Raw genomic sequence first — 56,092 nt, 5'->3', positions numbered from 1 at the left:
GATGTCGCGCGCCGCGCACAGGCGGGAGACGGCGCGGGCCTCGTCGGCCGCCTCGGACCTCAATCCGTGATCCACGGTGACGGCGCGCAGCGCGTCCGCGCCGAAGATGTCGGACAGAAGAAGAAGCAGCGCCGTGGAGTCACTGCCCCCCGAAACGGCGACGCCGAGCGGGCGACCAGCGGCCCGCTCGGCGTTGAGATGGTCGAGCGCCGGGGCGTCGAGCCGCGGCCGGCCGCTCACGAGCAGCCGAGGTCGGCCCGCGCGGTCTGCGCCTCGATCGAGGCTTCCGACTCGGGGAAGCGGCCCGTGACCTCGCCCAGCGTGGCGCAGGCATCCGCCGTCTGGCCCAGCTGGTCGAGCTTCAGACCCAGGTTCAGCAGCGCGCGCGGCGCCATCTCGCCCGTGGGCGAGCCCGAGAACGACTCAAGATAGGCGCGCGCCGCGTCCGAGGTGCGGCCCAGTTCAGACAGCGCCTCGCCCCGCCAGTAATGCGCCGCGCCGGTCAGCGGCCCGCCGGTATAGGTCTCGGCGAACGCCGCGAAGGCGTCGGCGGCCTGCTGGAAATTGCCGGCGTCAAACGCGGCCTTCGCCGCCTCGAAGTCCGCCCGCTCGCCCACGGCGAGCTGCGCGCCGCCCTCGTCAATCTGCGGCGCGGGCATGGCGGGCACATCGATTTCGACGCCGCCCAGCGACGGCGTGTCTCCCAGGCTGCCGATATCGCAGTCGGCCTCGAGCTCGCAGAGCCGGAACTCGAGGTCGCCGATGCGGTTGGTGCCGTCCTCGACCACGCGGTCGATCCGGAACTCCAGTTCCTCGCTCAGCGAGGTCAGGCGCTGAAGCTCGGACTCCATCGCGGCAATACGTTCGAGCGCCGACGTGCCGGTGATGTTCACGTCGGGCGTGCCGGTGGTCGAAAGCTCGCGCTTGAGGCGCTGCACCTCGACATAGAGGATCGACAGCTCCTGGCGGATGTCGGCAAGCGTGCTCTCGCGGTCCTGCGCCAGGACGGGCGCGGGAACGAGCGCGAGGGCGGCGATCAGGGCAAAGGTGCGCAACATGACCGGATCAGCTGGTCAGCCCGGAGGCCACGACCGTCACGGCGCGGCGGTTCTGGCGATAGCACGCCTCGTCCGAGCAGATCTCGATCGGGCGCTCCTTGCCGTAGCTTACCGTGCGCAGACGGCCCGCGGACACGCCCTGCGAGACGAGGTAATCGCGCGCGGCATTGGCCCGGCGCTCGCCGAGCGCGAGGTTGTATTCCCGGGTGCCCTGCTCGTCGGCGTGGCCCTCGATGATCGCGGTGTACTCGGGGTTGCGCTGGAGCCACTGCGCCTGCTGCGCCAGCGTCGCCTGCGCCTCGCCCGTCAGCGAGGACTGGTCGACCAAGAAGAGCACGCGGTCGCCGATCGTCTCCTGGAAGTACGCCGGGGAGGCCGGGTCGAGCGCCGATTGCGAAATGTCGCCGCCCGCGCCGGGACCATAGAGGCCGCCCGCGCCGGCGCCTGCACCGCCCGCGCCGGGACCGAACCGGTCGGCGCTGGTGCAGGCGCCTAGGCCCAGAGCGACGGTAAGCATCAGCGCCTTGCCGAGATGTGTCATCGAGATGTCCTGTTGCTGTTCTGGCTGCCCGTTTCGGGCGGAGCTTACCACTGCCTTAACGGCATGCAAACGGCACCTGTCAAGGCAGGAGGGGCGACCAGGCCGGGTCCGACGCCGCGCCGTCGGTCGGCACGCGGCGCAGGTTCCGCCCCGAGATGTCGACCGAATACAACGCCGGCTCACCCGCCGCCCCGGCGGTTTCGCGGGTGAACATCAGTACGCGGCCGTTGGGCGCCCAGGTCGGGCCCTCGTCCAGGAAGCTCGCGGTCAGCAGCCGTTCCTCCGAGCCGTCGGTGCGCATGACTCCGATGTGGAAACGGCCCGCGTTCTGCTTGGTGAACGCGATGAGATCGCCGCGCGGCGACCAGACCGGCGTGCCATAGCGGCCGGGGCCGAAGCTGATGCGCTGCGCCTCGCCGCCGCTGGCGGGCATGACGTAAAGCTGCGGCGTGCCCGAACGGTCGCTTTCGAACACGATCTGGCTGCCGTCGGGCGAGAAGCTGGGCGCCGTCTCGATCGAGGGCGCGGTGGTCAGCCGCTCGGGCTGCCCGGCGCCGGGACGCAGGCGGTAGATGTCGGTGTTGCCGCCCTGCGCGAGCGAGAAGATGATCGTGCGGCCGTCCGGCGCGTAGCGCGGCGCGAAGCTCATCGCCTCGGCCGGGACGGGCAGCGGCGTGCGGGTCACGGTGCCGACGTTGAGCTCGTAGATCTGCGGAAAGCCCGTCTCGTAGCTGGTATAAAGCACCCGCTCGCCGTCGGGCGAAAAGCGCGGGGCGAGCACGAGGTCTGCGCCGTCGGTGAGGTACTGCAGGTTCGCGCCGTCGTAATCCATCACCGCCAACCGCTTGAGGCGGTCGTTCTTCGGCCCCCGCTCGGAGACGAAGACCACGCGGCTGTCGAAATAGCCCGACTCGCCCGTGATGCGGGAATAGACGGCGTCGGCCACCTTGTGCGCGATGCGCCGCCAGCTGTTCGTGGTGCCCCCGAACTGGAGCCCGTCGCCCAGGGGACGCTCGGAGAACACGTCGAACAGGCGGAACTTGACGTTGAGCTGGCCGTCCGGCGTGACCGAGACCGCGCCGGTGATCAGCGCCTGCGCGTTGATGGCCTTCCAGTTGGCGTACTGCACGTTTGGCGAGAACTCGGTGACGTTCTCGATGAAGGCGTCGCGCGGGATCTGGCGGAACAGGCCGGTGCCGGTCAGGTCGTCGGCCACCACCTGCGTGATCCGCTGCGCCCACTCCTGCGCGGCTTCATTCTCGGCCTCGAAGGTCGGGATGGCGAAGGGCAGCGGCTCGATCACACCTTCCGTGATCTCGATCCGGAGCGGGCCGTCGCCTTGCTGCGCGGCGGCGGGAAGGGCGAGCGTCAGGGCGGCGAGCGCCAGGGTCAGCAGACGGATAAGTTTCATCTGTTCCTCGATTTGCTCCGGACAGGATGTCGATTTTCGGCGGCGCGGCCACCCCTTGCGGCACGGCCGGAGCTGAATTCGCCGTGACCTGCGCGCCAAGCCATCGTCACCGGACCCGCATCTGGTCGGGGTTGAAGGTGATCTCGACCTCGCGCCACTGGGCGTACTTTTCCTGCGGCAGATCATAGCCGTCGCTCTGGCAGCGCAGGATAGCGCGACGGCCGGCCTCGAAGGCGGTGCGAGTCGCCGAATCGGTGCCGCCCTCGGCCTCGACCATGCGCAGCGAATCCGACACGACGCGGCCCGTCGGTTCCAGCTCGAACCCGATGGTGACGGTCACGCCCGCCGACTCGGAGCCCACGTCGACGACCCAGCACTGCTGGACGGCGACGCGCAGCGAATCCTTCTCGCCCGAGGTCAGGGGCGGCCCGGCCGGCACTTCGCCTACCGCCGGGGCGGCGTCGGTGCGCGACGAGCCCAACGCCTCGGCCAGCGCGTCCGAGACGGCGGCGGTGTCCACGGTCTCGGGCTCTTCTGGCTGCGGCTCCGGCTCGGGCTCTTGTTCCGGCTCGGACTGCGCCACGTTCGTTTGCGCGGGGGTGCGCGGGGCCTCGGCCATCTGCGTCGGGCGCGACGGACGGTTGCGCGGGCGCGGCGAGGCCTCGGGCGCCGCGGGCGGTGCCTCGGCCTCGGTCACGATCTCGGTCGTCGCCTCCTCGGGGGCGGTCGGTGTCTCTTCCTCGACCACCTGCTCGGCGGGCTCCTGCGGATCAGGCGTCGTCGTCTCGACGACCTCGGGCGCGATTTCGGCCTCGGGCGGCGGGGGTGGTGCGGCCTGCGGGGCCACGCGCGGCGCGGCGCGCGGGGCCGGCTGAAGGTTCGTCGACGGCGCGTCCTCGACCGGCGGCGGCGCGGGGACGTCGGGCGGCGCGTCGGCCACCTCGGCCTGCGGGGCCAGCGGGGCCAGTGGCTCGGGCGCCGCGTCCGGCGTGTCGGGGGCCTGCGCCTCGGGCGCGTCGGGCGTCTGCGGCGCCTCGTCGGGTGCGGGCGCGGCAGGCGGCGCGTCGGTCTCGGCCGGGGCAAGCGCCTCGGGCGCGGCGGCGGTGACCTCGGGCGCCTGCTCGGGCCGGGTCAGCGCGGCGAACTCCTCTTCCGACAGGATCGAGACCTCGGTCGCCTGCGGCGGCGGCAGCGGCTCGCGCGTGAACCAGCCGCCGAAGAGGGCGAACAGGATGAGGGCCAGGTGACCCGCCCCCGATATGTACCAGCCCGTGCGCAAGGTGCGGCCTTACCCGTCCTGCCCGTCGAAACGCGGCCCGCCCGTGTCGGTGACGAGCCCGATATCGCTGAACCCGCCGTTGTTGAGCGCGCCCATCACCTGCACGACCCGCTCGTACGGGATCGTCCCGTCGGCGCGCAGGTAGACCTTGTTCGACGCACGCTCGGCCGCGATGGCGCGAAGCTGCCCGATCAGGTTCTCGGACTCCGTCTCGTTCGCCATCAGCAGGACGCGGCCGTCGGCGGTGAGCGTGACGGTCAGCGGCTCCTCCTGCTCGGTCGGCAGCGCCTGCGCCGAGGTCTGCGGCAGCTCCACCGGCACGCCCACGGTCAGAAGCGGCGCGGCGACCATGAAGATGATCAGCAGCACCAGCATCACGTCGACGAAGGGCGTGACGTTGATCTCGGCCATCGGCTGCGCCCGGCGGCGGCGCCGGCGGCGGCCTCCTCCTGCGCTGTCGCTCTTGATGACGCCTGCCCCCATGTCAGGCCGCCGTGTCGAGCTGACGGGACAGGATGGTCGAGAACTCGTCGGCGAAGGCCTCGTAGCCGCCCACGATGCGGGCCTGGTCGGCGCTGAGCTTGTTGTAGAAGATCACCGCCGGGATGGCCGCCAGAAGGCCCAGACCGGTGGCCAGCAGCGCCTCGGCGATGCCGGGGGCGACGACGGCGAGGTTGGTGTTCTGCGCCTCCGCGATCTCGATGAAGGCGTGCATGATACCCCAGACCGTGCCGAAAAGGCCGATGAACGGCGCCGTCGAGCCCACGGTGGCCAGAAGCGGCAGGCCGCGCTCCAGCTCTTCGGATTCCTTGGCGATGGCCACGTCCATCGACCGCTCGATGCGCGCCTGCGCGCCGGGGATCAGCGCGCCGTCCTGCCTGTGGCTGCGCTCCCACTCGACCATGCCCGAGGCGAACACCGCCTCGGCCCGGCCCGAGGGGTTGGGGCCGAGCTTCTGGTAAAGCTCGTCCAGCGGCTCGCCGGACCAGAAGGCGCGGTCGAAGCGCCGTGCCTCGCGCCGGGCGCGGGCGAAGGTCAGGTGCTTCTGGATGATGATCGCCCAGGACCACACCGAGGCCAGGATCAGGATCAGCATGACCAGTTTCACGGTCACGGTGGCGCGGGCGAACAGCGCCCACATGGAGAAATCCATCTCCTGCGCCAGCACGAGTGTTTCGGTTTCCATCGATTGCCTGCTCTTCTCAATCCGCGGCCGGATTCCGCCCGGCGTCATTACGCGGGAGTCTAGCCGGAAAGTAGGGGTCACGCCAACACAACAGCGTCAACGCGAACCGCCGCCCTGCCTCACCCCACCCGTCGGCGGAAATCGGCCGGCAGCCGCGCCGGCCGTCCCTCGGCCGTCAGCACCACCAGCGTGACCCGGGACGAGAACAGCGTCACGTCGGCGCGCCGCACCTCCTGCCGCAGCACCACGCGGGCCGGCCGCAGCTCTTCGAGCGTGGTGACGATGTCGAGCTTGTCGTCGAACTTCGCGGGCGACAGGTAATCCGCCTCGACCCGCCGGACGGCGAACACGATCCCCTCCTCCGCCTTCAGCCTTGCCTGGTCGACGCCCAGCTCGCGCACCCACTCGGTCCGCGCACGTTCGATGAATTTCAGGTAGTTGGCGTAGTAGACGATCCCGGCGAGGTCGGTATCCTCGTAGTAGACGCGGACGGAGAACGTGTGGCTCACCGCAACCGCTCCACTCGCGGCGCCAGCCGGAGCGCATGCGCCGGGTCATCCGCCGCGTCAGGCATCACCGGGTCGTAGGCCGCCTGCACCAGCGCCCCGATCTCGGGCCGCAGGATCGTCGCGCCCCCCGCCGTCACGGCAAGCGGCGAGCGGTCGCGGAAGGCGGTGTCGGACCACAGAAGCGCCGACTGCACCACTTGGCTCAGCGCCAGCGTCTCGGCCGGCATCTCGCTCAGGTGCGCGTCCATGCGCAGGAAGACGAAGCAGGCCCGGATCGCGCCACGCTCGTCGAAGCGGAAGACGCGGTACTGGTTGGCGTCGGCCTGTTCGAGCCGCGGCACCAGCGCGCCCAGGTCCGGGATCAGCCGGTCGAGGTTGGGCACCCCGGGCAGCTCGGCCCAGTCCCGGCAGAAGAAGACCATGAAGTTCGCGCCCAGCTCGGGGTCGGTCTCGGCCACGTCGCGGCCGGTCAGCCGCGCGACGGCCTCGATTGCACCCTTCACGGTGCGCAGCGTCTCGTCCTCGACGCCGAAAACCACCGGCGCCACGGGGCGACCCCAGCGGGCGAAGGCATAGCGCCCGTCCGAGCGGGTGAAGAGCTGTTCTATCTCGTCTGCCGTCATGGCCCCGGCCTAGCCACACTCGCCGCCGCGCGCAAGCCGTGGCGGCGGCGACACGAGCGGTCGCCGCGCGTCACTGAAAGGCGGGGAACAGTGGACGTTACGTGAGGGTTCGGGCAGCCCTTGCTCCGCTAAAAATTGGCTTATCTTCATCGAAACGAATGACTGAGCAGAAGCTTCACAACCAGGCGGGCCGCACGGTCGAGCACAGCGGCGACAACGCGGGGACCGCGTTTCCCGGCGCATCCGGCGTGCTGTTCGAACAAGCGATGGCGCAGACGCGCATGGCCGTCACGCTGTCGGACCCGCACGACCCGGATCACCCCCTCGTCTTCGTCAACCGCGCGTTCCTGGAACTCACTGGCTACGACGAGGACGAGATCCTGGGCCGCAACTGCCGCTTCCTGCAGGGCCCCGGCACCGATCCAGAGGCGGTTGCCCGGCTGGGCCGCGCCGTGCGCGACAACGACGTCGTCGTGGTCGAACTGCTGAACTATCGCAAGAACGGCGCTGCGTTCTGGAATGCCGTCCATATCGGGCCGATCTACCACGAGGACGGAACGCTGCGGTACATCTTCGGCTCGCAGTGGGACGTTACCGACGTGCATGCCGCGCGCAGCGAGGAACGTCACGCGCGGCTGATGGAGCGCGAGATCAGCCACCGCATGAAGAACATGTTCGCGGTCATCAGCTCGATCGTGAACATGCTGGGCAAGACGTCGACCGAGCCGGCCCTGGGCCGCGACATCAACGAGCGTATCCGGGCGCTCGGCCGGGCACACGAGGCTACGCTGCAGCTTTCCTTCCAGCAAGGCCGCGTCGATCCCACGCAGATGTTCCGTGAACTCGTCGGCCCCTACACGTCGGATCCCCGCGCGCTCGACCTCGACGGCGGGGCGGTGCAGCTCGATTCGAACAGCGTCTCGATCCTTGCGCTCACCCTGCACGAGCTGGCGACCAACGCCGTCAAGCACGGGGCGCTGTCGTCCAAACGGGGGCGCGTTGCGCTGTCGTGGCGCATGTGCCGCGCAGACGGGCAGGATCAACCCCTGCTCCGCCTGACCTGGACCGAGCGCGGAGGCCCGCCCCTGCACGGCGACCCCGAGCGCCTGGGCGCGGGATCCGAGATCACGACGAGAATGCTGCGCGCGGCAGGCGGCGTCATCCGGCGCCGCTGGGACACGGCGGGCCTGACCGCCGAGATCGAGCTGCCGCTGCAGTGCTGAAACACCACCACGAAAGCGAGACGATGGACGAACACGCGACCGCCCCCGGGGCATTGAAAGACACGCGCCTTCTCCTGGTCGAGGACGAGGTGCTGATCGCGATGGACGTCTCCGACTTCCTCGAAGACGCAGGCGCGCGCGTGGATCACGCGGTGAGCCTGGGCCGGGCGCTCGCACTGGCGCGCGCCAACCGCTACGACGGCGCAGTGCTCGACGTCACGCTGGGCCGGCACGACAACTGCGTGCCCGTGGCCGAGGTTCTGCACGCCGACGGCGTTCCGTTCATCCTGCATTCGGGCGACCCGGAACGGCAGGGCGAAGTGGTGGCGGCCTTCACGGCCCCGCTGGTCCGCAAGCCCAGCGCCCCGGAAGAGGTCATCGCGGCACTCTCGGCGGAGCTACGCAAGGCGCGCGCAACCGCCGAGGCCTGAGGAACCCGCACCCGCGGCCGCTCATCACATTTCCGCCGGGCCGGAACTGCGCCGCGTCCCGTGACGCTCTGTTTATCGAAGCCGCCGGGCTGGTCCGGCGGCCCGAAACACGGGAGACAGCCACATGGTCACGACCGTAGGACGCGAAAGCGACATCAGGGATCTGGTGACCAACCTGATCCTGCTCGAACGCGACGCCATCGCGGCGTACGACACCTGTATCGAGAAGCTCGACAACCCGACGCTGGCCGACACGATCCGCGACTTCCGCGGCGATCACCTCCAGCACCTCGACACGCTGCAGACCATGGCGCGCGAGGCCGGCGCCGAGGCCCCGGCCGACGGCGACGCCAAGCAGATGATGACCACCGGCAAGGTCACGCTGGCCGACATGATGGGCGACGGCGCCGTGCTCAAGGCGATGAAGACCAACGAGGACGACACCGTCACCGCCTATGAACGCGCCGCCAACCACCAGGACGCGGTGCCGGCCTCGAAGGCATTCTTCGAAAAGGCCCTGGCCGACGAACAGCGCCACCGCGCGTGGATGGAACGCACCGCGGAAAGCATGTGAGGCCCGGCGGCCCGGCCTTCTTCGCCGGGCCGCGCGCCATCATCTCCGGAAATTTTACACCATATTGCACTTCAGTGCACTCCGCAGCCTGCCGACCATCCCGCGATCACAGGCGCTGCGGAGCCCCTGCGCCTGCAAATACAGCGCTTGCGCCGCGCGACCGCTCCTCATAGCATGATTTCCGACACCAAAGGCTGGGGCGGAAATTTTGCAAGCCATCGGACAAGCTCTCGCGCTGGCGCTTTCACTCGTCCTGTCGGGCGACGGCGACCTGCTCGAGATCGTGGGCCTTTCGCTCCGCGTCAGCCTGTCCGCCACGCTCGTCGCCTGCGCCCTCGGCCTGCCGCTGGGCGCGTTGCTGGCCATCAGCCGCTTTCCCGGCCGCAACGCCGCGCTCATCGTGGTCAACGCGCTGATGGGCCTGCCGCCGGTCGTGGTCGGCCTGATCGTGTACCTCCACCTCTCGCGCGCGGGACCGCTGGGCTTTCTGGGCCTGCTCTACACGCCGACGGCGATGATCATCGCTCAGACGATCCTGATCACGCCAATCGTCGCCGCCCTGTCACGCCAGGTGCTCGAGGATCTGCACGGTGAATACGCCGAGCAGTTCCGCTCGCTCTGCCTGAGCCGGACCCAGACCGTGGGCGCGCTGGTGTGGGACGCGCGGTATTCGCTGCTGACCGTCGGGCTCGCCGGCTTCGGCCGCGCGGTGGCCGAGGTCGGGGCGGTCATCATCGTCGGCGGCAACATCGACCATCTGACGCGGGTGATGACCACCGCCATCGCGCTGGAGACGTCGAAGGGCGACCTGCCGCTGGCGCTGGCCCTGGGCATCGTGCTGATGGTGATCGCGCTGGGGGTGAACGCGCTGGTGCAGGGGCTGCGGATGACCGCGACGAGGCAGGCCTATGCCTGAGGCGATCCTTACCGGCGCCCCGGCCCGCACGGCCGAACGCGCGGGCCCCGCGCCGCTCATGCCGCTGGCCGCGCGCGGCCTGACGCTCGAGGTCGGCGGCCGGACGCTGATCGACGGCATCGACCTGACCCTCGCCGCCGGACGCACGACGATGATCATGGGGCCGAACGGCGCGGGCAAGAGCCTGCTTCTGAAGCTGCTCCACGGCCTGACCCCGCCCACGGCCGGGCGCATCGAGTGGGGCGGCCACCCGCTGTCCCCGGCGATCGTGCGGCGGCAGGCGATGGTCTTTCAGAAGCCGGTCCTGCTGCGCCGCTCGGTCGCCGCGAACATCGACTTCGTGCTGCGCGCCCGCAGTCGCCGCGACAGGGCGCGCCGCGACGCCCTGCTCGACCACGTGGGTCTTCTGGGCCACGCGGGCCAACCTGCGCGCCTGCTGTCGGGTGGCGAACAGCAGCGCCTCGCCCTCGCCCGGGCCTTGGCAACCGAGCCCGAGGTTCTGTTCCTCGACGAGCCGACCGCCAGCCTCGACCCCGCCTCGGTCCTCAAGATCGAAGAGATCGTGCGCACCGCCCGCGGCGGCGGCACGCGCATCGTCTTCGTCACACACGATGTGGGCCAGGCAAAGCGGCTCGCCGACGACGTGGTGTTCATCCACCGCGGCCGCGTGGCCGAGCATCGGCGGGCCGACGACTTCTTCGCGGACCCGGCCAGCGCCGCCGCCCGCGACTACCTCGCCGGACGCATCGTCGTCTGAGGCGCACCCATAACAAGTAAAAGGGAGATCCCGATGACAGTGAAGCTACTCGGCAGCGCGACCCTCGCCGCCCTCCTGGCCGCCGGAGCGGCCGTCGCGCAGGACGACGCGATCATCGTGCAGTCCACGACTTCGACGGCCAATTCGGGTCTCTACGACCACCTCCTCCCGATGTTCGAGGAAGAGACGGGCATCGACGTCAACGTCGTCGCCGTGGGTACCGGGCAGGCGATCCAGAATGCGCGCAACTGCGACGGCGACGTGCTGCTGGTCCACGCCAAGCCGTCCGAAGAGCAGTTCGTCGCAGACGGCATGGGCGTCGAGCGCTTCGACCTGATGTACAACGACTTCCTCCTCGTCGGGCCCGAAAGCGACCCCGCCGGCGTCGCGGGCATGGAGGACGCGCAGGCCGCGCTCGAGCAGATCGCCGGAAGCGGCGCGCCCTTCGCCTCGCGCGGGGACGACTCGGGCACGCACAAGAAAGAGATGTCGCTTTGGTCCGACACCGGCGTGGACCCCACCGCCGCTTCGGGCGAGTGGTACCGCGAAACCGGCTCGGGCATGGGCGCGACGCTCAATGCCGGCGTCGGCATGGGCGCCTATGTCATGACCGACCGCGCCACCTGGATCAGCTTCGAGAACAAGGGCGACTTCGACATTCTGGTCGAAGGCGACGAGGATCTGTTCAACCAGTACGGCGTGATCCTCGTAAACCCCGAGCAGTGCCCCAGCGTGAACGCCGCGGCCGGGCAGACCTTCATCGACTGGCTGCTGTCGGACGAAGGCCAGGAGGCCATCGGCGCCTACGAGGTCGACGGCCAGCAGCTCTTTTTCCCCAACGCCGGCGCCTGACGCGCCCGCTGGGCGGCCCTTGCCGCCCCGCCCTCAGTCGCAGATGATGCGCGGCGGAGGATGCATGACCGACACCCAGACACGCCCGCCCGAATACCTGACCGTCCGCGAACTGGCCGAGCTTCTGCGGATCAAGGAGCGCAAGGTCTACGACCTCGCCGCTTCGGGCGAGGTGCCCTGTTCGCGCGCAACCGGTAAGCTTCTGTTCCCAGAGCGCGAGATCCGCGCCTGGATCGCGCAAGCCAGCAGCGGCGGCCCGGTGGCCGAGCGCGCGGACCAGCCCGGCGTGTTCCTGGGCAGCCATGACCCCCTCCTCGAATGGGCCCTGCGCCAGTCGCGCTGCGGGCTCGCCACCTATTTCGACGGCAGCCTCGACGGCCTGACCCGCTTCCGCGCGGGCGAAGGCGTGGCCGCCGGCCTGCACATCCACGACGCCACCACGGGCGAGTGGAACACTCCCCGCGTCGCTGCCGACTGCGCAGGCGAGAACGCGGTGCTCGTGGGCTGGGCCACGCGCCGGCGGGGGCTGGTGATCCGGGCGGAAGAGGACACCATCGCCGGCATCTCCGACCTGCGCGGCCGCCGTGTCGTCCCGCGCCAACCCGAGTCGGGGACCGAAACGCTGTTCCGCGAGCGGCTGGCCGCGGCGGGCCTTTCGTCCGACGACATCACGCTGGCCGAAATCGCCCGCAGCGAACACGACGCCGTGCTGGCCGTGGCCCAGGGCGACGCCGACGCGGCCTTCGGACTCGAGGCGCTGGCGCGGCTTTTCGGCCTGGGATTCGCGCCGGTCGTCGAGGAACGCTTCGACCTCCTGATCGACCGCCGCGCGTGGTTCGAGCCGCCGGTGCAGGCCTTCCTCGCCTTCTGCCGCACCGACGAGTTCCGCGACCGCGCCGCCAATACGGCGGGCTACGACGTCTCGTCCCTGGGCGAGGTGCGCTGGAACGCCTAGCCCCGCGTCACCGTCACGCTGCTGCCCTCATCGTCCCCGGCCTCCGCGCGCCCGCGCCTGCTGGATCTTTCCCTCCCGCTGCGTCACAAGCCCCTGCGGGAATTGCAGAAAGGACAACAGGTGGCGCAAACGCAGGAGTCGGTACAGGCCTTCAAATCCTACGTCGCGGTCCGCGCGCGGCTGCCCGAGGCAGCGTTCGGTGCGACCTATGCCACCGCCGCCGACCTGGGCGAGGCGGCACGGGAGTTCGACGTGGTGATGCTGGACGCCTATGGCGTGCTCAACGTGGGCGAGACGCCGGTACCCGGCGCGCCCGAGCGCATCGCGGCCCTGCGTGCCGCCGGCAAGCGGGTGATGGTGGTGTCGAACTCCGCCGGGTACCCGAAGCGGCTGATGATGCAGCGGTATGCACGGCTTGGCTTCGACTTCGCGCCGGAAGAGGTCGTTACCAGCCGCGAGGCGCTGCTGCGCCGCCTGTCGCAGGAGGGTCCGCGCCGCTGGGGCCTGATGCTGAACCCGGCCAACGGGCTCGAGGAGTTCGAGACGCTCGACGCCCGCTTCCTCGCCGACGACCCGGCGGAGTACGAGGCGGCGGAGGGATTCCTGCTCATCGGCTCTGACGGCTGGAGCGACGCCCGGCAGGAGATGCTGGAGGCGACTCTCGCAGCCCGCCCGCGCCCGGTGCTCGTGGGCAATCCCGACATCGTCGCCCCGCGCGAGGACGGGCTGTCGCGTGAACCCGGCCACTTCGCCCATCGCCTCGCCGACCGCACGGGCGTGGTGCCCGACTTCTTCGGCAAGCCCTTTCGCGACGTGTTCAGGCTCGCCCTCGACCGCCTCTCCCCCCGCCCCGACCCGGCGCGCGTTCTGATGGTGGGTGACACGCTGCACACCGACATCCTCGGCGGCCGCGCCATGGGCTTCGCCACCGCGCTCGTCACCGACTTCGGCTCGCTCAAGGGGGCGGATATCGACGTCGCGGCGGAGCGGGCGGACATCATGCCGGACTTCGTGATCCCGCGAATCTGAGGCACGGGGCCAGACGAGCGCGCGTCCCGACAAAGGAAGAGCGCCAAAAGGTAACACTGTCCCCTCACGCGTGTTCACCACAACAGGACAACGCCCGCCCATGGCGGCGGTCGGGCCTGTCTGGCCGCTGGCCCGGATGTGTTGGCGGAAAGCGGGTGCGGAAACGGCTCCGGTTGCGCTGGCCGCGTGCTCCTGTCCGACGACGCCTCTTACAACACCACGCGCGGCTCCGGACGGCCGACGCCCACGCCGGTGACGGCGAAGGTCCGGCCGTGGGCGGGCTGTTCGGCCAACTCCTCGGGGGCGAGGCCGTCCGATGCGGAGGTACAGTAGAGCGTCCCGAGGTCCGGGCCGCCGAAGGCCGGGCAGGTGGTCTGGCTCGCCGGGAAGGCCACCTCCCGCAGAAATGCCCCGTCGGGCGCATAGCAGGCGACGCGGCCGCTGCCGTACTGCGCGTTCCAGAGGTTTCCATCGGCGTCCGTCACCGCCCCGTCCGGCGCGTGCGGCGTGTCCGACAGGTCGACCAGCACCGAGGGTTCCTCCTCCGGCCATCCGTCGCCGTCGAGCGCCACGCGCATGATGCGCTTGTCGTTCGTGTCGGTGAAATACCCCGTCCGCCCGTCAGGTGCGAAACAGATGGCGTTGGTGATGGTCAGCGGCGCGAAAAGCCGCCGCAGCTCGTCCCGGTAATAGCGATAGATCGCGCCCGCCCCGGGCTCGGCGTTCTTGCCCATCGTCCCGATCCAGAAGCCCCCGTGCGGATCCGCGCGCCCGTCGTTCGAGCGCGTCACCGGGTCCGCGGCCTCCAGGTCCACGACGTGCTCGTGCCCGCCGCTTTCGATGTCGAACCGGAACAGCGCCGTCTCGGAGGCGATCAGCAGCGAAGTCCGGTCGACCCAGCCCGCGGCCGAGACGTGTTCGTCGAACTGCCAGTGCCGCGTGCCCGCGCCCTCGCGCGTCAGCAGGCGGCGCGAAAGGATGTCGAACCAGAACAGCTGCTCGCGCTCGGGGTGCCACAGCGGCCCCTCGCCCAGCAGGCACTGCGTGTCGTCGAAGGTGATGCTCATCGTGCGACCTCGTCATAGGCGGCGACGGTGTCCCGGGCGCGGGCGCCCACATCCGCCGACACGTCCCCGGGGCGATAGAGAGAGGTGCCCAGCCCGAAGCCGCTGGCCCCGGCGGCAAGCCACGCGCCGAAGTCGCGCGGTCCGACGCCGCCGACCATGTAGACCTGCGTCTCGACCGGCAAGACCGCGCGCAGCGCCTTCAGGCCCTCGATTCCCATCTGGAACGCGGGGAATACCTTCAGACCGGTCGCCCCGGCCTTGAGCGCCGCGAAGCACTCCGACGGCGTCAGCACGCCCGGGAAGCTCTGAAGCCCGGCGGCGACCGTCGCGGCGATGACCCTAGGATCGCAGTTGGGCGACACCACGAGCTTGCCGCCCGCCGCCCGCACCTCGTACACCTGCGCCGTCGTCAGGACGGTGCCCGCGCCGATGAGCGCCGCGTCGCCGAAGGCGGCGGCCATCAGGCGCACGCTCTCGATCGGGTCGGGCGAGTTCAGCGGCACCTCGATCCGGTCGATGCCGGCGTCGATCAGCGCACCGGCGACCTCGACGGCCTCGGAAGGGTCGATGCCGCGCAGGATGGCGATCAGGGGGCGGCTCACTGGGCGGTCTCCTTCAGCTTCGCATGCGCGGCGATCAGGCCCGCGCGCGTCATCTCTCCGCCGTCGTGGCGCACGGCCGCCACGCCCTGCGCCGAGAGCGCGGCGCGGTAAAGCGCAGTGAGCGCGGGTGCCCCGATCAGCGCGACCTCGCGCCCCAGCCAATAGGGCCGCGCGGCGGCCAGTTCCGCCCCGATCAGCAGGCCCGACAGACGCGCACGCGCGGTCTGCGCGGCGAGGTCGTTGAGCAGCCCCTCGGCGCGCAGGCCGAACAGCCGCGCCGCCAGCGCCTCGGGGCGGGACATGGAGTCGGTGACGGCGTCGGCGAAGGCCGCGTCATCCCAGCCCTCGCCCGCCACGGAGTGGCGCAACACCGAGCGGTCCGTCAGCAGCCCGAAGATCTCGCCGGTCATCGCCGTCTGAAAACTCACGATCTCTTCGGCAGAGACATGCACCCACTTGGTGTGGGTGCCCGGCAAGCAGAGCACGCCGTCGAAATCCTTTCGCTGCGAAAGGAAGCCGGCGATCTGCGTCTCCTCCCCCCGCATCACGTCGGCCGGGCGGTCCTGCTTGACGCCGGGGACGATGTGCACCGACAGGCGCGGGTCGCGCACCGGCGCCTGCGTGAAGCCAGCGCCCAGCGGCGTGCAGGGCACGGCGGCATAGGGCGCCTCGGCCCAGCCCTGCCGCGCGCCGACCATGCCGCAGGCCACGACGTTGATGTGATCGCCCACGTCCCACGGCGCAAGAAGGTCCAGCAGCGCCGGCTCGAACCCGTCGCGGTCGAGCGCGGCCATGCCGCTCTCGGACGACGCCTTGGCCAGCACCTTCGCCCCGTCCATGGCCCAGGCGCGCAGGTGGGTGGTGCCCCAGTCGACGGCGATCCAGGTCGGGCGCACGCTCATCCCGTCACCACCACGCCGCCGTCCACGACCAGCGCCTGCCCCGTCATCATGCGCGACGCGTCGGAGGCCAGGAACAGGACCGGTCCGGCCATGTCCTCGGGCGACAGGTGCTCTTTCAGGCACTGCCGGTCGAGATGCGCGGCCAGCCCCTCGGGCGTGGCCCACATCTCGCGCTGCTTGTCGGTCAGCACCCAGCCGGGGGCAAGCGCGTTCACGCGGATGCCGTCGGGCCCGAACTCCCGGGCGAGAGACCGTGTCATGCCGTTGATCCCTGAATTCGCGGTGGTGTAGGCGACGTAGCCCGCCTGCCCCATCATGTAGCTGATCGAGGTGAAGTTGACGATGGCGCCGCCGCCCGCCGCCTTCATCCCCGGCGCGACGGCCTGCGCGGCGAAGAAGTACGGCTTGAGGTTGATGTCCATCGCCCGGTCCCAGTACGCCTCGTCGATCTCGAGCGCGGCGTGGCGCGCGTCGTTGGCGGCGTTGTTGACCAGCACCGTCACGGGGCCGTGCAGGCGCGCGGCCTCTGCCAGGGCGTCTCGCAGCGCGGCGGTGTCGGTGATGTCGCACGAGGCGAAGGCGGGGCGGCGGCCGTGCTTGTCCTCCATCTCGTCGGCGAAAGCGGTGCCGTCGCGGCGCTGGACGAAGAAGACCCGCGCGCCCTGCTCCAGGAAGCCGTCAGTCAGCGCCGCGCCGATGCCGGAGCCGCCGCCGGTGATGAAGACGGACGCATCGTCGAGGTCTGGGAAACGGGCGGTATGGCGCATCGACTCCTCCGGAGGGGGCACGGATTTTCGACGAAAATCCGCGCGCGTGGCTGACATGGGCGCGGCCTGTCGGGGCCGGCTCCTCCTGTCATCCCGCCGCGGGGACGCAGGGTCAAGGGGCGTGCGGGCCGGAACAATGTTTCGCGCGCGAAACGTTTTCAGACTTCGTTAACCAAACTGGCGACCATAGTAGAGGCCGACCACATGCTCGGCCTCGGCGAAGAACAGCCAGCGCTGCACCAGCACGCCCGCAAGGTGGCTCAGCACCGCGAGCGCGGCGAGCACGTGGCTGAAGGGCAAAAGCAGCAGCACGGCAGGCACGACGAAGGCAAGCACCAGCGCGATCGAACGCAGCTTGGTCGCGTGCCTGCGCGCGACGACGAACACCATCTCGCGCGTGAGGTAGCTGCCCCCCGTATGCGGCGGCTCGAAGCTGCGGACGGCGCCGCGCGCGCCAAGGCCCGTGGCCGTTCCGATGTCGGTGCCCGAGGCGGCGACGCGCCGGTCGGCGGCCCGCCACGCCAGGAACTGCCCGAGGCCGGTGAGCATCAGCAGACCCACCGCAGCCGTCACCTGCCCGGCCAGCAGCGTACCGCCGGTGACGGCATAGGCGAGAAACAGCGCCGGCACCGACCAATGGTGCCAGCGCGGCACGGTGCGAAGCTGGGCATAGATCATCGAGGTCGCACCGACTGTCGCGAGGCTCAGGAGCGCGCCCAGCCATCCCAGCAGGGCCACGCGGACGCCCCCGAGGACGAGCAACGCAGCGTAGAGCGCCATGCCCCCCAACGCCGCACAGGCGAGCCACGCCTCGCGGCTCAGCCAGCTCGTGCGCCATTGGGTGAAGGCCTTCAGCGCCCGCTCGGGATGGCCCAGATGGGCGGCCGAGGACATCAGCCCCCCGCCCGCCAGCGCAAAGGCGACGACGAAAAACACCAGCGCGGTCCAGCCGGTCACCGCAGGAAACCCCAGCCCCAGCGCGGCAAGCAGGCCAAAACCCAGGCCCGAGAGCGTGCTGAAGGCGATGAGCGAGGGGGCGGGATGCATCAGAGCTTCTCCAGCGCCCGGTCGAGCCAGCCGAGAAAGCCGCGCGGCTCTTCCGCCACGGGCTCCAGCAGCGGGGCGAGCACGTCGATCTGGTCGTCCTTCGGGCGGGGCGGCAGGTACTTGTTGACCGGTTTCGTGCCCTGCTCGGGCATCAGGTCCATGCCGCCGCGGGACTCGACAAGTTGCGACACGGCGCTCTCGGGATCGCCCAGGTCGCCGAAATGCCGCGCCCCGGCGGGGCAGGTGCGCACGCAGGCGGGCTCCCGGTCCTCCGGCGCCAGGTTCTCGTTGTAGATCCGGTCGACACAGAGAGTGCACTTCTTCATCACGCCCTCGGCCGGGTCCATCTCGCGCGCGCCGTAAGGGCAGGCCCAGGCGCAGAGCCCGCAGCCGATGCAATCGGCTTCGTTCACCAGCACGATGCCGTCCTCCCCGCGCTTGTAGCTTGCGCCCGTGGGGCAGACGGTGACGCAGGGCGCGTCGTCGCAATGCAGGCAGGACTTGGGAAAGTGCACCAGCTGCGCCGGGCCGCTTTCGGGCTGCACCTCGTAGGAATGCACGCGGTTGAGGAACGCGCCCACTGGGTCCGCGCCGTAAGCGTCGGCGTCCGCGAGCGGCGCGCCGTAGTTCTCGGTGTTCCAGCCCTTGCAGGCGACGACGCAGGCGTGACAGCCCACGCAGGTGTCGAGGTCGATCACCAGCCCGAGCTTGCGGTCGGTCCTCTCGGGAAGCTCGGTCATCGCGCCCCCTGTTTCCTCTTGCCCAAAATACTCAAGATCCCGCGGACCGCCACCGGCTGAGGTTCACCGAATGAGGCGCCTGCGGCGCCACGCGATCTCTTGCGCGCCCTGCGGGCGCGCGGTGCCTCCGGCGGGGATATTTCCGGACAGAAGAAGGAGCGGCGCGTCATTTGCCGACCTTCTGACGCACGGTCTTCGGTCCGCGTCCGACAGGGGAGGCCTGCGGGGTGGTCACCGGATAGGCTTCGTCCGGAGCCTTCACCTTCTCGATCTTCACGCGCAGGTCGAACCAGGCGGCCTGGCCCGTGACGGGGTCCGAGTTCGACCAGCGCAGGCCGTCGCCCTTGGGCGGCAGCAGCTCGTGGATCAGGTGGTTGAGGAGGAAGCCCCTGGTCGCCTCGGGGGCGTTCGGGTCCAGTGCCCAGGCGCCCTTGCGCTTGCCGATGGCGTTCCACGTCCAGACGGTGTTTTCGTTCAGCGCCGCCATGTGGGCGACCGGAACGACGATTTCACCGTGGGCCGAGGAAAGGCGGGCCCAGTCGCCGTCCGCGAAGCCGTGGGCCTCCCAGACCTTGGTCGGCACGAACAGCGGGTTGCGGCCGTGGATCTGGCGCAGCCAGGCGTTCTGCGACCCCCATGAATGGTACATCGCCATCGGGCGCTGGGTGAGCGCGTGGAGGGGATATTCAACCGGGTCGGCGTGGCCGTCCTCGAGCGGGGGATACCAGATCGGCAGCGGGTCGAGCGTGGCCTTGATGCGGGGGCGCAGGTGCTCGGGCGGCTGGCGGTGGGTCTTGCCCTCGGCGGCGAGCTGGAAGCGGCGCAAAGGCTCGGACCAGAGCGAGAAAAGGTAAGGCTGCGGGCGGTCGTAGAAGCCCTTTTCGACCGCCCAATCCTGATAGGCGGTGTTCCACGGCTTGTAGAACAGCGCCTCATCGGGGACGTGCTCCATCCAGAAGCCGCCGTTGCGGATGTACTCGTCGAGCTGGGCGTCGTTGGCATGGCCGCGGCCGTGGGTGTGGCCGCCTTCGCCGATGCGCCAGCCGGCGAGGGGGCCGACGCAGTTCCGGCGCTCGTGGTGGACGATGTAATCGGCGTAGTCGGCGTATGTCGGCGTGCCGTCCTCGTTCACGAACCCCGGCAGCCCGAGGCGGGCGCCGAGGTCGATGAGCACCGACTGAAAGCCGCGCACGTCGCGGTCGGGCTCGACCACGGGCCAGCGGATGGCGTCGGCCACGGCGTCGGCCTCGCATATGGGGCGGTCGAGGAGCGAGATGCAGTCGTGCCGTTCGAGGTAGGTCGTGTCGGGCAGGACAAGGTCGGCATAGGCGACCATTTCGGACGAATAGGCGTCGGAATAGATGATCCGGGGGATCACGTAGTCGCCATTCTCGTCCGTGTCGGTCAGCATCTTCATCACGCCGCCGGTGTTCATGGTCGAGTTCCAGGCCATGTTGGCCATGTACATGAACAGCGTGTCGATCCTGTACGGATCGCCCGCATGCGCGTTCGAGATGACCATGTGCATCAGGCCGTGCGCGCTCATCGGATTTTCCCACGAGAACGCCTTGTCGATGCGCTTCGGCTTCCCGCTCTCGTCCACCAGCAGGTCCTCGGGGCCGTGGACGAAGCCCAGGTGGGGCCCGTCGAGCGGCTGGCCCGGGATCACCCCGGCGTGTGGCTTGGGGTGCGCCGTGGCGGGCTTGGGGTAGGGCGGCTTGAAGCGGAAGCCGCCGGGGGTTTCGACGCTGCCCAGCAGGATTTGCAGCAGGTGCAGGGCGCGGCAGGTCTGGAAGCCATTGGAATGGGCCGAGATGCCGCGCATGGCATGGAAGCTGACCGGGCGGCCGGTCATCGTCTCGTGCCGCTCCCCCCGGAAGTCGGTCCAGGGCTGGTCGATCTCGATGGCCTGGTCGAAGGCGACGTGGGCAAGCTCGGCGGCGATGCGGCGGATCCCATCGGGGGAGAGGCCGACCTTGGGCCCCACGACCTCGGGCGCGTAGTCGCCGGCGAGGTAGCGTGCGGCGATGTGTTGGAAGACGCTGCGGTGGGTGACGCCGGCGCGGCGCAGCTTGCCGGCGAGATCGGGGCGCACGCCCTTTCCGTCATACGGCGCGGGGCGGCCGGTGCGCCGGTCGATCACCATCTCCTTGCCGTCCCCGGTCCGCATCAGCAGGCCGTGTTCGGGCGAGGCCGGATCCTCGTTGACCAGCACCGGGGCGTTGGTCCAGAGGGCGAGGTAGTCGAGGTCGATCTTCCCGGCCTTCAGCAGGCAATGCACGAGACCGAGGACGAACAGCCCGTCGGTGCCGGGCGTGATGCCGACCCACTCGTCGGCCACGGCGTTATAGCCGGTGCGGATCGGGTTGACGCCGATGACCTTCGCGCCGCGCTCTTTGAGGCGACCGAGACCCATCTTGAGCGGGTTGCTGTCGTGGTCCTCGGCCACGCCGAAGATCATGAAGAGCTTCGTGCGCTCCCAGTCGGGCTGGCCGAATTCCCAGAACGCGCCGCCCATGGTGTAGATGCCGGCGGCGGCCATGTTGACCGAGCAGAAGCCCCCGTGGGCGGCGTAGTTCGGCGTGCCGAAGGCCTGCGCCCACCAGCCGGTGAAGGATTGCGACTGGTCGCGGCCGGTGAAGAAGGCGAGCTTCTCGGGCGCCTCCGCGCGGATCGGCTTGAGCCAGGAGGTCGCGAGTTCCAGTGCCTCGTCCCAGCTGATCTGCTCGAACTCGCCCGAGCCGCGGGGGCCGGTGCGTTTTAGCGGCGCGCGCAGGCGGGCCGGCGAGAGGTGCTGCATGATTCCCGCGCTGCCCTTGGCGCAGAGCACGCCGCGGTTCACCGGGTGGTCCCGGTTGCCCTCGATATACGCGACCTTGCCGCCCTTGAGGTGCACGTCGATCCCGCACCGGCAGGCGCACATGTAGCAGGTGGTCTTGCGGACCTCGTCCGAGACCTTGGGCGACGTGTCGAGGGCGGGCTCGGTCCGGGTCATGGAGTCACGACGTGTATCATTCCTGTATCAATTACCAGATCGGGACCGGAACGCGACCCTATTTTCCGGGTCCCGGAATCACGTTGCCGCGTCTTGCCGGCCATGGTCTGCTGCGCCTCGTCTGAACGAGAGGAGACGCCATGACCCCCGATCGCGCGCCCTTCGGCATCCTGAGCGACGGCCGCACCGTGGACGTGCTGACCCTGAGGCGGGGTCCGCTGACGGCGCGGGTCCTGACGCTGGGCGCGATCCTGCAGGATCTTCGGCTCGACGGCCACGACCATGCGCTGACGCTGGGGTCGCCGGACCTGTCGGCCTACGAGGGGCCTCTGGCGTATTTCGGGGCGGTCGTCGGGCCGGTGGCCAACCGCATCGCCGGCGCGCAGGCCCGGGTTTGCGGCGAGGTGCGGCATTTCGAGGCGAACCAGGGGGGGCGGCACACGCTGCACTCGGGCAGTTCGGGCCTGCACGCGCAGGTGTGGGAGGTCGTGGACCAGGGCGCGGATTTCGCCGTGCTGGCCGTGGACCTGGCGGACGGGACCGGCGGCTTCCCGGGCAACCGGCGGGTGATGGCGACGTACCGCCTGACCGACACACCCGGGCTGTCGGTGCGGCTGGAGGCCGAGACGGATGCCGACACGCTCATGAACCTCGCGCATCACGGCTACTGGACCATGGACGGCGGCGCGACGTGGGAGGGGCAGCGGCTTCAGGTGCTGGCCCACCGCTATCTTCCGGTGGACGGCGAGCAGATTCCCAGGGGCGAGGTCGCGTCGGTCGAGGGAACGCCGTTCGACTTCCGCGAACCGCGCGAGGCGACCGAGGCCTCGGCGGGGCATCTCGACCACAACTATTGCCTGGCGGAGGCGCGGCGCGGGATGACGCCGGCCTTGCGACTGACCGGGCGCAACGGCCTGACGCTCGAGGTGGCGACGACCGAGCCGGGTTTGCAGGTTTTCGGCGCGGCGACGCTCCACGCCGAGGACTACGCCACGCATCACGGCACGGGCTACGGGCCGTTCGCGGCTTTCGCCATCGAGCCGCAGGTCTGGCCCGATGCACCGAACCACAACGACTTCCCGTCCGTCCTGCTGCGGCCGGGGGAGCGGTACGAGCAGGAGACGGAGTTCCGGTTCCTGCGGTAGGCGCGAGTGGCCGCGGTTCGCCGGGCGCCGCGTGAGCGGTTCTGCATCGGACGAAATGTGTCGGGCCGGACCCCCACCTCCCCAAGCTTGCGCCAGCCGCCCACGCCAAGGCCGCGACTCTCACCGCTTGCACGTCCGGGCCAGCGGCCCGGACAGCGCCCGGCCGCCCCCTCGGGCGGACCCTTCGCAGCCACCCGCGGCCGGGTGCTGTCCTCGGGCGGGTGCGTGCGGGTGCAACGGCGATTTCCGGCGCGCGGCCGCGCGAATTTCCGGCGGAGCGCTTCGCCGTCCGTTCTCTCTAGCGACATGCCGGGGCCATCCTCCGCCTCGCGCCGCAACGTCAGATCGGGGGTTGTCATCCCGGCGCGGCTGCCTAAACTCGCGCGCCATGAGCACGAAGGCCGATATCCGCCCGCGCAGCGCGCCCCGCGCCCTGCCCCTTCGCGCCCTCCTTCTCCTTAGCTGCCCTTGAGCGTGCCCGACCGGCGCGCCGCTCAGGGGTGGACCAGCGCCGGGAAACGCTAAGGACAAAGAGAGACCATCATGACCGACACGACTTCCCCCCGCACCGGCGCGCCCGACGACCGCGTGCTGATCTTCGACACCACCCTGCGCGACGGCGAGCAGTCGCCGGGCGCCACGATGACCCACGCCGAGAAGCTCGAGATCGCCGAGATGCTCGACGAGATGGGCGTGGACATCATCGAGGCCGGCTTCCCCATCGCCTCGGAAGGCGACTTCGAGGCCGTGAAGGCCATTGCCGAGCAGTCGAAGGACGCCACGATCTGCGGCTTGGCGCGCGCCAACCTCAAGGACATCGACCGCTGCTGGGAGGCGGTGAAGCACGCCAGGTCGCCGCGCATCCACACCTTCATCGGCACCTCGCCGCTGCACCGCGCCATCCCGAACCTGACGCAGGACGAGATGGCCGATCGCATCCACGAAACGGTCACCCACGCCCGCAACCTGTGCGACAACGTGCAGTGGTCGCCCATGGACGCGACGCGGACCGAGTGGGAGTACCTCAAGCGCGTGGTCGAGATCGCCATCAAGGCGGGCGCGACGACGATCAACATCCCCGACACGGTGGGCTACACCGCACCGGTCGAAAGCGCCGACCTGATCCGCCGGCTGATCGCCGAGGTCGAGGGCGGCGAGGACGTGGTCTTCGCCACGCACTGCCACAACGATCTGGGCATGGCGACGGCCAACTCGCTGGCCGCCGTCGCGGGCGGCGCGCGGCAGATCGAGTGCACGATCAACGGGCTGGGCGAGCGCGCCGGCAACACGGCGCTGGAAGAGGTCGTGATGGCACTGAAAGTGCGCCACGACATCATGCCGTGGTCGACACGCGTGGATTCCACCAAGATCATGAACATCTCGCGCCGGGTCGCGACGGTCTCGGGCTTCCCGGTTCAGTTCAACAAGGCGATCGTCGGCAAGAACGCCTTTGCCCACGAATCCGGCATCCACCAGGACGGGATGCTCAAGAACGCCGAGACGTTCGAGATCATGCGCCCCTCGGACGTGGGCCTGAAAGAGACGAACCTCGTCATGGGCAAGCATTCGGGCCGCGCGGCGCTGCGCTCGAAGCTGAAGGAGCTGGGGTTCGAACTGGCGGACAACCAGTTGAACGACGTCTTCGTCCGGTTCAAGGCGCTCGCCGACCGCAAGAAAGAAGTCTATGACGACGACCTCGAGGCGCTGATGCGCGACCAGTCGGCCGGCGAGGGCAATGAGCACCTGCAGGTCAAGTTCCTGCGCGTGATCTGCGGCACCGAGGCGCCGCAATCGGCCGACCTGACGCTGACGATCGACGGCGTGGACCACCAGACCACGGCGCAGGGCGACGGGCCCGTGGACGCGACGTTCAACGCCGTCAAGGCGTTGTTCCCGCACGAGGCGCGGCTGCAGCTCTACCAGGTGCACGCGGTGACCGAGGGCACGGACGCGCAGGCCACCGTCAGCGTGCGGATGGAGGAAAACGGGCGCGTCGTCACCGGGCAGTCGGCCGACACCGATACGGTCGTGGCCTCGGCCAAGGCGTATGTAACGGCTCTGAACCGCCTGATCGTGCGCCGCCGCACCGCCGGCGAGAACGCGGACGTGAAGGCGGTGAGCTACAAGGACGTGGGCTGAGGCGTCAGTCGGACGCGTCCTTGCCGGCGGCGAAGGCGCGTTCGCGACTGCTGGGGGTTTCGGAGGCGACGAACGGCACCTCGCACACCTCGGCCTCAACCGGCTGGCCCGAGATCTCGCGATAGATCTCGGGCAGTTCCACCTTCAGCCGCGTGCCGAGCGCAGTGTAGTCCCACGGCACGAAGCCCAGCGCGATGTTCGTCTCCAACTCCGGCGACCACCAGGGCGAGGTAACGAAGCCGATGCGGGCGTCGTGCTCGTTGCGGATCAGCCAGAAATCCGGCGCGTAGTCGGTGATCGGCTGGCCGCCCATCTTCATCCCGACAAGCTTCTGCGCGAACGGGTACGTCCCGCCCTCGATCTGCGCGCGCTGCGTCTCGAGCGCGGTCTTCCCGATATAGTCGCCCTGCTTCTTGCGCGGCACCTGCCAGGCGAGGTTGACCTGGAAGGGCGAGGTCTCGGCATCCATGTCCTGCCCCCACGAAAGGATCCCGGCGGCGATGCGGCGGTGGTGGCCGGGGGCGATGACGCGCAGGCCGTAGCGGGCGCCGTGACCGCGGATGGCGTACCAGACGGCCTCGGCGTGATAGGTGGCGTCGCGGACATAGACCTCGTATCCCTTCTCGCCGCTGAACCCCGTGCGGGAGACGAGGATGGAGCAGCCTTCGAGCTCGGCCTCCATCAGGCCGTAGTACGGGATGTCGCGCACGGCTTCGCCCAGCAGGTCCACCATCAGGTCCTCGGACAGCGGGCCCTGGATCTGGAGGGGCGAGACGTCGAGTTCCGCGATCTCGACATCCATGCGCAGGCCAACGTTCACGCCCTGAAGCCACAGCATCAGGTCGGAGTCGGACACGGAGAACCAGAACTCGTCCTCCGCCGGCCGCAGCAGCACAGGGTCGTTCAGGATGCCGCCGGCCTCGTTGCACAGGATGCAGTACTTGCCGTGCATCGGTTTGATCTTGGTGGCGTCGCGCGTGATGACGTAATCCACGAAGCGCTCCGCATCCGGCCCCTTCACGCGGATCTGCCGCTCGACCGCGACGTCCCACAGCGTCACGCCATTGACCAGCGCGCGGTACTCCGCCATCGCCCCGCCCTCCTCGGGCCTGGCGTAGCCGCGGGGGTGGTACATGCGGTTGTAGACCGTGGCACGCCAGCAGCCCGCCTCGACCGCCAGGTGCCAGAACGGCGACTTCCGCACGCGGGTCGAAATCAGCATCTGCACCGGCGTCGGGCCGGACTGGCGCAGGTTGAACGGCACGCGCCGGTCGGATTGGTCGATGACGGGCACGTTGGGGTGCAGGCGGTCGGGGGACGTGGGCATGGCGGCACCTTTCGGGTCTTGGCCGTGTGCCGATAGAAAACGTCTCCGCCCTGTCCCGCGTTCCGTTCAGCCCGCCGCCGACCGCTCCAGCTGCGGATAGCGCAGGCCCAGCGTGATGCCGCGCGCCACGAACGAGATCAGCAGCGACATCCACAGGCCGTGATTGCCGAAGACCGGCAGCAGGACCAGAAGCGCCACTGCATACACGGCCGCCGAGATCACCATCATGTTGCGCATGTCCTGCGTGCGGGTCGCACCGATGAACACGCCGTCGAGCATCCACGCGGCGAGGCCCAGGATCGGGGCGAGCACCATCCACGGCAGGAATTCGCGGGCGGCGTCGCGAACGGGCTGGGCCGTGGTCATGATGTCGATGATCGTGCCGCCGAAGGCCAGGAAGCACACCGCCAGCACCAGCGAGGCGAGCCCGCCCCAGGCCGAGGTGACGAGCGCCCCGCGCCGCACCCGGTCAGGACGGTGGCGGCCGAAGGCCTGCCCGACGATAGTCTCGGCGGCAAAGGCGAAGCCGTCGAGCGCGAAGGCCGTGACGTGCAGGAACTGCAGAAGGATCTGGTTCGCGGCGAGCGGCACGTCGCCGAAGTCGGAGCCGTAGAACAGGAACGACACGAAAATCGCCTCGAGCAGCACCGACCGGATCAGGATGTCGCGGTTCACGGCGGCCATGCGCGTTAGGCGCACCCGGTCGAAGACCCGCGGCCAGTCGCGCCAGTGCGGCCCGGCGAAGGCGTCGCGGCAAAACCACAGGCCCAGCGCGAGGCCCGACCACTCGGCCAGGAAGGTCGCCAACGCCACGCCCTGCACGCCCCAGCCGAGGCCGAGGACAAAGACCAGGTCGAGCACGATATTGAAGCCGTTCATCCAGACCTGCACAGCGAGCACGGCGCGCGTGCGCTCGGCGGCGATCAGCCAGCCGGTGATGCCGTAGATCGAGATCGCGGCGGGCGCGGACCAGACGCGGATCGCCATGTAGTCGCGGGCCAGCGCCTCGACCTCGGCCGAGGCGGGCGAGACCTGGAAGGCGCCCCAGAACAGCGGCAATTGCAGCAGGATGATCGCCGCCCCCGCCGACAGCCCGATCATCAGAGCGCGGGACAGAAGCGCGTCGGCCTCGGGCCGGTCGCCCGCCCCCAGCGCCTGGCTGGTCAGGCCGACCGTGCCCATGCGCAGGAAACCGAAGATCCAGTAGATCGCGGTCAGGATGATCGCGCCGATGCCCACCGCGCCGATGGGCGCGGCCTCGCCCAGTTGTCCCACGACGCCGGTGTCCACCGCGCCCAGGATCGGCACGGTGGCATTTGAAACCACGATGGGAAGCGCGATGGCGAGGACACGCCGGTGGGTGATCGGCCTCGGCTCGGATGCCGGCGCGGCGGCGTCAGCCATCCCGCTGCGGCATGAGGAAGTGGCCCGTGGCCTGCGCGAACAGGCGCGAGCGGTTGTCCTGCCACGCCTCGACATGGACGCTGGCATAGCGGCGGCCCAAGCGGTTGACGCGGGCGCGGGCATAAGCGTCGCGCGGCAGGCCCGAGCGCAGGTAGTCCACCGTGAAGTCGATCGTCTTGGGCAGACGCAGCGCGCCGGCGGTCAGGTCCTCGGGCTCCAGCTTCTTGGCCTCGACCTCGTCCCAGATCATCGACCAGCCAAGCTCGACGATGGCCGTGACTTCCAGGAACGCCGCCGTGACGCCGCCGTGGATGGCGGGCAGAAGCGGGTTGCCGATGAGCTTCTCGTCGTAGGACAGGATCGCCGTGAGCTCGTCGCCGCGGCGGTCGAAGCTGATGCCGAGCCACTGGACGTACGGCACGCCCTCGACCATGGCCTTGAGCGCGGCGTCGCGGCGCTGCTTGACCACCTGTACCGGTTCGGGCTGCGGGCGCGGCATCAGGTGGCTCCCCCGTTCGTCTCGATCGTGAAGGCGCCGGTGGCGGTGGCGACCGGGCGCTCGGCATCGTCGTCGTGCGCCACGGCGCGGACGAAGGCGACGCTGCGGGTGCGGTGATAACATTCGGCCCGCGCGCGCAAGCTCTGCCCCGGTGTGGCGGCGCGCATGTAGTCGATGCGCAGGTCGATGGTCGCGGTCGCCGCCGGGATCGAGGGATGGGACATCACCGCCGCGCCGCAGCAGGTGTCCATCAGGGTCGAGACGGCGCCCCCATGGATCACGCCGGTGCTCGGATCGCCCACCAGGTGGTCGGCATAGGGCATGACGATCTCGGCCAGGCCCTCGCCCAGCTCGGTCAGGTCCATGCCCAGCGCGCGGGCATGGGGGATCGCCTCGATGAATTGCCGTGCGAGCGTTGCCTTGCGGTCTTCCATGCACCCTCCGAAGAGACTTTTCGCGGTTGTGCGACCTCTCCCGCGTCGCGGCAAGCCCTAACTTGGCGCCCGCTCCGCCGTGGCACGATGCGCTGGAGGAACAGGCCGGCCGCGCTAGCATTTGGTCAACGCAGACAGCAGAACGGGGACCGTCATGAAACTCGCCGTCATCGGCGCCAGCGGCACGACCGGACAGCAGATCGTCAACCAGGCGGTGGCGGCGGGTCACGACGTGCGCGCCATCGACCGCGACGACTGCAAGGACGCGGCGTTTCCGAACATGGTGGACCGGCGCCAGGGCGACGTGCTCGAGGGCGACCTGGCGCCGCTACTCGAAGGTCGCGAGGCGGTGCTTTCTGGGCTGGGCGTGCCGCTCGCCCCGAAGACGGCGGCCTCGCCTCCGCCTTTGTATAGCGAAGGAACACGCAACATCGTCGACGCCATGCGCCGCGCCGGCGTGCGGCGACTGGTGGTGATCTCGGCCACCTTCGTGGCGACGCGCGACCGCGGGCCCCTCTGGTTCCGCGCGGCGGCGCACCTGGCGCTCGACCGCATCTTCGACCAGATGGCCGAGATGGAAGAGATACTGCGCGGCACCGACGACATCGACTGGACGGCGGTGCGACCGGGCTGGCTGCTGGACGGGGCGCTGACCCGCGACTACGTGGTTCGGCCCGACGCGATCCCCGACGACCTGATCCGCACGCGGCACGCCGACCTCGCACATTTCATGCTGCATTGCGCCGAAAGCGACGACTGGGTTCGGCAGACGCCCGCCGTCGCGCGGGCCGAGGAACCTGCGGTGAGCGGACCGCAGGCCGTGCTTCAGGAACTTGCCGGTTGAGGCGATTGCACCCGCCGCGCGATGGCCATAGGTTCCCCCGCAGGAGAACGACATGTCCGAGACCCGCCTCAGCTTCAAAGAGATGTGCGCCAAGTTTGACGTGACGCCGCGGACGCTGCGGTATTACGAGTACATCGAACTGCTCGGCCCCGAACGCGAGGGCCGGTCGCGGTTCTACACTTCGCGCGACGTGGCGCGCATGAAGCTGATCCTGCGCGGCCGCCGCTTCGGCTTCAGCCTTGAGGAAATTCGCCAGTGGCTGCTGCTTTACGATAAGCAGGGCACGCAAGCGCAGATGGAAGAGTGGGTGAAGCTGGCCGACCGCCAGCTCGCCGCCCTGACAGAGCAGCGCGAACAGCTCGGCCACACCATCGAGGAACTGCGCGAGTTGCGCGACGAGGCCGCCCAGTTCCTCGACTGATCCCCTCGCCCGCCACCACCGGCACAGCCCGAAGACCCGCACCTTTGCACCGGCGCGGCTGACCGCTCCGCCTCGGCCAGCCTCGTGTCGCTCACGCGGACGGCCGAGGCGGACGCGGAATTATGACGGTGCGTCACGGCCCCGCGAGCGGCCGTCATCAAGAGTGAGCCGGAACCGCCTGAAGCCCCTTGTTTTCTTGCGCCGACGCCGCGTCACTTTTCGGAAGATTTCGGCGCCCCGCCAGTGACGTTACGTATCAATTACGTCAACCTGATCCGTTCTTGTAAGCTGGCGTCGAACGCAGCAAATCGGGCTCCGCAAGAACAATGACCCTTGGGAGCACACTCTTGAGCAACGACCTGATGACCATTCGTCAGATGTGCGACGAATTCAGCGTCACCCCCCGTACGCTGCGCTTTTACGAGGCGAAGGAACTGCTGTTCCCGCGCCGCGAGGGCCAGAAGCGGCTGTTTACCAAGCGCGACCGCGCGCGCCTCAAGCTGATCCTGCGCGGCAAGCGCTTCGGGTTCAGCCTTGAGGAGATCCGGCAGCTTCTGGACCTCTACGACATCGGCGACAGCCAGGCCACGCAACTGGCCCGGACCTACGACGTCGCCAAGGACCGCCTCGCCGCGCTCGTGAAAGAGCGGGACGAGCTGAACGAAGCCATCGGCGAGCTGGAGGAACAGCTGCGCTGGGGCGAACAGATGCTGGCCTCGCTGCAACAGCCGAAGGCCGCCGAATAACGGAGAGGACCTCATGCCGACCTATACCGCCCCCGTGAAGGACATGCAGTTCGTGCTGCACGACGTTCTGAAGGTCTCCGAGTCCGGAATTCCCGGCTACGAGGAGCTTGACCGCGATTTCACCAACGCGGTCATCGAGGAAGCGGGCAAGCTGTCGGCCGAGGTCCTCGCCCCGCTGAACCCGGTGGGCGACGCCCAGGGCTGCGTGCTCGAGAACGGTGTCGTCCGCACACCCCAGGGTTTCGGCGACGCCTTCGAGAAGGTGAAGGAAGGCGGCTGGAACGGGCTCGACCTGCCCGAGGAATACGGCGGGCAGAACATGCCCTACGTGCTGGCCACTGCCGTGGGGGAGACGATGGTCTCGGCCAACATGGCGTTCAACATGTATCAGGGCCTGACCCACGGCGCGATCTCGGCGATCCTCGCCCACGGGTCCGATGAACAGAAGCAGACCTATCTGCCCAAGATGGTCAGCCTCGACTGGACCGGCACCATGAACCTGACCGAGCCGCATTGCGGCACGGATCTCGGCATCATGCGCACCAAGGCCGAGCCGCAGGACGACGGTTCCTACGCCATCACGGGGCAGAAGATCTTCATCTCGGCCGGCGAACACGACATGGCCGAGAACATCGTCCACCTGGTGCTGGCCAAGGCCCCCGGCGGCGGCGCGGGCACCAAGGGCATATCGCTCTTCATCGTGCCGAAGTTCCTGGTGAACGAGGACGGCAGCCTCGGCGCGCGCAACGGCGTGTCCTGCGGCAAGATCGAAGAGAAGATGGGCATCCACGGCAACGCCACCTGCGTGATGAACTACGACGGGGCGACCGGCTACCTCATCGGCGAGCTGCACAAGGGCATGCGCGCCATGTTCACCATGATGAACGAGGCGCGGATCGGCGTGGGACTGCAGGGCTATGCCCAGGCCGAGGCCGCGTACCAGAACGCCGTCGCCTACGCCAACGACCGCCTGCAGGGCCGCGACGTGACCGGCGCGAAGAACCCCGAGGGCGCCGCCGACCCGATCATCGTGCACCCCGACGTGCGCCGGAACCTGATGGACCAGAAGTCCTTCGTCGAGGGCGCACGCGCCTTCACCTTCTGGGGTGCGCAACTGATCGACCAGGCGCACCGCTCGGAAGACAAGGACGCCGAGGGCCTGGTGTCGCTGATGACGCCCGTCATCAAGGGCTTCCTGACCGACAAGGGCTTCGACATGGCCGTGCAGGCCCAGCAGGTCTATGGCGGGCACGGGTATATCGAGGAATGGGGCATGTCGCAGTTCGCCCGCGACGCCCGCATCGCCATGATCTACGAGGGCGCGAACGGCATCCAGGCGCTCGACCTCGTGGGCCGCAAGCTCGCCGCGGATGGCGGCAAGCACGTGATGGCGTTCTTCGACCTGGTGAAATCTTTCATCAAGGAGAACGAGGGCGAAGAGGCGCTGAAGGCCGACTTCCTCGACCCGCTCAAGGCGGCGTCGAAGGACCTGCAGGCGGCGGGCATGTACTTCATGGAAAAGGGCATGAGGAACCCCAACGATGCGCTGTCGGGCTCGTACGACTTTATGCACCTGTTCGGCCATGTCTGCCTCGGCCTGATGTGGGCGCGCATGGGCAAGGTCGCGCAGGCGAAGCTCGACGCCGGCGAAGGCGATGCCGAGTTCCACCGCACCAAGATCGCCACCGGGCGCTACTACATGAAGCGCCAGCTTCCCGCGACGGCCACGCACCTCGCCCGCATCCAGTCGGGCGGCGACACGGTGATGGCGCTGGAGGCCGCGAACTTCTGATCGACGCATCCGAGGGGAGGAGAGATGCCGAAACGCTTCCGACTGACCCGGCGCTTCGCCGCCGCGATGACCGAGGACGGCTACCGCCGTCTTCGCAAGTTCGCGGCGGAGGCCGGGCTCGACGAGGGCGAGGCGCTCTCCTTCCTCTTCGAGAACTTCGACAGCGTCACCAACCACGAGAACCTCACCGCGCGCCTGCGGCTCTTCAACGCCGAGTTGGAGGCGCGGAAGCGGTGAGCGTGGTCCGGGCCCATCCGTTCGGCCGCCTTCGGCGAGAGTATTTGGGGCAAGAGGAAACTCCGGGTGCGCTCCGCCGCCACCTGCGAGCTAACGCCTGCCCTTCTCGGGCCGGCGACGGAGCGGCTTCCCCTTGCGCAGTCATCGGCTCTCCAGCCTGTACTGCACCTCATGCGATGACAGCTTTAGATTAACCGGCCGTTACGACATGCTGCTTCCTCTTGCTGAAAATACTCTCCGGGGGTGCGGGGGTGGAAAACCCCCGCTCAGACGCCAGACAGAAGGACCGCACGCATGACGATCAAGCTCTACTGCTTCGGCGAAAGCGGCAACGCCTACAAGGCGGCGCTGCCTCTCGAACTCTCCGGCCTCGACTGGGAGCCCGTCTTCGTCGATTTCTTCCACGGCGAGACGCGTACCGAGGCGTTCCGTCAAATCAACCCGATGGGCGAGGTGCCGGTGATGATCGACGGCGACCTGACGCTCACGCAGTCGGGCGTGATGCAGATGCACATCACCGAGAAGACCGGAAGGTTCGGCGGCCGCGACGCCGACGAGGTGCGCCAAGTGTTGCGCTGGATGTTCTGGGACAACCACAAGCTCAGCTCGCTGGCAGGGCCGGCGCGCTTCATGGCCAACTTCCTGCCCGAGGAGAAGCGTCCGCAGGAGGCTGTCGGCTGGCTTCAGGGGCGGCTGAACTCGGCCTACAAGGTGCTGGACGCGCATCTGGAGGGCCGCGACTGGATCGTCGGCGACGGCCCCACCAACGCCGATTTCTGCTGCTGCGGCTACCTCTATTACCCCGAGCCATTCGGCTTCGACCGCGCCGAGTGGCCCAATATCGACCGCTGGCTGGACGGCCTCGCCGCCCTGCCCGGCTGGAAACACCCATACGATCTGATGCCCGGCCACCCGTCGGACCGGGCCTGAAGGAGGCACCATGACCGAAGCCTATATCTACGACGCCGTCCGTTCGCCGCGCGGCAAGGGCCGCAAGGACGGATCGCTGCACGAGCTCACCAGCGTCCGGCTCTCGGCGCAGGTGCTCAACGCGCTGAAGGACCGCAACAACCTCGAGGGCCACGCCGTCGAGGACGTGATCTGGGGCAACGTCACGCAGGTCGGCGAACAGGGAGGCTGCCTGGCGCGGACGGCCGTGCTGGCCTCGGACCTCGACCAGTCGATCCCCGGCGTCGCGATCAACCGCTTCTGCGCCTCGGGCATGGAGGCCGTGAACATGGCCGCCAACCAAGTGCGCGGCGGCGCGGGCGACGCCTATATCGCCGGCGGGGTCGAGATGATGGGCCGCGTGCCCATGGGCTCGGACGGCGCGGCCATCGCCGTGGACCCGTCGGTGGCGATGGAGACCTACTTCGTGCCGCAGGGCATCTCGGCAGACATCATCGCGACCGAGTACGGCTTCACCCGCGACCAGGCCGACGCGCTGGCGGTGGAAAGCCAGAAGCGCGCTGCGAAGGCCTGGGAGGAGAACCGCTTCGCCCGCTCCATCGTCGAGATCAAGGATCAGAACGGCCTGCCGATCCTCGCCCATGACGAGTACATGCGCCCGCAGACCGACATGCAGGCGCTCGGCGCCCTGAACCCGTCGTTCAAGGACATGGGCGAGGTGATGCCCGGCTTCGACAAGGTCGCGCTGATGCGCTACCCGCATCTCGAGCGGATCGAGCACATCCACCACGCCGGCAACTCGTCGGGCATCGTCGACGGCGCGGCGGCCGTGCTGATCGGCTCGAAGGAGTTCGGCGAGCGCACCGGCCTCAAGCCCCGCGCGCGCATCCGTGCCACCGCCAAGATCGGCACCGATCCCACGATCATGCTGACCGGCCCCGTCCCGGTGACCGAGAAGCTGCTGCACGACAGCGGCATGCAGATCGGCGACTTCGACCTCTTCGAGGTGAACGAAGCCTTCGCCAGCGTCGTGCTGCGCTTCATGCAGCGTTTCGACGTCGAGCACGACCGGCTGAACGTCAACGGCGGCGCCATCGCCATGGGCCATCCCCTGGGCGCGACCGGCGCGATCATCATCGGCACGCTGCTCGACGAGCTCGAGCGCCAGGACAAGGAGGTGGGGCTCGCCACCCTGTGCATCGCAAGCGGCATGGGCGCGGCCACCGTGATCGAGCGCGTCTGACGCGGCATGACGCTCGACGTGATCCAGCGTGAGATGCTTGCCGTTGCACATCGCGGGCCGCGCGTGTCTAGTGACGCGACGAGCGGCCCGCGGCGCCGACTCGCGCCCGCGACCCGGGTGCGGACGCGGCGGGCAGAGATCATCGGACGCGTCCGGGAGGTCCAGGATGCCAACGGCGGCGCAGCGCCTTTTCGACACGCAGGCAGCCTGCTTCACGCGCGACCGCATCGACTGGATGACGGCGCAGTATGCCCTGCCGCTCGCGGTCTTCCGGGGCGACGAGATCACCGTCTTCCGCTCGCGCGAGCAGCTTGCGCAGACCATTGGATATCTGCGCCGCCAGGCGTTCGAGGCCGGGACCCAGCGGCTCGAGGCGCAGGTCAACGCGGTGGGGATGCCCCGCAACGGCCGGTCGCCCGTCTGGGTGGACTGGGTGCACCGCGACGGCGCGGAGCAAGAGATCATGCGCTCGCGGGCCTGCTATTTTTGCCGCTGGGAGGACGGGCGCCCCGCCATCGAGATGGTGGAGTACCACGACTTCGCCCTGCCCGAGGCGATGCGCAAGCTGAAGGTCGGCTGACCCCGCGCCTTCGCGCCTTCATCATAAACGACTGTCCACACCGGCGCGGCCCCGTCCGCGCCGGGCGTTCCCTTTCCGACAGCACCGGAGACTTTACATGACCGACTTCACCTACGACGTCGGCGCCGACGGCGTCGCGATCATCACTTGGGACGCGCCTGGCAAGTCCATGAACGTGCTGACGCGCGAGTCCATGGCGCTGGTCGAGGAATACCTGGACCGCGCGCTCGCCGACGACGCCGTGAAGGGCATCGTCATCACCTCGGGCAAGAAGGACTTCGCCGGGGGCATGGACCTCAACGTGCTCGCCAAGATCCGCGAGGAAAGCGGCGAGAACCCGGCGCAGGGCCTGTTCGACTTCACGATGAACGGCCACCGCATCCTGCGCAAACTCGAGCGCGCGGGCATGGACGACAAGAACAAGGGCGGCAAGCCCGTCGCCTGCGCCGTCAACGGCACCTGCGCGGGCATCGGGACCGAGATTGCGCTGGCCTGCCATCGCCGGTTCATGACCGACAATCCCAAGGCGAAGATCGGCCTGCCCGAGATCCTCGTCGGCATCTTCCCCGGCGCCGGCGGCACCACCCGCTATTCGCGGATGGTCGGCGCGATGGCGGCCTCGCCCGTCCTGCTGGAAGGCAAGATGATGGACCCGAAGGCCGCGAAGTCGGCGAGCCTGGTGGACGAGGTCGTGGCGCATGACGAGCTGGTCGAGAAGGCGAAGGAATGGGTCCTGTCGGCCAAGGACGCCGACATCGTGAAGCCCTGGGACCAGAAGGGCTGGAAGATGCCGGGTGGCGCGCCCTACCACCCGGCGGGCTTCATGACCTTCGTCGGCGCGAGCGCGATGGTCAACGGCAAGACACAGGGGGTCTATCCGGCCGCCAAGGCGCTGCTCTCGGCCGTCTACGAAGGCGCGCTGGTGCCATTCGAGACGGCGCTGAAGATCGAGGCGCGGTACTTCACCAAGATCCTCATGGACCCGACCTCCTCGGCCATGATCCGGTCGCTGTTCCTCAACAAGCAGGCGCTCGAGAAAGGCGCGAACCGGCCCGAGGTGCCGGACCAGACGGTGACGAAGGTGGGCGTTCTTGGCGCGGGCATGATGGGCGCGGGAATCGCCTATGTCAGCGCCAATGCCGGGATCGAGGTGGTGCTGCTGGACCAGAAGCAGGATGCCGCGGACAAGGGCAAAAGCTACTCCGAGGGCATCCTCGACAAGGGCATCCAGCGCAAGAAGGTCACGCCCGAGAAGAAGGACGAGGTACTGGGCCGCATCACCGCGACCACCGACTACGCCGCGCTAAAGGGCTGCGACCTGATCGTCGAGGCGGTGTTCGAGGATCCGGGCATCAAGGCCGAGGTGACCAAGCAGGTCGAGACCGTCGTGGACGAGGATTGCATCTTCGCCACCAACACCTCGACCCTGCCGATCACCGAGCTGGCGAAGGCCAGCCAGCGGCCCGAGCAGTTCATCGGCATCCACTTCTTCTCGCCCGTCGACAAGATGATGCTGGTCGAGATCATCAAGGGCAAGCAGACCGGCGACCGCGCAGTGGCCAAGGCGCTGGATTTCGTGCGCCAGATCCGCAAGACGCCGATCGTGGTGAACGACGCCCGCTTCTTCTATGCCAACCGCTGCATCATCCCCTACATCAACGAAGGCGTGCGGATGGTGAAAGAGGGCGTGCGCCCGGCGCTGGTCGAGAACGCGGCCAAGATGGTCGGCATGCCTCTGGGGCCGCTTCAGCTGGTGGACGAGACCTCGATCGACCTCGGCGTCAAGATCGCCAAGGCGACGAAGGCCGCGATGGGTGACGCCTATCCGGACGCGGCGGTGGACGAGGTGCTGTTCTGGATGGCCGACGAGGGGCGGCTGGGCCGAAAGTCCTCGGCCGGGTTCTACGCCTATGACCAGAAGGGCAAGCGTACGGGCCTCTGGGCCGGGCTGGGCGACCGTTATGGCCTGCGCGAGGATCAGCCCGAGCTGGGCGACGTGCAGCACCGCCTGCTGATGGCGCAGGTGCTCGAAGCCGTGCGCGCGCTGGAAGAGGGCGTGCTCGAAGATATCCGCGAGGGCGACGTGGGCGCGATCCTGGGCTGGGGCTTCGCGCCGTGGTCGGGCGGTCCGTTCTCCTGGCTCGACATGATCGGCGCGGCGAAGGCGGTCGAGATCTGCGACCAGCTGACCGAAGAGCACGGTGCGCGGTTCACCACGCCGAAGCTTCTGCGCGAGATGGCTGAAACGGGCGAGACGTTCTATGGCCGTTTCGCTCCGGAGAAGGCGGCGGCCTGACATCCGCCCTGCCCCGAAACGAAAGAAGCCGCCGGAGCATCCTCCGGCGGCTTTTTTTCTTTTCCGGCTGCGCGCGCCTTACTGTGCAGTGGGCGCCACGGCGGTGAAGGTCGCGCCGTCCAGGATCAGGCAGCTGTCGCCGCTGGGCGAGAGCGCGAAACCGTCACCGGCCTCGTTGATGGCGACCACGCACTCCATCGGGAAGCGGTCCGTCGGACCGTCGCCCGTCACCTCGGTCAGCGAAAGCAGCTCGCCGTCGAAGGCGTAGGTGCCGCTGATGTCGGGGATGTCACGGATGCCCCACATGCGGAACGTCTCGTCGTCGTGGAACGCGGCCATGAGCTGGCCCCAGCTGTATTCGCCCGCCAGTTCGCTGCCCGCCGCCGGCGCGTCACCCTCGGCGGCCGAGGCTTCCTCGGCCAGCGGCATCGCGTCGGGCGCAAGCGCGTCGGCGTTGTTGCCGGGGAAGACGGTGGCCATGCCGAACACGTTGGGCGCGGCGCCGGTCGGGCCGTCGACCGCCGGTGCGGCGGCGGCCTGGTCGCCCTCCGGTGCGGTCAGCGGCGCGGCGGCATCCTCGTCCCCTTCCGGCATCGGCGCGGCCGGCTGCGCGGCGTCGTCGGCCGGCATCGGTGCGGCCGGTCGTTCGGCCTCACCCTCAACCATCGGCGCCGCCTGCGGGGCTTCCTCGGCCATCGGTTCGGGCCCAGCCGGACCGGCGGCCGGCGGCGTGCCGGCGCGCAGGGCGGCGATGCGCTGTTCGACCTCGAGCAGCTGCGCCGAACGCGAGGCGACCTCGCCCGTCAGGGCCGTCAGAAGCTCCTGAAGGTCGCTCAGGTGATCCTCGGCCGAGGTCACATCCTCCTCCAGCAGCGTGCGGCGGTCGGTGAGGGTGGTGATGCCCTGCTGCAACGTCGCATAACGCTGTTCGAGGGTCGCGACCTCGTCCTGCGCCGCGGCCAGCTCGTCGCGGATCGCCGTCTCTTCCGAGATGGCGGCCTGCAGGCGCTGCTCGGCCTCGGCGGCTTCCTGCGACAGGCGGGCATTGTCCTCGCTCAGCCGGGCCAGCGTCTGGCGCAGCTCGGCCTCCTGCGCACGCGACTCCTCTAGCCGGGCGCCGATGGCGGACAGCTCCTCGGTCTGCGTGGCGATTTCGTCGGCCAACTCCGCGCGGCGACTTTCGAAGCCGGCAATCTCTTCGCGCAGGGGCTGAACCTCTTCCTCGAGCCCCGCGATCATCTCGCGCCGCGCAGCGATCTCGTCCTCGAGTCCCGCCAGCTCTTGCTCGAGCCCCGCGACCTGCGGCGTCAGGGTTTCGATCTCGCCGGTCAGCGCGTCACGCTCGGCAGTCAGGCTCTCGACCTCGGGCGTCAGCTCGGCGCTGCGCGTCTCGAGTTCCTCGACCGTGCCGGCGGCTTCGATCTGCTCGGACAGGTCCTGCTCAAGCACCACCAGCCGCGCCTCGGCATCCTCGACCTCGGCCGTCAGCCGTTCTTCCAGGTTGTCGGAATAGTTCCAGAAATACGCGGTAAACAGCCATCCCAGCACCGCCACCCCGGCCAGGGCGATCATTCCCCAGTTCGAGGACCCCTTGCTGCTGTCGTCAGCCATTATCTTCCCCCTTGTCGTCTTCCGCGCGCCGAACTGGCGGGCAGCGCGCGCGCCCCGCTTTGATCGATGAAGAAACAGCCGGCCCGCGCGAAGGTTCCGAAGATGCTTCAGGCGCGAAAGGGGGCCGCTTGGTTGACCTTCCGGAGGAGCGCAAGATAGGTTTTGTATAGTAGTGCCGATTTCCCACTGACAGGAGTAATGCCGTGGAGCGTACCATCTCGGGGCGAGAAAAATGACCAACACCGTCTCGACCGGCATCGACGGCCTTGACGCCATCCTCGAAGGTGGACTTCCGCCCGGACGCATCATCCTGATCGAGGGCGCGCCGGGAACGGGCAAGACCACGCTGGGCATGCACTTCCTGACCGCCGCCGCCGCGCGCGGCGAGACGGCGCTGTTCTTCAGCTTCGCCCAGTCGCGGGAAGAGGTCCAGATGATCGCCGACTCGCACGGTTTCGACCTGTCCAAGGTGGAGCTCGTCTCGCCCGCGTCTGAAGAGGAGGACGCACTCGAGCGCGCCACGTCGGTCGAGACGGACGAGGCGATGCTCGAGAATCTGCTGCACGAGGTCCGCGATGTGCTCGAGAACGTGAAGCCGGACGTCTTCGTGTTCGACTCGCTGCTCGAACTACGGCTGCTCTCGTCCAGCCAGGTTGCCTACCGCCGCAACCTGCTGGAATTGCGCAAGCTCCTTCGACAGGCAGGCGTCACGGCACTGCTGCTCGACCACAAGGAGGACCACGGAGGCGAGGGGCACGAGCGCGGCATAATGCACGGCGTCATCCGCCTGTCGGCTGATTTCCCGCCAATCGGCGTGATCCACCGGCGGCTGAGCGTCCTCAAGATGCGGGGGGCGCGGTTCCGCGAAGGCTTCCACGACTTCCGCATTCGGACGGGGGGGCTATCGATATATCCGCGTGTCGTGCCGACGGAAAGCCGCTCCCCGGGACCGGTTCGCCTGAAACAGCTCCGTATCGAGGACGAAACGTTCGGCCCGATGCTCGGCGGCGGGCTCGAGTTCGGGACCACCACGCTCATCGCCGGGCAGGCCGGCACGGGGAAGTCCACCTTGTCGAGCGTCTTTGCCGTCGAAGCCGCGAAGCAGGGCGTGAAGTCGGCGCTGTTCCTGTTCGAGGAACGCCCCGAGATCTTCCGCGAGCGGTCGCAGGGCCTCGGCCTCGATCTCTCGGCCCACGAGGACGAGGGGCAGGTCTGCCTCCAGCACTTCGACCCGGCCGAGATCTCGCCCGGCGAATTCAGCCGCACGGTGATCGGTGCCGTCAAGGACGGCGCGCGGCTGATCCTGGTCGATAGCCTGAGCGGCTATCTGAACGCCCTGCCCGATCGCGACAACGTCGTCACGCACCTGCACTCGTTGCTTCAGTATCTTGCGCGGCAAGAATGCGCCGTGATCGCGACGCTCGCGCAGAAGGGTCTTCTGGACGAGCCGCCGGTGTCGGCGATCGACACCAGCTATATCTCGGACTCCGTGATCCTTCTTCGCCAGTACTCAGAAGAGGCGCGCATTCGCCGGTCCGTGGCCGTGCTCAAGAAGCGACACAGCCAGCACGCGCGGGGTATCGCGGAACTGATGATCGAGCCAGGCCGCGTGCATGTGAAGGAAATGTCGCCGCAAGAAGTGCAGGAGACCCGCGAGGCGGGCCAGCTTTCGCGTGACTGAGGCCGACGCGCAGGACGGCTCTCCGCCGGTCCTCGTTTTGGCGCCGCTGGCCGGCGATGCCGATGCTCTGGCGCACGCGCTTGATAGATGCGGCGCGCCGGTTCGCATCGCCAAGGACGTGGACGAAGTCGAGCGCTGGCTGACGCAGGACCCGATGTCGGTCGCCATGCTCGTCGTCACGCACGAGGCCGCGAGCGAACGCCTGGGCCGCCTGCTGAGACAGACGGCCGAGCGCGAACCGGACTGGGCCGGCCTGCCGGTCCTGTTCCTGCTGACGCCCGGTCGCGCCCTCCCCCCCGGCGCGGAGATGCTCCAAGACACCGAACTCGGCGCTTCGCTCGCCTCGCTCGACCGCCCGGTGAGGGCACGCGCCCTGCGGCAGGTGGCGCGCACGCAGATCGCCCTGCGCCGCCGCCAGTTCCAGGTCGGCGAGCTGATGGAACGGCTGGAAGGCGAGAAGGAACACCAGCGCTTCCTGACGCGCGAGCTGCGCCACCGCACCGGCAATGCGCTGGCGGTGCTTCAGGCGCTGTTCCGCCTCTCGGCCCGCCGGTCCGCCGACCTGGACGACCTCGTGCAAAGCTTCTCGGCGCGGCTGGCCTCGCTTGCCAACGCGCATGCAGCGCTGAACCCCGACGCCGGCGACGAGCCGTCGCTGGCCCAGCTCGTGACCTCTCACACCTCGCCCTACTGCGCCGACGCCGGACAGCTTCACCTTGAGGGACCGGAGGTGCATCTGCCCGACCAGATCGGCTTCGACCTGTCGATGATCGTGCACGAGCTCGCCACCAACGCGGCGAAGTACGGCGCGTTGTCGGTGCCCGACGGCCGTGTCGACGTCGAGTGGTCACGTGAAGAGGACGGGACCGTCGCGCTAACCTGGCAGGAGCGCGGCGGCCCGGAGGTCACCCCGCCGCAGAGGCGGGGACTGGGCACCGATCTAATCGGCGGGCTCAACCTGGGCCACGGCTGCGAGGCGGAGGTCGAGTTCCGCCCCGAGGGCCTGCGCTGGCACTGCCGGCTGACGCTTCCGCGCTAGCGCGCCGGTCTCAGTGGCGGGTCATGGTCAGCGGCTGACGGTCGTGCAACGGGGCCTGCGGCGCGCCCCGGCGCAGGCGCAGGCCGGCCTGTTGCGCCGCGTCCACCAGCGGCATCAGCATCGCCGGGTGCACCAGCAGGACGGCCAGCATCATGGCATCCTCGCGCTCGCCCGTCGCGGCGGCGGTAAAGAACTCGGCGAAGACCGCCTCGTCCGCGCCGACGCAGGAGCACTCGAGGTGATGGCGCATCAGCGGCCGCCGCGAATGGCGCAGCAACATGCCCACCGCCGCTTCGAAGGCCGACAGGCAGGCACGCCCCTCGGTCGGGCCCATCCGCGTCGCCAGCTCGTTCCACAGGGCCGCCTGCCCGTCCGGACCGTCGCACCACAGGCGCAGGTAACGCACCAGCCGCGCCTGGTCCGGCGGAAGCGTCTCGAGCGCCCCGACAGGCATCGCCCCGCGCGCCGCGGTCTGCGTCTGCGCGGTCATTTTGTCAGGATCAGCTTGCCCGAGCGCGTGATGCGCAGGGTGTAGAGCTGCCCGTCAAGCTCGACGAGCGCCGTATTGCCGCTGCGCACGAGGTCGCGCGCGTCGTAATGCGGTGTTGGCTCGCTATCGTGAAGGCCCGAGGCCTGGGTCCCGCAAACCCGCATCTGCCTGCGCGGCTGCACCTCGACCACCTGCTCCGCCCGGTTACGTGCAATCATGACATACTCCCGCTCACAAAGGACGCCGGGCTTTCCCGCAGGATGGCTTGGCTTCTCACAAATACCTGATCGATTCCGTAGGTTTTGTCAACGCGCACAGCGTCTGGCTTCTGTGTAAATTTTTCCGCACGAAGCGTGTAAGGTTTATTTGACACATTCAGCCACACGCCTACATTCCGACGGAACAGAACGGAGCGAGCGATGTCACAGGATTTCGACTGGGCCTTCGGACTCGACGGCGCGATGGTCGCGGTCATCTTCTTCGTCATCTTCTTCACCTGGCTGGTGTTCTTCCACCTCCGCCGCGAGGACCGTCGCGAGGGGTATCCCAAGGACGTGGACCCGGACACGAAGCTGCAGACGGGCGGCACGGCCATCCTGCCGATGCCACGCGACAAGACGTTCAAGCGCCCGCACGGCCGCGCACCGGTCAGCACGCCACGTCGCGAGCCCCGCCGCCCCCTGGCTGACTGGCCCGGCTACGGCCGCATCGGGCGCCCCGTTCACCCCGTCAAGGACGGCCTGACCGAGGGCGTCGGCCCCGCCGCCTGGCAGGAGCGCGAGGATCATCCCGACCTCAACGTCGAGGGCAAGCCCAAGCTGATTTCGCTCAACAACGCCCAGGAGTATCACGTCGCGCCCGGCGACCCGGACCCGCGCGGCTGGCCCGTCATCGGCTCGGACGGAAAGCCGGGCGGTGACGTCGTCGACATCTGGTTCAACCGCGCCGAGTTCTTCCTGCGCTACTTCGAGGTGCGCCTGCCCGAAAGCTCCGGGACGGTGCTGCTGCCGGTCTTCTTCACCGACATCCAGTCGCAGCGGCGCCGCGTGCGGGCGCGCACCATTCCGGGTCGGCGCCTGCGCGACGCGCCGCGCCGCAAGCGCGAGGACCAGATCACGTTGCTGGAAGAAGACAAGATCAACGCCTTCTATGCCGGGGGCCGCTTCTACGGCGAAAATCCGAGAGGGGAGGCCAGACGATGAACGTCACGCCCGACGACGCCGCCGAGGCGCTGCCCGGCCCCCTGCCCCCGGGCGAGCATATCCTGTGGGCAGCGCGCCCGGCGCGGCGCGACGTGCTGCGCCACCTTCTGCGCTTCCGCGTCTTTCTTGGTCTCTGCGCGCTTCTTGCAGTCTGGCCCGTGGTGGCGGCGCTCGACGGTGGCTATTCGCTTCCCGCCGCGCTTCCCGCGGCGCTGTTGTTCATCCCGGTCAGCCTGCCGGTGATCCTGTTTCTGCGACTGATCGCGCGCATCGTGGCGAACCACACGCTCTACGTCGTGACGGACCGGCGGGTGATCTTCCACGTCGGCTATGTCTTCACGCGGACGGTCAACATCCCGCTGGCGCAGGTCCGAGAGGCGAAGCTGCGGCTGCATTCCGGCGGCGTGGGCGACATCCAACTCGACATCTCGCCCCACGCGCCCGTGGGCTATGCCGCGCTTGCGCCGCACGCCCGACTCGTGCGCATCCTGCGCCCCACGCCGCTGATGCGCGTCGTACCAGAGGCGCGCGCCGCCGCGCTCGCCCTGACCGACGCGCTGATGCGGGCGCGCCCCGGCATGCGCCATTCCACCGCCGAGGATGTCGACGCGGCGGGGGCGCTTCCGGCATGAGCGACGAGCCCACCATCGTCACCCCCGGCACGCTCGGCGCCACGTTCGGACTGATGGCGCTGGCTGTCGGCATCGCCGTCTTCTCGGACCGCCCCGCCCCCGCCGCCGGAGAGGCGCCGGCGGCCAGCCGTACGCTCGTCTTTGCGGAGAAGGCGGACGGCGGCATGGACATCCTGAACCGGACAGGCGCGCTGGTGGATAGCCTGGTGGTGCAGGGCGACCTCTTCGCGATTACCGCCGTGCGCGGCGTGGCCGGGCGCGTGGGGCCAGAGGACCCGCAGGACAGCTTCTCGCTCGAACTGCGGCGGATGCCCGGCGGAGACCTGCTGCTCTTCGACCCGGGCACCGGCAAGCGCCTGGATCTCTCGGGCTTCGGCGTCGACAACCGCGCGGCGCTCGCGCAGTACCTCTCGCCTCGGGGCCGTTCGCCCCTCTGATCTCGACACTGTTGCAGATGTAACCTTCTCGGGTGCAACATTCCGGGAGGGACTGCGCGCGCCTTGGCCTGCGGCACCGGCAGCTCCAGCCGCAAGCATCCTTTCGACGGCAGCCGAGCGTCCGCATGTACCATCCGCCCGCAGCGTTCAGAGACGGATGAGAAGCCGCAACTTGCGCTGCCGCCCTTGTCAGCCCCCGCGCCGCGCGGCCCCCCGCGCTCCTCAGCCGGGAGCGACGAGGCCGGGGAAGAACTCGACCATCGGGATGCCGTCCAGCGGTTTGCGCTTGGAGACGTGGCAGGTCATGCAGTTTACCTTGTACGGGTCGCCCACCGGCCCCAGGCGGAAGGGCGGCAGCCGGTCCTTGAGCGGCTCGATGTGGTCGTGGTTGATCTTCTGCGTCTGGTCGATCGCGTACCAGGCGGTCACTCGGTGCGGCGTGCTCTGGTTCCAGTCATAGAACACGCGGCTGTTGTGGCAGAAGGTGCAGTTCACGCCCATCGCGTCCGACATCTGCATCATGAAGAGATAGATGTTCTCGGCCCGGGTGAAGAGCGGCATGCCGTCTGGCTCGGGCTCGTTGCGCGGCAGGACGGTGACGCCGTCGCCCGGCCCGATGGCGCGGGTCTGGATGCCCGCGGCGCGGTTGTCCTCGAGGATGAAAAGCTCGAACGCCTCGCGCGGGAAGAACTCGCGGATCGTCGTGGCGGTGCGGATCCATGGCGGCGGCTTCTGGAACCAGCGATCCTCGGGCGGGGGCCAGTCGCCGGCCTTGAGCCAGGTATAGGCGGGGATGTTTTCGCCCCTGTGGCAGGTGAAGCAGGTCACGCCCTGCGGCGCGAGGTGCCCGCCCGCATCCTCGGCGTTGATCTCGCGCACCATGCGCAGCATCTGGCGCGCGACCTCGAAGGTGTAGGGCTGCTCGGCGGCGTGGTCGAGCGCGCCGTCCTGTCCCTCCGCATGGCAGTAGCTGCACCCTTCGTCGGGCGCGACCCAGGCGGTGATCGCCACCTGCAACCGGTCGAACTGCGCCCGGTCCAGATCGCCCAGCACCTCGACATCATCATAGACGGCCGAGGCAGGCACGCCCGCATCCTCCACCGGCTCGGGCACCGGGAAGTCACGCGTGTTCAGCGGGTCGGGCTCGCGGTTGAGCGCCACGAAGGTGTCCATGGCGATGGCCGGCGGGCCCCACTCGGTCGACTGGATGGGCGGGCGGTCCCACTTGGGCAGGGCCAGCACGGCGAACAGGCCGCCGAAGCCGGTGACCACCACAAGGAAGAGGAACAGGCGGCGTCCTTGGGGATCTCGCTTCATGGATCGAGGCTCGTGCGGTTGATTGCGTCTGGTATGACCATGTCGGGGTAGACGTCGGGGTAACTCGGGGCGAGGCCCCACTTCACGCCCCACAGGTACCAGTTGTCGACGACGGTGCCGGTCAGCAGGATGCCGATGCCCCCGGTCACGCCGGTGAGGATGGCGAACCAGTAGATCCAGCGGTGGATCGACTCGAAGTTGGCGTTGAAGCCCATGGTCCAGCGCCAGAACAGCGCGCCCCGCTCCTGCGACGTGCCGCGATCGACGATTTCCTCGGCCTCGCGCTCGCCGCCGAAGCGGGCGACGCCCAAGATCGTGCCGCCATGCATCGCCCACAGAAGGACCGAACCATAGAGGAACACGATCGAGAAACAGTGGAACGGGTTGTAATAGAAGTTGCCGTAAAGCACCGAGAACGTGGCCGTCCAGTTGAGGTGCGGGATGATCCCGAAGGGCGGCGCCTCTTCCCACGAGCCCACGATCAGCGGGCGCAGCACGCCGATGCAGAGGTAAAGCCAGATGGCGCTGGCGAAGGCCCACGAGACATGCGTGCCCATGCCCAGCGCCTTGGCCCGCGTATAGATCCGCATCCACCATGCCAGGATCGAGATGGTCAGCAAAAGCCCCGCCCATTGCCACCAGCCGCCCTGGTTCAGGGGGCGCAGGTACAGACCGTCACCCGTGGGCGGGTCGAGCCGGTGCCAAGCCATGCCGCGGATGAAGGCGACGGTGTTCCAGTCGGCTTGGGCCCAGAAGTTGAAGCCCATGATCATGATCGAGATCGAGCCGGTGACGATGGCGATCCAGCCCCACCAGCCGAGGTAGCTGCGCCCGATCTGGGGATCGCCGATGCGGCCCAGCCAGATGCTGAAGAAGGGCCCGAAGATACCGTTCCTGTCCCGGCCCGGAACCGGGATCGGCCGGTCGGCGGGGCCGCGGATCTGGATCTGGGTGTAGAGGCTGTGAAAGCGGGACATCTCACATCTCCCGTGAAAGGCCGGGGAGGTCGAGTTGGTCCCAGAAGGGAAGCTGGAGGTACCAGTCGTACCAATAGGGCCAGCCCTCGGTCCAGAACGGGCCGGAGATCAGGATGCACAGCGCGCTCCAGAGCCCGGCGTTGATGGCGCAGATCCAGCCCAGCCGGTGGATGCCAAGCGGCCCGAGGGAATAGATGATGGTGTCGCGGAAGTACTGGTTCTCGTGCTCGCCGTACTTCACCTCTTCGCCCACGGGCGGATTCACGGCCGACAGGATCACCCCGCCGTGCATCGCCAGCAGCAGCGTCGTGGTGAAGAAGAACGTCACCGCGATCATGTGCGCCGGATTGTAGTGGAAGTGCAGCGTCTGGTAGCCGACGTTCGACACCCAGTCGAGGTGGGCGAAGATCCCGTACGGAAACCCGTGCCCCCACGCGCCCAGCAGCAGCGGGCGGATCACGGTCAGCGTGGTATAGGCGACGATGGCGGCGCTGAAGGCGACGGGCACATGGTAGCCCATGCCCAGCTTGCGGGCGATCTCGACCTGCCTGAGCGCCCACGAGCTGAAGGCACCGTGGGCGCAGATGGTGATGATCATCCAAAGCCCGCCCTCGTAGAGCGGGGGCCACGACAGCCCATAGTGCAGCGGCGGCGGCGAGACGGTGATCTGCCAGATATTCCAGGTCGGCCCGATGGCCGCGCCCCAGACGATGCAGCCGATCCCGATGATCGAGAAGACCAGCGTCGTGAAGCCGAAGAAGCCCACGTAGAAGGGCCCGATCCAGAAGTCGAAGGGGGTGCCGGGGATCAGGCCGCCGCCCCTCACGCGGTACTTTGCTTCGTAGGAAAGTATGGCCATGTCAACTCGCGAAGTCATGATTAATGTAAATCATAGATGACATTACGTCCGGGTAAAGTGTCAACTTCAAGAAATTCGGCGGCGCCTGTCGCCGGGAGCCGCCGGAGGAAGATGCAACCACCGCCATGTCTCCGGCGTTTCTTGGTCAAAGCGAAGGGAGACCGCGATGATCCGTGACCGCAGCATGCCGGGCCGCGCGCCGCTCCGGGGGGCCGCCTGATGGCCTCGCGCGCGGTGTGGAAAGGGCAGCTTCGTCTGTCGCTCGTCTCGATCCCGGTGGAAATCCATTCGGCCAAGGAATCCGGCTCGAAGATCAGCTTCCGCCAGATCCACGAACCCTCGGGCAAGCGGGTTCAGTACCAGAAGGTCGTCAACGGCATCGGGCCCGTGGACAGCGACGAGATCGTGAAAGGCTATGACCTGGGCGGGGACGAGTACATGCTGCTCGACCCCGAGGAGGTCGACGAGATCAAGCTCGAGACAAAGAAGACGCTCGAGCTGGTTCAGTTCGTCGGTGCCTGCGAGATCGCGCCCATCTGGTTCGACCGCCCCTATTACGTGGTCCCCAGCGATGACCTTGCGCAGGACGCCTACCGCGTGGTCCGCGACGCGCTGCGCCAGTCCGAGCGGATCGGGCTGGGTCAGCTCACGATGCGCGGCAAGGAATACCTCTGCGCGCTGCGTCCGTGCGGTGACGGCATCCTGCTGGAAACGCTGCATTACGAAGAAGACATCCGTTCCGCCGACCCGCTGTTCTCGCAGATCCAGGACGAGAAGGCGGACGACGAGCTTCTGGACGTCGCCAAGCAGCTGATCGACCGCAAGACGGCGGCGTTCGATGCCTCGGCCTACAAGGACCGCTATGCCGAGCAACTGCGCGAGCTGATCGACGCCAAGATGAAGAGCAAGGGCACCGCCCGCGTCTCCTCGGGCGGAGGCAAGAGCGAGGGCAAGGCCGACACCAGCAACGTCGTCGACCTGATGGACGCGCTGAAGAAGAGCCTGAACGAGAGCAAGGGCTCGAGCGGCAAGAAGACGGGCGGACGCAAGTCGCCGGCCAAGTCGTCCTCGGGCTCGAAGTCCTCCTCCTCGGGCACGCGCAAGGCGCCGGCGCGCAAGAAGGCCTGATGGCGGAACTTGAGACATACCGCGCCAAGCGCAATTTCGACGTCACGCCCGAGCCCGAGGCGAAGGTGGTCGAGGCCGGCGGCGACCGGCTGTCGTTCTGCGTCCAGAAGCACGCCGCGCGCCGCCTGCACTATGACTTCCGGCTCGAACACGAGGGCGTGCTGCTGAGTTGGGCGGTCACCAAGGGGCCCAGCGTGGACCCGGCCGACAAGCGGCTGGCGGTACGGACCGAGGATCACCCGCTCGACTATGGCGACTTCGAGGGCGTCATCCCCGAGGGAAACTACGGCGCGGGCACCGTCATGCTGTGGGACCAGGGCTGGTGGGAGCCGCTGCACGACATCGACGACGGGCTGAAGAAGGGCAAGCTGCATTTCCGTCTGCACGGCGCCAGGATGGAGGGCGGCTGGGCGCTGGTGCGGATGCGCGGAAGCCGCAAGGGCGACGCCAAGCGCGAGAACTGGCTGCTGATCAAGGAGAGCGACGATGTTGCCGATGATCGGGGCGAGTTGCTGCTGAACAAGTTCAAGCGCTCGGTCTCGACCGGGCGGAAGATGGACGAGATCGCCAAGGGCGTCGAGGCCGTGCCCGAGCCCGTGGAGCACGCCGAGCCCCTGCCCCGCTTCCGCAAGGTGCAGCTTGCCACCTTGCGCGACGAGCCGCCCGAGGGCGAGGCTTGGCGGCACGAGGCCAAGTTCGACGGCTATCGCTGCCTGATGGCCGTCGGCAAGGGCGGCGTGCGGCTCTACACCCGCAACGGCAAGGACTGGTCCGACCGCTTCGGCGCGCTGTGCCAGGCCGCCGACGCCCTGCCCTGCGACGCCGCCCTCATCGACGGCGAGGTGATCGCGGGCGACGGCGGCGGCGACTTCTCGGCCCTCCAGGCCGCGCTGAAAGAGGGCGGCGATCTGACCTTCTATGCCTTCGATTGCCTGCACCTCGACGGGAACGACCTGGCCGACCGCCCGCTGACCGAGCGGCGCGAGGCGCTGGAAGGCGTGCTGGACAAGGTGCCGCCGCGCGGCGCGATCCGGCTGAGCCCGTTCATCGAGGGGTCGGGGGCCGATGTCCTCGACGCCATGTGCCGCGCGGGCGGAGAGGGGATCGTGTCGAAGCGCGCCGACGCGAAGTACCGGGCGGGGCGCGGGACCAGCTGGATCAAGACGAAGTGCGTGCGCCGCGCCGAGTTCGTCATCGGCGGCTGGACCGAGTCGGACAAGGTAGGGCGACCGTTCTCGTCCCTGATCCTCGGCAGCTACGAAGGCGGGCAGCTTGTCTACCGTGGGCGCGTGGGGACCGGCTTCGACGAGGACGACTTCGACACGCTCTCGAAGACGTTCAAGAAGAACGCCCGCAAGGCGCCGCCCTTCGACGATCTTCCGGCCGAGGCGAAGCGCAAGGCCCAATGGGTCAAGCCGCGCCTCGTGGCCGAGGTGCAGTACGCCGAGTTCACAGCCGACGGCATGATCCGTCACGGCGTGTTCCTGGGCCTGAGGGAGGACAAACCGGCCATGACCGTCAGCGCGAAAGCCGAAGAGGCCGAGGGCAAGGACCTGAAGCTGCGCGGCGTGAGGATCAGCAGCCCGGACCGGGTAGTGTATCCGAACGCCGACCTCACGAAGGGCGACGTGGCGCGCCACTACGACGCCGTGGCCGAGCGGTTCCTGGAGCATGCGGGGCACCGCCCCGTCTCGCTCGTCCGCTGCCCGGACGGGACGCAGAAGCAGTGCTTTTTCCAGAAGCACGCCGGCAAGGGCTTCCCCGATTCAGTGGGCCGCGTGGCTGTCGAGGAAAGCTCGGGCGACAAGGAGGATTACATCTACTTCGCCTCGCCCGAGGCGGTACTGGGTGCGGCGCAAATGGGAGCGATCGAATTCCATATCTGGGGCTCGGCCAACGACAAGCTGGACCGCCCCGACCGCATGGTCTTCGACCTCGACCCCGACGAGGGGCTGGGTTTCGAGGACGTGAAGGCGGCGGCGCAGGAGACGCGCGCGGCGCTCGAGGGGCTGGGTCTTCCTGCCACGCCGATGGTCACGGGCGGCAAGGGCGTACACGTCATCGTGCCGCTGCGCCGGATCGCGGGCTGGGACACCGTCAAGGGCTTCTCGCAGACCTTCGCCACGGTCATGGCGCAGAAGAACCCCGAGCGCTATGTCGCCACCATGTCGAAGGCCAAGCGCAAGGGCCGGATCTTCATCGACTGGCTGCGCAACCAGCGCGGCGCGACGGCAGTTGCGCCCTACTCCCTGCGGGCACGGACGGGCGCGCCGGTGGCGGTGCCGGTGACGTGGGACGAACTGGCGAAGCTGAAGGCGGCGAACCTGTTCACGCCGAAGGACATGAAAAAGCGCCTGACGCAGCCCTGCCCCCTGCTGGAGTGCGGAAAATCGGCGCGCGGCATCGGGAAAGAGGTCGTCGGCGCGCTGGGAGACTGGGCCGAGGACTGAGTTTCAGATCAGGCCGCGGTCCCGCGCGATCATTGCGGCGTGGGTACGGTTGCGTGCCCCGAGCTTGCGGCTGAGCGTGCGCACGTGCAGCTTGACCGTGACTTCCTGGATGTCGTGGTCGCGCGCGATTTCCTTGTTGGACTTGCCCGCGCAGATGCCGCGCAGCATCTCGGTCTCGCGCCGGCTGAGGCCGTAGCGCTGCGCCTCTTCCTCCTGCTCCAGCGTCTCGGGCAGAAAGACCTGGCCCTCGATCATCAGCCGCGCCGCGGCGATCATGGCGCGCGACGACAGCGTTTTGGGCACGAAACCGGCCGCCCCCGAGGCCACGGCCTCGTCCGCGAGCGTCTGGGTGCCGGAGCCCGACAGGATCGCGACCGGCCTGCCGGCGTTCGCCTCGAGCATGCGCGCCAGTCCGCGCAGACCGTCCATGCCGGGCATGTTGTAATCCAGCAGAACCAGGTCGAAAGCCCCCTCGGCCGCGACCCTCTCGAGCGCCTCGGTCAGGCTGGGCGCGAGACTGGCTCGCGCACCGCCCTCGCTCTCGAGGTAGGCGGCGATGGTTTCGCGGACCAGGTCGTGATCATCGGCAACGAGCACACGCATGTTTTCTTCTTCTCCTCGGCCCTCGTGCCTGCATAGCCGTGTTGTTACCGAACCCATAGCAGCGAAGCGCTACTCTTCGGAAGAGTGCATAAAGTATAACTCCCGCAAGAGCAGACATGCGTCACCTGCGGCGACCCAGACACGTCCCGCAGGGAGCCTTGCGCCGAAGGTTCCCACGTCACTCCGGGGTGTGTTACGCGGTCGCGAAGGGAATCACCACATGCTCGTACTGCGCTGCGTCGTCTTTGTCGTTTTTCATGGCTTCTCCGCCGCACTTCACGCGGCCACGCCCCTTCCCGCGCCTAACGGCGAGGTCCTGCTGCGCGTGACAGGCGACATTGCAGAGGCGTTGCAGCCGGAAGCGGCCTTCGACCGCGAGATGCTGGCGGAGCTGGGCGAGCGCACGATCGAGACGACCACGCCTTGGACGCGCGGAAAGCAGAGCTTCACCGGAGTGCCTCTGCATGACCTGCTCGACCGGCTCGGCGTGGAGGACGGCACGTTGCGGGTGATCGCGCTGAACGATTACGCCGCCAGTGTCCCGGTCGAGGATGCCGTCGAGGACGGACCGATCCTCGCCTATGCGCGCAACGGCGAAGAGATGACGATCCGCGACAAGGGCCCCCTGTGGCTGATTTACCCCTACGACAGCGACAACAACTACCGGACCGAGACGATCTTCGCGCGCAGCGTGTGGCAGGTCGGACACATCGAGGTCGACAAGTGATCTCTGCCTGGCGGTCCGGACGCCTGCCGCGGCCTTTCGTGCCGGCGGCCGTCGCCGCCATGCTGATCGTCTGCCTGACTGCCATCGTCCTGCTGTCGGTCGATGTGCACCGCAAGTTCAAGATGCTGGGCACCGCCGACTCCGACCGTGTCCAGTGGACCCTGTCGCAGGTCGAGGTGGAGCTGCTCAAGCTGCGCCACGCACTCGTCAGCGTCGACGGGCCCGGGCCTCTCCCCCTGCGCGAGGTTCGCCGGCGCTTCGATATCTTCTACAGCAGGATCGACACGCTCGAGGACAGCCCGCTCTTCGCCGGGCTGCGCCGGGAGCCGGACGTCGTGATGCGGCTGGCGCGGGTGCGCGACTTCCTGGCACAGGCGGCGCGGCTGGTGGACGGGCCCGACGCCGAGCTGGCGGATGCGTCGCCTATGCTGGAGGCGCAGACCGCGCTGCTTCTGCCCGAGCTGCGCCAGATCGCGCTGACGGGCACGCAGATGCTCGCGGCCGAAACCGAGGAGGATCGGCGCCAGGTGGCCGCCACGATGTCGCGGGTGGCGACGCTCTCGGTGCTGCTGGCGGGTGCGCTTCTGGTCCTGGTCGCAGCGCTTGTGCGGATGGTGCGGGCGTCACGCCGGCAGGCGGAAAAGACGGCGCGCACCAGCGCACGGCTCGAAACCGTGATCGCCACCTCGCGCGACGCCATCCTCGTCCTGTCCCGCGACGGACGGGTGATCGACTTCAACGGTGCGGCCGAGCGGATCTTCGGCCGCACGCGAGACGCGGCGCTCGACCGACCACTGCACGACTTCCTGCGCATCCCCGGTGAAAGCCCGGTGGCGGCTTTCGTCGAGACCCCGTGCCGGGCCCCGCAGCCCAGGCGGACAACCCTCAGCGGCCTGGGCCCGGACGGCGCGACCTTCCCCGCCGAGCTTTCCATCGCCTCGGCCCAGCGCGAGGACGAGCTGATCTTCGTCTGTTTCGTGCGCGACATCTCGGCCCGCCTGGCCGCGGAGCAGGCGCTGGTCGACGCACGTGACCGGGCCGTGGCGGGCGAGCGGGCCAAGGCGCGCCTGCTCGCGGTGATGAGCCACGAGATCCGCACGCCGCTCAACGGCATCCTCGGCATGCTCGACCTCCTAGAGCCGACGGAGCTCGACGACCTGCAGCGCCGCTACCTCGCCCTCATGCGCAGCTCGGGCGACCTGCTGATGCACCACGTCAACGACGTGCTCGAACTGTCACGCCTGGACGCCGGTCACATCGAGATCGCGTCCGAGCCGCTGGACCTGCCCGCGCTGCTTCAGGAGGTGGCCGAGAGCCAGCGCACCATCGCCGAGGAGCGGGGCAACGATCTGCAGGTCGGCCGGGTCGAGCCCGGCCTGCGCGACGTCTGCGGCGACGCCGGGCGCCTGCGGCAGGTGCTGCTCAACCTCGTGGGCAATGCGGTGAAGTTCACGCAGGACGGCCAGATCCGGATCGAGGCCGAGCGCGTGGAGCCGGGACGGGAGGTGGTGGAACTCCGCGTCGCCGATACCGGGATCGGCATCCCGTCCGACCAGCGTGGGCGCATCTTCGACGACTTCGTGACGCTCGACACTACCTATGACCGCACCACCGGGGGTACCGGGCTGGGCCTGGGCATCGTGCGCCGCGCGGTCGAGGCGATGGGGGGCGAGATCGGCTGCGAAAGCGAGCCGGGCGAAGGCAGCCTGTTCTGGGTACGGCTGCCGCTGCCGCCCTCGGATCGGAACCGACCCTTGGCCGGGCCAGCTACGGGCGCGACGCCCTGTGCGCCGCCCCTGCCCCGCGACGTGCTCTTGGTCGAGGACAACCCCGTAAACCGCGAGGTCGCGCGCGCCATGCTCGAGCAGATGGGCTGCACCGTGGCCGAGGCAGAGGACGGCGCCGAGGGCGTGGCGCAGGCGGCGGCGCGGCGCTTCGACCTGATCCTGATGGACATCAGCATGCCCGGTCTCGACGGCCTCGCCGCGACGCGTGCCATCCGTCTGGGCGGCGGGCCCAACGGCGACACGCCAGTCGTGGCCCTGACGGCGCACGCCCTGCCCGACGACCTCGACCGGTTTGAAGCCGCCGGGCTGGCCGGCGCGCTGGTCAAGCCGGTCTCGCGCGAGCGGCTGAGAGCCACGCTGGAGCGAGGTGCGGCGCCGCGCCGCGCGAAAACCGGCGCGGCGGGGCGCGACGCGCCGCTGGTCGACCCGACGGTTCGGGAGGCGCTGGAAGCCGACCTTCCCGGCGAACGGGCGGCGCGCGTCCTCTCGGCATTCCGCGACGAGGCCGCCGAACTGGTCGCGCTGCTTGACGTCGAGGCTGGGGAAAATTTGGCGGAGCGGGCCCACCGGCTGGCCGGTTCGGCCGCGATCGTTGGCGCCACGCGGCTGCGGCGTGTAGCGCTCGACCTCGAGGCGGCGCTGCGCTCGGACGACCGAGACGCCCGGCGGGCTTTGGTGGCGGACCTGCCCCGGGTCTGGTACGAGACGCGCGATGCCCTGCATCAGCCGGTCCGCCGGCCTGTTCTCGCGACCGACGACGCCTGACGCGCCGGGTTGCGTCTGCCGGCCCGCGGTAGTTTGCTGTCACCGAAACGGGCGCACCGCACGCGCCACGCTGCCAAGCGAAGGACCCCGCCATGCTGCAGAACCCGGACGCCGAAAGCCTGCCGAAGGACCTCTGGATCGACGGCGCCTGGCGCGCCGGGGCCGAGGGCGCGCGGTTCGACGTGCTCAACCCGGCGGACGAGAGCGTGCTGGCCTCGGTCGCCTCGGCCGAGATCGCCGACGCCGACGCCGCGCTCGACGCCGCCCACGCCGCCTTCGCCGACTGGGCGGGCCGCACCCCGCGCGCGCGGTCGGAGGTGCTGCGCAAGGCGTGGGAGCTGATGACGAAGCGGCTGGATGAGTTCGCGCGGCTCATCACGCTGGAGAACGGCAAGGCGCTGTCCGATGCGAAGGCCGAGGCAACCTATGCCGCCGAATTCTTCCGCTGGTTCGCCGAGGAAGCGGTGCGCGCCGACGGCATGATCACCCGCGGCCCGTCGACCGGGGCGCGCATCGTGGTGCAGCACAAGCCGGCGGGCATCGCCGTGCTGGTGACGCCTTGGAACTACCCCGCCGCCATGGGCACGCGCAAGATCGCCCCGGCGCTGGCCGCCGGCTGCCCGGTGATCATCAAGCCGGCCTCCGAGACGCCGCTGACCATGCTGGCGCTCATGCCGATCCTCGAAGAGGCGGGCGTGCCGAAGGGCGTGGTCAACGTCCTGCCGTCGCGCAACACCGGCAAGCTGGTCGACCACCTGCTGCACGACCCGCGCGTGCGCGTCGTCAGCTTCACCGGATCGACCGGCGTGGGCCGGACGCTGCTCAAATCCGCCGCCGACCAGGTGCTGACCCCGGCGATGGAGCTGGGCGGCAACGCGCCGCTGATCGTGTTCGAGGACGCCGACCT

At 68.9% G+C, this 56,092-nt stretch carries 56 protein-coding genes (1 of these 56 cut by a window edge); 29 read left to right on the top strand and 27 right to left on the bottom strand.

The genetic code is table 11. The features are described 5' to 3' along the window. From tilS to BM162_RS05445, 9 genes are all read right to left on the bottom strand, one after another. Positions 1-240 carry the 5' portion of a tRNA lysidine(34) synthetase TilS gene (gene tilS / locus BM162_RS05485; protein WP_093418841.1) on the bottom strand. Its footprint begins 1,008 nt before the window's first position, so 240 of the gene's 1,248 nt are visible here — the first part of the coding sequence; it begins with the start codon at positions 238-240; its stop codon lies beyond the left edge, outside the window. Next, positions 237-1,058 (bottom strand): tol-pal system protein YbgF, encoded by an 822-nt coding sequence (gene ybgF, locus BM162_RS05480; protein WP_093418839.1) that lies wholly within the window; start codon positions 1,056-1,058, stop codon positions 237-239. The genes tilS and ybgF overlap by 4 nt, the downstream gene beginning before the upstream one ends. A 7-nt stretch (positions 1,059-1,065) precedes the next feature. Then, a complete protein-coding gene (pal, locus tag BM162_RS05475) occupies positions 1,066-1,599 on the bottom strand; it encodes a peptidoglycan-associated lipoprotein Pal (RefSeq protein WP_093418836.1) in 534 nt (177 codons plus the stop codon). A gap of 79 nt (positions 1,600-1,678) precedes the next feature. Then, the gene (tolB, locus tag BM162_RS05470) at positions 1,679-3,010 is read right to left on the bottom strand and encodes a Tol-Pal system beta propeller repeat protein TolB (RefSeq protein WP_093418834.1); all 1,332 of its coding nucleotides are present in this window, start codon (positions 3,008-3,010) and stop codon (positions 1,679-1,681) included. Between the two features lie 106 nt (positions 3,011-3,116). Beyond that, positions 3,117-4,289: a cell envelope integrity protein TolA gene (gene tolA / locus BM162_RS05465; protein ID WP_093418831.1), complete on the bottom strand. Its 1,173-nt coding sequence runs from the start codon at positions 4,287-4,289 to the stop codon at positions 3,117-3,119. A 9-nt stretch (positions 4,290-4,298) separates the two neighbouring features. After that, complete coding sequence (tolR, locus tag BM162_RS05460; RefSeq protein WP_093418828.1) at positions 4,299-4,772, bottom strand: protein TolR; 474 nt, start codon at positions 4,770-4,772, stop codon at positions 4,299-4,301. 1 nt (position 4,773) lies between these two features. Further along, positions 4,774-5,475: a protein TolQ gene (gene tolQ, locus BM162_RS05455; RefSeq protein ID WP_093418826.1), complete on the bottom strand. Its 702-nt coding sequence runs from the start codon at positions 5,473-5,475 to the stop codon at positions 4,774-4,776. A gap of 119 nt (positions 5,476-5,594) precedes the next feature. Further along, on the bottom strand, positions 5,595-5,984 hold the full coding sequence (gene ybgC, locus BM162_RS05450) for a tol-pal system-associated acyl-CoA thioesterase (RefSeq protein WP_093418823.1): 390 nt from the start codon (positions 5,982-5,984) through the stop codon (positions 5,595-5,597). Next, a complete protein-coding gene (locus BM162_RS05445; RefSeq protein WP_093418820.1) occupies positions 5,981-6,607 on the bottom strand; it encodes a hypothetical protein in 627 nt (208 codons plus the stop codon). The genes ybgC and BM162_RS05445 overlap by 4 nt, the downstream gene beginning before the upstream one ends. Before the next feature lie 158 nt (positions 6,608-6,765). Here BM162_RS05445 and BM162_RS05440 point away from each other — a divergent pair, with 158 nt between their 5' ends. The 8 genes from BM162_RS05440 to BM162_RS05405 all read left to right on the top strand — a co-directional run bounded on the left by BM162_RS05440 (position 6,766) and on the right by BM162_RS05405 (position 13,344). Then, positions 6,766-7,830 carry a PAS domain-containing protein gene (locus BM162_RS05440; protein WP_093418817.1) on the top strand — a complete coding sequence of 355 codons (1,065 nt, stop codon included), beginning with the start codon at positions 6,766-6,768 and terminating at the stop codon, positions 7,828-7,830. Further along, entirely contained in the window at positions 7,824-8,261 is a 438-nt protein-coding gene (locus tag BM162_RS05435) for a response regulator (protein WP_093418815.1), read from the top strand. Before BM162_RS05440 ends, BM162_RS05435 begins: the two co-directional genes overlap by 7 nt. Positions 8,262-8,385: 124 nt before the next feature. Beyond that, complete coding sequence (locus BM162_RS05430; protein WP_093418812.1) at positions 8,386-8,835, top strand: DUF2383 domain-containing protein; 450 nt, start codon at positions 8,386-8,388, stop codon at positions 8,833-8,835. Positions 8,836-9,043: 208 nt separating this feature from the next. Beyond that, positions 9,044-9,751, top strand: a complete 708-nt coding sequence (locus BM162_RS05425; protein WP_093418810.1) for an ABC transporter permease — start codon at positions 9,044-9,046, stop codon at positions 9,749-9,751. After that, a complete protein-coding gene (locus tag BM162_RS05420) occupies positions 9,744-10,508 on the top strand; it encodes an ATP-binding cassette domain-containing protein (protein WP_093418807.1) in 765 nt (254 codons plus the stop codon). The genes BM162_RS05425 and BM162_RS05420 overlap by 8 nt, the downstream gene beginning before the upstream one ends. Positions 10,509-10,541: 33 nt before the next feature. Then, positions 10,542-11,360, top strand: a complete 819-nt coding sequence (locus BM162_RS05415; RefSeq protein WP_093418804.1) for an ABC transporter substrate-binding protein — start codon at positions 10,542-10,544, stop codon at positions 11,358-11,360. Positions 11,361-11,424: 64 nt separating this feature from the next. Then, positions 11,425-12,315, top strand: coding sequence for a substrate-binding domain-containing protein (locus BM162_RS05410; RefSeq protein WP_093418802.1), 891 nt, complete (start codon positions 11,425-11,427; stop codon positions 12,313-12,315). Positions 12,316-12,435: 120 nt separating this feature from the next. Beyond that, positions 12,436-13,344, top strand: coding sequence for an HAD-IIA family hydrolase (locus BM162_RS05405; protein WP_177215073.1), 909 nt, complete (start codon positions 12,436-12,438; stop codon positions 13,342-13,344). A 209-nt stretch (positions 13,345-13,553) separates the two neighbouring features. Here the strand turns inward: BM162_RS05405 and BM162_RS05400 are convergent, their stop codons facing one another. From BM162_RS05400 to BM162_RS05370, 7 genes are all read right to left on the bottom strand, one after another. Continuing rightward, entirely contained in the window at positions 13,554-14,411 is an 858-nt protein-coding gene (locus BM162_RS05400) for an SMP-30/gluconolactonase/LRE family protein (protein ID WP_093418799.1), read from the bottom strand. After that, positions 14,408-15,013: a 2-dehydro-3-deoxy-6-phosphogalactonate aldolase gene (locus tag BM162_RS05395; protein WP_093418796.1), complete on the bottom strand. Its 606-nt coding sequence runs from the start codon at positions 15,011-15,013 to the stop codon at positions 14,408-14,410. Before BM162_RS05395 ends, BM162_RS05400 begins: the two co-directional genes overlap by 4 nt. Then, the gene (locus BM162_RS05390; protein ID WP_093418794.1) at positions 15,010-15,915 is read right to left on the bottom strand and encodes a 2-dehydro-3-deoxygalactonokinase; all 906 of its coding nucleotides are present in this window, start codon (positions 15,913-15,915) and stop codon (positions 15,010-15,012) included. Before BM162_RS05390 ends, BM162_RS05395 begins: the two co-directional genes overlap by 4 nt. Beyond that, entirely contained in the window at positions 15,912-16,682 is a 771-nt protein-coding gene (locus BM162_RS05385) for an SDR family NAD(P)-dependent oxidoreductase (protein WP_093418792.1), read from the bottom strand. Before BM162_RS05385 ends, BM162_RS05390 begins: the two co-directional genes overlap by 4 nt. Positions 16,683-16,850: 168 nt before the next feature. Beyond that, positions 16,851-17,729 (bottom strand): dimethyl sulfoxide reductase anchor subunit family protein, encoded by an 879-nt coding sequence (locus BM162_RS05380; RefSeq protein ID WP_093418789.1) that lies wholly within the window; start codon positions 17,727-17,729, stop codon positions 16,851-16,853. Continuing rightward, positions 17,729-18,469: a 4Fe-4S dicluster domain-containing protein gene (locus tag BM162_RS05375; protein ID WP_093418787.1), complete on the bottom strand. Its 741-nt coding sequence runs from the start codon at positions 18,467-18,469 to the stop codon at positions 17,729-17,731. Before BM162_RS05375 ends, BM162_RS05380 begins: the two co-directional genes overlap by 1 nt. A 166-nt stretch (positions 18,470-18,635) precedes the next feature. Beyond that, positions 18,636-21,464 (bottom strand): molybdopterin oxidoreductase family protein, encoded by a 2,829-nt coding sequence (locus tag BM162_RS05370; protein ID WP_093418784.1) that lies wholly within the window; start codon positions 21,462-21,464, stop codon positions 18,636-18,638. Between the two features lie 140 nt (positions 21,465-21,604). Between BM162_RS05370 and BM162_RS05365 the strand changes: the two genes are divergently transcribed. Both BM162_RS05365 and BM162_RS05360 read left to right on the top strand, forming a co-directional pair. Further along, positions 21,605-22,609 carry an aldose epimerase family protein gene (locus tag BM162_RS05365; protein ID WP_093418782.1) on the top strand — a complete coding sequence of 335 codons (1,005 nt, stop codon included), beginning with the start codon at positions 21,605-21,607 and terminating at the stop codon, positions 22,607-22,609. Between the two features lie 543 nt (positions 22,610-23,152). Next, entirely contained in the window at positions 23,153-24,748 is a 1,596-nt protein-coding gene (locus BM162_RS05360) for a 2-isopropylmalate synthase (protein WP_093418779.1), read from the top strand. A 4-nt stretch (positions 24,749-24,752) separates the two neighbouring features. Here the strand turns inward: BM162_RS05360 and BM162_RS05355 are convergent, their stop codons facing one another. From BM162_RS05355 to BM162_RS05340, 4 genes are all read right to left on the bottom strand, one after another. Beyond that, positions 24,753-26,075 carry a glycine cleavage T C-terminal barrel domain-containing protein gene (locus BM162_RS05355; RefSeq protein WP_245759179.1) on the bottom strand — a complete coding sequence of 441 codons (1,323 nt, stop codon included), beginning with the start codon at positions 26,073-26,075 and terminating at the stop codon, positions 24,753-24,755. 66 nt (positions 26,076-26,141) lie between these two features. After that, positions 26,142-27,479, bottom strand: a complete 1,338-nt coding sequence (locus BM162_RS05350; RefSeq protein WP_093418776.1) for an MATE family efflux transporter — start codon at positions 27,477-27,479, stop codon at positions 26,142-26,144. Further along, entirely contained in the window at positions 27,472-27,978 is a 507-nt protein-coding gene (locus BM162_RS05345) for a PaaI family thioesterase (RefSeq protein WP_093418774.1), read from the bottom strand. The genes BM162_RS05350 and BM162_RS05345 overlap by 8 nt, the downstream gene beginning before the upstream one ends. Further along, on the bottom strand, positions 27,978-28,412 hold the full coding sequence (locus BM162_RS05340; RefSeq protein ID WP_093418771.1) for a PaaI family thioesterase: 435 nt from the start codon (positions 28,410-28,412) through the stop codon (positions 27,978-27,980). The genes BM162_RS05345 and BM162_RS05340 overlap by 1 nt, the downstream gene beginning before the upstream one ends. Before the next feature lie 154 nt (positions 28,413-28,566). Between BM162_RS05340 and BM162_RS05335 the strand changes: the two genes are divergently transcribed. The 9 genes from BM162_RS05335 to BM162_RS05295 all read left to right on the top strand — a co-directional run bounded on the left by BM162_RS05335 (position 28,567) and on the right by BM162_RS05295 (position 37,480). After that, positions 28,567-29,256: an SDR family oxidoreductase gene (locus tag BM162_RS05335; RefSeq protein ID WP_093418769.1), complete on the top strand. Its 690-nt coding sequence runs from the start codon at positions 28,567-28,569 to the stop codon at positions 29,254-29,256. A gap of 52 nt (positions 29,257-29,308) precedes the next feature. Then, a complete protein-coding gene (locus BM162_RS05330; protein ID WP_093418766.1) occupies positions 29,309-29,677 on the top strand; it encodes a MerR family transcriptional regulator in 369 nt (122 codons plus the stop codon). 347 nt (positions 29,678-30,024) lie between these two features. Next, positions 30,025-30,423 carry a MerR family transcriptional regulator gene (locus BM162_RS05325; protein WP_093419445.1) on the top strand — a complete coding sequence of 133 codons (399 nt, stop codon included), beginning with the start codon at positions 30,025-30,027 and terminating at the stop codon, positions 30,421-30,423. 13 nt (positions 30,424-30,436) lie between these two features. Continuing rightward, on the top strand, positions 30,437-32,215 hold the full coding sequence (locus BM162_RS05320; RefSeq protein ID WP_093418764.1) for an acyl-CoA dehydrogenase C-terminal domain-containing protein: 1,779 nt from the start codon (positions 30,437-30,439) through the stop codon (positions 32,213-32,215). A 24-nt stretch (positions 32,216-32,239) separates the two neighbouring features. Then, complete coding sequence (locus tag BM162_RS05315; protein WP_093418761.1) at positions 32,240-32,452, top strand: hypothetical protein; 213 nt, start codon at positions 32,240-32,242, stop codon at positions 32,450-32,452. Positions 32,453-32,746: 294 nt separating this feature from the next. After that, positions 32,747-33,382 (top strand): glutathione S-transferase family protein, encoded by a 636-nt coding sequence (locus BM162_RS05310; RefSeq protein ID WP_093418758.1) that lies wholly within the window; start codon positions 32,747-32,749, stop codon positions 33,380-33,382. A 10-nt stretch (positions 33,383-33,392) separates the two neighbouring features. Then, positions 33,393-34,604, top strand: a complete 1,212-nt coding sequence (locus BM162_RS05305; RefSeq protein ID WP_093418756.1) for an acetyl-CoA C-acetyltransferase — start codon at positions 33,393-33,395, stop codon at positions 34,602-34,604. Positions 34,605-34,770: 166 nt separating this feature from the next. After that, complete coding sequence (locus BM162_RS05300; protein ID WP_093418753.1) at positions 34,771-35,184, top strand: hypothetical protein; 414 nt, start codon at positions 34,771-34,773, stop codon at positions 35,182-35,184. Between the two features lie 97 nt (positions 35,185-35,281). Beyond that, on the top strand, positions 35,282-37,480 hold the full coding sequence (locus BM162_RS05295; RefSeq protein ID WP_093418751.1) for a 3-hydroxyacyl-CoA dehydrogenase NAD-binding domain-containing protein: 2,199 nt from the start codon (positions 35,282-35,284) through the stop codon (positions 37,478-37,480). Positions 37,481-37,558: 78 nt separating this feature from the next. On the opposite strand, the gene BM162_RS05290 is transcribed toward BM162_RS05295, so the two are convergent. Continuing rightward, positions 37,559-39,091, bottom strand: a complete 1,533-nt coding sequence (locus BM162_RS05290; protein ID WP_093418748.1) for a hypothetical protein — start codon at positions 39,089-39,091, stop codon at positions 37,559-37,561. A gap of 232 nt (positions 39,092-39,323) precedes the next feature. On the opposite strand from BM162_RS05290, the gene BM162_RS05285 reads away from it, so the two are divergent. Next, a complete protein-coding gene (locus tag BM162_RS05285; protein ID WP_093418746.1) occupies positions 39,324-40,772 on the top strand; it encodes a DUF7125 family protein in 1,449 nt (482 codons plus the stop codon). Next, positions 40,765-41,811: a sensor histidine kinase gene (locus BM162_RS05280; RefSeq protein ID WP_093418743.1), complete on the top strand. Its 1,047-nt coding sequence runs from the start codon at positions 40,765-40,767 to the stop codon at positions 41,809-41,811. The genes BM162_RS05285 and BM162_RS05280 overlap by 8 nt, the downstream gene beginning before the upstream one ends. Before the next feature lie 10 nt (positions 41,812-41,821). Here the strand turns inward: BM162_RS05280 and BM162_RS22725 are convergent, their stop codons facing one another. Both BM162_RS22725 and hemP read right to left on the bottom strand, forming a co-directional pair. Continuing rightward, positions 41,822-42,301, bottom strand: a complete 480-nt coding sequence (locus BM162_RS22725; RefSeq protein WP_093418741.1) for a hypothetical protein — start codon at positions 42,299-42,301, stop codon at positions 41,822-41,824. Continuing rightward, on the bottom strand, positions 42,298-42,465 hold the full coding sequence (gene hemP / locus BM162_RS05270) for a hemin uptake protein HemP (RefSeq protein WP_093419442.1): 168 nt from the start codon (positions 42,463-42,465) through the stop codon (positions 42,298-42,300). Before hemP ends, BM162_RS22725 begins: the two co-directional genes overlap by 4 nt. A gap of 255 nt (positions 42,466-42,720) precedes the next feature. On the opposite strand from hemP, the gene puhA reads away from it, so the two are divergent. Genes puhA through puhC form a run of 3 tightly spaced genes read left to right on the top strand, consistent with a single transcriptional unit; the run spans position 42,721 to position 44,572 of the window. Next, on the top strand, positions 42,721-43,503 hold the full coding sequence (puhA, locus tag BM162_RS05265) for a photosynthetic reaction center subunit H (RefSeq protein ID WP_093418739.1): 783 nt from the start codon (positions 42,721-42,723) through the stop codon (positions 43,501-43,503). Continuing rightward, positions 43,500-44,135, top strand: coding sequence for a photosynthetic complex putative assembly protein PuhB (puhB, locus tag BM162_RS05260; protein WP_093418736.1), 636 nt, complete (start codon positions 43,500-43,502; stop codon positions 44,133-44,135). The genes puhA and puhB overlap by 4 nt, the downstream gene beginning before the upstream one ends. Next, positions 44,132-44,572, top strand: a complete 441-nt coding sequence (gene puhC, locus BM162_RS05255) for a photosynthetic complex assembly protein PuhC (RefSeq protein WP_093418734.1) — start codon at positions 44,132-44,134, stop codon at positions 44,570-44,572. The genes puhB and puhC overlap by 4 nt, the downstream gene beginning before the upstream one ends. A gap of 222 nt (positions 44,573-44,794) precedes the next feature. On the opposite strand, the gene pufC is transcribed toward puhC, so the two are convergent. Genes pufC through pufL form a run of 3 tightly spaced genes read right to left on the bottom strand, consistent with a single transcriptional unit; the run spans position 44,795 to position 47,725 of the window. Beyond that, complete coding sequence (pufC, locus tag BM162_RS05250; protein ID WP_093418731.1) at positions 44,795-45,889, bottom strand: photosynthetic reaction center cytochrome PufC; 1,095 nt, start codon at positions 45,887-45,889, stop codon at positions 44,795-44,797. Beyond that, entirely contained in the window at positions 45,886-46,866 is a 981-nt protein-coding gene (gene pufM, locus BM162_RS05245; protein ID WP_093418729.1) for a photosynthetic reaction center subunit M, read from the bottom strand. Before pufM ends, pufC begins: the two co-directional genes overlap by 4 nt. A 1-nt stretch (position 46,867) precedes the next feature. Further along, positions 46,868-47,725, bottom strand: coding sequence for a photosynthetic reaction center subunit L (pufL, locus tag BM162_RS05240; protein WP_093418726.1), 858 nt, complete (start codon positions 47,723-47,725; stop codon positions 46,868-46,870). Positions 47,726-47,944: 219 nt separating this feature from the next. On the opposite strand from pufL, the gene ku reads away from it, so the two are divergent. After that, a complete protein-coding gene (gene ku / locus BM162_RS05235) occupies positions 47,945-48,853 on the top strand; it encodes a non-homologous end joining protein Ku (RefSeq protein ID WP_093418724.1) in 909 nt (302 codons plus the stop codon). Then, on the top strand, positions 48,853-51,303 hold the full coding sequence (ligD, locus tag BM162_RS05230; protein WP_093418722.1) for a DNA ligase D: 2,451 nt from the start codon (positions 48,853-48,855) through the stop codon (positions 51,301-51,303). Before ku ends, ligD begins: the two co-directional genes overlap by 1 nt. Before the next feature lie 3 nt (positions 51,304-51,306). Here ligD and BM162_RS05225 read toward each other — a convergent pair whose 3' ends face one another. Beyond that, complete coding sequence (locus BM162_RS05225; protein ID WP_093418720.1) at positions 51,307-51,906, bottom strand: response regulator transcription factor; 600 nt, start codon at positions 51,904-51,906, stop codon at positions 51,307-51,309. Between the two features lie 220 nt (positions 51,907-52,126). Here BM162_RS05225 and BM162_RS05220 point away from each other — a divergent pair, with 220 nt between their 5' ends. The 3 genes from BM162_RS05220 to BM162_RS05210 all read left to right on the top strand — a co-directional run. Beyond that, positions 52,127-52,633 carry a putative pterin-binding protein gene (locus tag BM162_RS05220; RefSeq protein WP_093418717.1) on the top strand — a complete coding sequence of 169 codons (507 nt, stop codon included), beginning with the start codon at positions 52,127-52,129 and terminating at the stop codon, positions 52,631-52,633. Further along, complete coding sequence (locus BM162_RS05215; protein ID WP_093418714.1) at positions 52,630-55,185, top strand: PAS domain-containing hybrid sensor histidine kinase/response regulator; 2,556 nt, start codon at positions 52,630-52,632, stop codon at positions 55,183-55,185. Before BM162_RS05220 ends, BM162_RS05215 begins: the two co-directional genes overlap by 4 nt. 92 nt (positions 55,186-55,277) lie before the next feature. Continuing rightward, the coding region (locus tag BM162_RS05210) for an aldehyde dehydrogenase family protein (protein WP_143096110.1) at positions 55,278-56,092 on the top strand (815 nt) is incomplete at its 3' end.

The organism is Tranquillimonas alkanivorans, from assembly GCF_900115595.1.
Classification (GTDB): domain Bacteria; phylum Pseudomonadota; class Alphaproteobacteria; order Rhodobacterales; family Rhodobacteraceae; genus Tranquillimonas; species Tranquillimonas alkanivorans.
Note: the sequence above shows the minus strand (reverse complement) of the source record. Positions and strands in the feature narration are given on the sequence as shown.

Bases quoted from the DNA above. Each gene is read 5' to 3' on its own strand.
- ybgF (WP_093418839.1), bottom strand. From the start codon at position 1,058: ATGTTGCGCACCTTTGCCCTGATCGCCGCCCTCGCGCTCGTTCCCGCG.
- pal (WP_093418836.1), bottom strand. From the start codon at position 1,599: ATGACACATCTCGGCAAGGCGCTGATGCTTACCGTCGCTCTGGGCCTA.
- tolB (WP_093418834.1), bottom strand. From the start codon at position 3,010: ATGAAACTTATCCGTCTGCTGACCCTGGCGCTCGCCGCCCTGACGCTC.
- tolR (WP_093418828.1), bottom strand. From the start codon at position 4,772: ATGGGGGCAGGCGTCATCAAGAGCGACAGCGCAGGAGGAGGCCGCCGC.
- tolQ (WP_093418826.1), bottom strand. From the start codon at position 5,475: ATGGAAACCGAAACACTCGTGCTGGCGCAGGAGATGGATTTCTCCATG.
- BM162_RS05445 (WP_093418820.1), bottom strand. From the start codon at position 6,607: ATGACGGCAGACGAGATAGAACAGCTCTTCACCCGCTCGGACGGGCGC.
- BM162_RS05440 (WP_093418817.1), top strand. From the start codon at position 6,766: ATGACTGAGCAGAAGCTTCACAACCAGGCGGGCCGCACGGTCGAGCAC.
- BM162_RS05430 (WP_093418812.1), top strand. From the start codon at position 8,386: ATGGTCACGACCGTAGGACGCGAAAGCGACATCAGGGATCTGGTGACC.
- BM162_RS05420 (WP_093418807.1), top strand. From the start codon at position 9,744: ATGCCTGAGGCGATCCTTACCGGCGCCCCGGCCCGCACGGCCGAACGC.
- BM162_RS05415 (WP_093418804.1), top strand. From the start codon at position 10,542: ATGACAGTGAAGCTACTCGGCAGCGCGACCCTCGCCGCCCTCCTGGCC.
- BM162_RS05410 (WP_093418802.1), top strand. From the start codon at position 11,425: ATGACCGACACCCAGACACGCCCGCCCGAATACCTGACCGTCCGCGAA.
- BM162_RS05400 (WP_093418799.1), bottom strand. From the start codon at position 14,411: ATGAGCATCACCTTCGACGACACGCAGTGCCTGCTGGGCGAGGGGCCG.
- BM162_RS05390 (WP_093418794.1), bottom strand. From the start codon at position 15,915: ATGAGCGTGCGCCCGACCTGGATCGCCGTCGACTGGGGCACCACCCAC.
- BM162_RS05385 (WP_093418792.1), bottom strand. From the start codon at position 16,682: ATGCGCCATACCGCCCGTTTCCCAGACCTCGACGATGCGTCCGTCTTC.
- BM162_RS05380 (WP_093418789.1), bottom strand. From the start codon at position 17,729: ATGCATCCCGCCCCCTCGCTCATCGCCTTCAGCACGCTCTCGGGCCTG.
- BM162_RS05375 (WP_093418787.1), bottom strand. From the start codon at position 18,469: ATGACCGAGCTTCCCGAGAGGACCGACCGCAAGCTCGGGCTGGTGATC.
- BM162_RS05370 (WP_093418784.1), bottom strand. From the start codon at position 21,464: ATGACCCGGACCGAGCCCGCCCTCGACACGTCGCCCAAGGTCTCGGAC.
- BM162_RS05365 (WP_093418782.1), top strand. From the start codon at position 21,605: ATGACCCCCGATCGCGCGCCCTTCGGCATCCTGAGCGACGGCCGCACC.
- BM162_RS05360 (WP_093418779.1), top strand. From the start codon at position 23,153: ATGACCGACACGACTTCCCCCCGCACCGGCGCGCCCGACGACCGCGTG.
- BM162_RS05355 (WP_245759179.1), bottom strand. From the start codon at position 26,075: ATGCCCACGTCCCCCGACCGCCTGCACCCCAACGTGCCCGTCATCGAC.
- BM162_RS05350 (WP_093418776.1), bottom strand. From the start codon at position 27,479: ATGGCTGACGCCGCCGCGCCGGCATCCGAGCCGAGGCCGATCACCCAC.
- BM162_RS05345 (WP_093418774.1), bottom strand. From the start codon at position 27,978: ATGCCGCGCCCGCAGCCCGAACCGGTACAGGTGGTCAAGCAGCGCCGC.
- BM162_RS05340 (WP_093418771.1), bottom strand. From the start codon at position 28,412: ATGGAAGACCGCAAGGCAACGCTCGCACGGCAATTCATCGAGGCGATC.
- BM162_RS05335 (WP_093418769.1), top strand. From the start codon at position 28,567: ATGAAACTCGCCGTCATCGGCGCCAGCGGCACGACCGGACAGCAGATC.
- BM162_RS05330 (WP_093418766.1), top strand. From the start codon at position 29,309: ATGTCCGAGACCCGCCTCAGCTTCAAAGAGATGTGCGCCAAGTTTGAC.
- BM162_RS05320 (WP_093418764.1), top strand. From the start codon at position 30,437: ATGCCGACCTATACCGCCCCCGTGAAGGACATGCAGTTCGTGCTGCAC.
- BM162_RS05315 (WP_093418761.1), top strand. From the start codon at position 32,240: ATGCCGAAACGCTTCCGACTGACCCGGCGCTTCGCCGCCGCGATGACC.
- BM162_RS05310 (WP_093418758.1), top strand. From the start codon at position 32,747: ATGACGATCAAGCTCTACTGCTTCGGCGAAAGCGGCAACGCCTACAAG.
- BM162_RS05305 (WP_093418756.1), top strand. From the start codon at position 33,393: ATGACCGAAGCCTATATCTACGACGCCGTCCGTTCGCCGCGCGGCAAG.
- BM162_RS05300 (WP_093418753.1), top strand. From the start codon at position 34,771: ATGCCAACGGCGGCGCAGCGCCTTTTCGACACGCAGGCAGCCTGCTTC.
- BM162_RS05295 (WP_093418751.1), top strand. From the start codon at position 35,282: ATGACCGACTTCACCTACGACGTCGGCGCCGACGGCGTCGCGATCATC.
- BM162_RS05290 (WP_093418748.1), bottom strand. From the start codon at position 39,091: ATGGCTGACGACAGCAGCAAGGGGTCCTCGAACTGGGGAATGATCGCC.
- BM162_RS05285 (WP_093418746.1), top strand. From the start codon at position 39,324: ATGACCAACACCGTCTCGACCGGCATCGACGGCCTTGACGCCATCCTC.
- BM162_RS22725 (WP_093418741.1), bottom strand. From the start codon at position 42,301: ATGACCGCGCAGACGCAGACCGCGGCGCGCGGGGCGATGCCTGTCGGG.
- hemP (WP_093419442.1), bottom strand. From the start codon at position 42,465: ATGCGGGTTTGCGGGACCCAGGCCTCGGGCCTTCACGATAGCGAGCCA.
- puhA (WP_093418739.1), top strand. From the start codon at position 42,721: ATGTCACAGGATTTCGACTGGGCCTTCGGACTCGACGGCGCGATGGTC.
- puhB (WP_093418736.1), top strand. From the start codon at position 43,500: ATGAACGTCACGCCCGACGACGCCGCCGAGGCGCTGCCCGGCCCCCTG.
- puhC (WP_093418734.1), top strand. From the start codon at position 44,132: ATGAGCGACGAGCCCACCATCGTCACCCCCGGCACGCTCGGCGCCACG.
- pufC (WP_093418731.1), bottom strand. From the start codon at position 45,889: ATGAAGCGAGATCCCCAAGGACGCCGCCTGTTCCTCTTCCTTGTGGTG.
- pufM (WP_093418729.1), bottom strand. From the start codon at position 46,866: ATGTCCCGCTTTCACAGCCTCTACACCCAGATCCAGATCCGCGGCCCC.
- pufL (WP_093418726.1), bottom strand. From the start codon at position 47,725: ATGGCCATACTTTCCTACGAAGCAAAGTACCGCGTGAGGGGCGGCGGC.
- ku (WP_093418724.1), top strand. From the start codon at position 47,945: ATGGCCTCGCGCGCGGTGTGGAAAGGGCAGCTTCGTCTGTCGCTCGTC.
- ligD (WP_093418722.1), top strand. From the start codon at position 48,853: ATGGCGGAACTTGAGACATACCGCGCCAAGCGCAATTTCGACGTCACG.
- BM162_RS05225 (WP_093418720.1), bottom strand. From the start codon at position 51,906: ATGCGTGTGCTCGTTGCCGATGATCACGACCTGGTCCGCGAAACCATC.
- BM162_RS05220 (WP_093418717.1), top strand. From the start codon at position 52,127: ATGCTCGTACTGCGCTGCGTCGTCTTTGTCGTTTTTCATGGCTTCTCC.